Here is a 57671-nt window from a genome sequence, read left to right on the forward strand (position 1 = left end):
TATCCCAAAAACCGATCCATACATAAAGAAATCCAAAAAAGATGCCGCCGATAATTCCGGTAATTCGGCCTCTGTGACTATCCCAAATCTCTTTCCACAGCATCAGTGAAACTCACCTCATTCCACTCGACTCTTGTAGTTAGGCGACTGGGTCACATTAGCGATATACACCGTGACAAAAGAAACCGGGATGCCCGTAATCTCTTGTACATGATCATGAATCGCCTTTTGCAGATCAGAAGTCAGCGCAGGAATAGGTGTCTCACCATCCACTACTGCACGGATCATAATCTCCAGTCCTGACTCAACCACACGTATGCGTGCCTTGACATCACGTACTCCCCGAAAACGGGAAGTTGCCTTCAGACAGAGATTCTCAATCGTCTCCATCGAAATCTGTACATCACCAAACTCAGTACGTTGATCTACAGACGGCAACGATGCACGCTCACGCCGAACCGAGATGTAGAAAAATCGCAAACTCAGGATAAACAAAATCGCTGCTGCAATAACCGACGCAACAATAACGTTTTGTTCCTGCTGGTAATTCAATTCGTAAGGCAGCACACCGCTAATCAGAAGAATGACGGCTGCCGATATTGCTCCAACGCTTATGCTGTATATAAACAACAGAAGCCGATCCAGTATTTTAGCCACGAACTGCACAGCCTCCCTTGCTCACTAACATGACTTAACCTGTTCACTAGCAAAAAATCAGATCCTCATCTAGCTTTCGCTATAATGAAGACCTGTCCAAGACGGGATAACCCCCGGCAGATGATGCCGGGGGAATCTGTCTTCTTTTATTTTACACGCTGACTGTTCAGGTCGATCTCTTCCACTTTCTCGGTGCTCTTGAACTGAACGTCATGAATGTGCACATTCACTTCATTCACATTCAATCCTGTCATGTTCTCGATGGAACGTTTCACGTTCTGTTGAATCTCCGTAGCTACCTGTGGCAGACGGTATCCGTACTCGATAATTACAGAAACATCAACTGCAGCTTCACGTTGGCCCACTTCAACTTTAACGCCTTTGGAAAGGTTTTTGCGACCAAGCAATTCAGCAAATCCGCCAGCGAATCCGCCACTCATGCCTGCAACACCTTTCACTTCAAGGGTCGCCAATCCAGCAATCACTTCAATAACTTCAGGTGCGATCTGGATTTCACCGATATCCGTTCGTTCAAATTCAGTCGGTAGTGTACTCATAACTGTTCAACACACCTTTCGCGAGATAAGTTTGCGGCCATCCGTCAGGGCGCTGGACTAAGGTTATTCAACCTTCAGACCCTTCCGGTCCGGCTTTACCGGAACTCCTGCAAACATCCGCGAGGTGCGGGCTTATCCTTTGCAGGAGACATGCGCTCTTATTATTCATACTATATCATTTGGGCTACATTATGACAAACAAGCCCAATATACCTTTTAAATCTCGTTTTCCTCAAGAAATTTGATATCAAAGTCACCACGAATGAACGTTGGGTGCTCCAGCAATTTCTGATGGAAAGGAATAGTTGTAGATATGCCTTCAATCGCAAATTCCCCAAGGGCACGCTTCATCTTGGCAATCGCCTCTTCACGATTTGCTCCCCACACGATCAATTTTGCGATCATGGAGTCATAGAAAGGTGAAATGGTATAACCCGGATAAGCAGCACTATCTACACGAACGCCAGGTCCACCCGGTGCAAGGTAGAATCCGATTTTGCCTGGTGATGGCATAAAGTTACGGTCCGGATCTTCTGCATTGATACGACATTCAATGGACCAGCCATTGATAACCACGTCTTCCTGACGGAATGAAAGTGGGTTGCCTTCCGCTACCGAGATCATCTCACGGATCAGATCCACGCCAGTAACCATCTCGGTTACCGGGTGCTCTACCTGAATACGCGTATTCATCTCCATGAAATAGAACTCGCCATTCGGGCTGAGCAGGAACTCCAATGTACCCGCTCCCGAGTAGTCCACAGCAAGGGCAGCCCGTACCGCAGCTTCACCCATCAGTGTGCGCACATCTTCGGAGAGAATCGGACACGGAGCTTCTTCTACCAATTTCTGGCGACGACGCTGAACAGAACAATCACGCTCTCCCAAATGTGCTGCATTTCCGTGTTTATCAGCAATGATCTGAATTTCCACGTGTTTCATACCTGTCAGGAATTTCTCCAGATATACACCTGCATTGCCAAATGCCTTTTGTGCTTCCTGCTGAGCAGCGGTAATCTGCTTAATCAGCGTTTCTTCATCTTCGGCAATACGAATTCCCTTACCTCCGCCACCAGCAGTAGCTTTGATAATGATAGGATATCCGATATCTCTAGCAATCATGATGGCTTCATCCATATTTTCAACAAGGCCGTCTGATCCAGGAATAACAGGTACTCCTGCATCTTTCATCGTCTGTTTGGCAACAGCCTTGTCTCCCATTTTGGTAATGGCTTCGGGTGAAGGGCCGATGAATGTAATATTGCAGGAACCACAGATTTCTGCAAAGTCAGCATTCTCCGCCAAAAAACCGTAACCAGGGTGGATTGCATCACATTCCGTCAGTGTGGCTACACTCATCAGGTTTGTGAAGTTGAGGTAACTGTCCTTAGACAGTGTCGGTCCGATACAATAAGCCTCATCTGCAAGACGAACATGCAGAGAATCTTTGTCCGCTTCCGAATAGACGGCTACCGTTGAGATGCCGATTTCACGGCAGGCACGAATAATACGTACCGCAATCTCTCCACGGTTCGCAATCAGTATTTTTTGAAATTTCATTTCGTTTTGTCCTCCTTCGAAGCTCATGCGGTTAGCTGTTAACCAGCTATAACGGTTATTCCGGTTTCACCAGGAAAAGGGGCTGCCCATACTCGACCAGCTGTCCGTTCTCAACCAGCACTTCAACGATTTCTCCCTTGATGTCCGCATCAAGCTCGTTCATCAGCTTCATAGCTTCGATGATACATACCGTTGTTTTCTCAACAACTTTATCACCAGCGCTCACAAAAGGACCTGCTTCCGGCGAGGAAGCTCTGTAAAAAGTACCTACCATCGGAGATACAATTTTATGTAAATGACTTGTAGTATCGACCTGCGGTGCAGCTTCATTTACCACTGCTGCCGGCTGTACTTGCGGAGCAGCAATCATTTGCGGTTGCACAGCAGCTGCTTGAACATACTCCGTTTTGCCCGGTTTGCGGATCGATAACCGTGATCCTTCATTTTCAATTTCCAATTCTTGAACGGAACTTTCATCTACCAGTTTAATCAGTTCTTTGATTTCACTCAATTTAAACATTTCCATTATTCACTCCTTCGGCATCATGCCAGTCTCACTAGGACGGTCATATGGCTTTATGTATTATATCATAATCATTAAAAATGGAAAGAGCCCGAGAGTACAACCAGCTCCCGGGACTACATTTCCATGATTTGAATTACTGTTCTGTGACGTATTGCACGCTGATTTTGTTCTGTGAAACCGCCAATTCTTTCATCACCAGATCCACAATGGATACCGCCTGTTTTACATCCAGTTTGTCACTGAGGACCACAACTTTATACTTGTCGGCATCTTCTTCAACGATCGCATTAGCGAACTGTTGAGAGAGCGTCTCTTCAATGCCAGTGATTTTAGCTTCTTTTTCTTCCAGTGTGCGGAGTTGCTCCGTTGCTTTGGCATTCTCCTCTGGCGTTTTGCTCAGATCACCTGCTACGGTCATCAGTTCCTCATACTTGCGATTGTTGCTCTCTTCACGCTGCCATTGGTAGTTCTGGAACTGGCTGCTTGCAGATGCTGTCGTATTCTGCTCTTCCATTTCCTTGAGGACTTCCTCATCTGTCTTCGTTGCAGTGCCTCCTGCCTGACCGTCTGTCTCCGGTGTTGTTGTTGCCCCTTTGTCGGTCTCTTTGTTGGTTTCTTTGCCTGCCTCACCCTTATTCTCGCCTGGTTCGACAGCAGGTGTTTTCTCTGTATTTCCAGCTTCTTTACCTTCTGAAGCCGCCGGTTCTTCCACAGCGCCAGCCGCACTTGGATCACTTTCAACTTCGCCGCTATTCACCACTTCATTCACAACCAAACCTTCTGTAGGATCAAGAATGCCTGCCGTCTCCTTGGCTTCCCCTTGCTTGATTCCATCCACTTGCTGACTGTCAGCCACCGGCGCGTTGACTGGACCGGAATCTTCAGTGAACAGATAATACGCGGACAAAATGACCATCAGACTCAGCATGGAAACGAGCCATACCGTTTGGCGTTTGTTATTCATTAGAACTTCCTCCTCAAATTAGCTTCAATCTTATGAGAATTGAATCTTGTGATTCAACACATCAGATTAGTCTTGTTTGCGCGGTACAACCGAGATCCGGTAGGCTGCCACATTCAGTCCTTTTTCCACAGCATCGGTTATCAGGTCCTTCACAACCTTGTTCTCTGCACCCCTGGCAACCACAAGCACCCCACGGATCTGCGGTTTGAGCTTTTTGGTCACTATAGGTGTCTGATCCCCTGATATTTCGTACGTAATAATCTCGCCATCACGGGTATATTGCGTCATATGTCGCTTGCCCCCGCTAGCATCGGTTTCTTCGGTAAGTTGCTGAGAATCCTTCACATTCCGCTGAACGACTAATTCCTCTGTGGAATCCACGGTAACCATCACATCAACCGTTCCCACACCAACAATGTTTTCCAGCACACCTTTGATTTTGTCTTCAAATGCAATTTCGATCGCCTGAAAAGGATTCTGTTCTGACGGATCACTCTGTATGGATGCCATGGATGTTGCCGGGTCCGGTGGTTCCCGACCGATATTTTCGGAATCAATTTTTTTGACATTGACGAAGGAATTGAACAGCATGATTCCCACCCCGATCAAACCCAGGATAATCAGCCAGCGGAAGGTTTGATTTCGCCTTGCCCCACCCTCTCCACCACCCATCCAGGTTTCCATCTTTTTGAACCATTGTTTCATCGGACACCCTCCTTCTCAGAGCACTTCAGCACTTTTTGGTTCTGTCACTTGAACGTTGTTTGCATCAACATCCCACTTTTCAGTCAACAATGTAATAATCTGCACCGCATGTTCGGACCTTGTGGATGTCTCACCTTGCTGCTTCGTCTCATCTGTCTGATCACGTATAACAGGTTCGGAAGACGCTTCATTTCCATCACGTTGCCCTCTACTCACATCAATCTGTACATCAGGCACTTCAATCTGACCGATCTGGATGGGCTGCTGTATTTGATGTGTTTCATCCTTCTCGGATTCTGTGTCTGTTCCAAATATGGGTTGTGTATTGGCAGCGATTTCTTGCTGCCCTGCCTTCACTTCTCCTCCTGCATCCTCTCCGGCCATCTCGACCAACACACGCTGGATCACAGGCAGTTCGACGGATGAGGCAGCTTCCATCTCGGTTTCATATTTACTCATTGCCAGCTGTACCTCTACGGATCGAACCTTCGCTCCTGTTGTTTCTTCAATCTGGCCTTTCATGACATTAGCCAGTTCTTTCGCTGTCCATTGTAAGGATTGTTCCTGTTCACCCGCTTGCAGCCGCTTGCCCTGAGCTAATATCTGTTCGAGTGTTGCATTCCCATCCGATGGCGCATCCATTGCCGACATTGCCCGTTTCAGTTCGCCAACCGGATCACTTTTGAGGAGCTTAGTTATGGGTGATAAAAGGGTCAGCAGGATGAGAAGGCTCAGCACAAGCTTGACATAACGTTCCATGGATCGATTGGGCAACAGCATATCCACAAAAGTCGCCAGCAGAACGATCATAATCAATTCCTGGAGCCAGTTGCTCAGCCACCCCATCCTTTCCATCCCCTTTCTTGCCAACATACATTCAGCGCATCATGACAGTCAGATTGCCCGCGGTCAGCAAGATGGTAATTGCCAGAAAAAACATCAGCCCGACGGCTGCGAGCGCCGCAAATACGTAGATCATACTCTTGCCGATGGCCTGGAGGCATCCTACAATCGGGGTGTCTCCAAGCGGTTGCATAATGGCACCAGTTACGTTGTATATCAAGGCAAGAGCCAGGATCTTGAGTGCCGGAAAGGCACATAGAAACAAAATGATGATCACTCCGGTGAGTCCAATTGCATTTTTGACAAGTAAAGAAGCTGTAATTACCGTATCCGTCGCATCCGCAAATGTTCTGCCCACGACAGGGACAAAGTTGCCTGCGATGTATTTGGCGGCCTTCAGGCTAACTCCATCCGCTACCGATCCCGATGCTCCCTGAACTGAGATTACACCCAAAAACATCGTCAGCAGGATACCCAGCAGTGCCACACTAATATTGCGCAGGAGGTCTGCCAGCTGTGTCAGCTTGTACTTGTCAGACAATGAACTGACGAGATGCAGAACAGCTGAGAAGAAGAGTAACGGGAATACCAGCAAGTGAATCAACGTACTCACCAGATGAATCATGAAAATGATGAGTGGATGTGTCACCGAGACGGTGATGACATTACCCATGGACGCAAGCAGTGTGAATAACAAGGGAACCATGGCCATCATGAAGTTGATCATGCCAGTTATGGCATCCTTGGCGTATCCAATCGCCACACTGAAGCTGTTGATTGCAATGATGATGATGACCATATAACAGATGGAATAGGCGATTTTGCTAATATTATTTTTCTCAAATGCAGTCTGAAGCGTCTCCAGTATCATGCTGAGTACGCTTAACATCACAATCGTGACCAGAAGCTTGCCATTATATAAAATTTCATGCAGCATGAAGGTTCCAATCGCCACAAACACTGATTTCAGGCTGAACCCTTCATTGCCGGGGATTAACATATCCATGAAGGAAGGGGTCTTCCCTTCCGGGAAGAAACCACCGTATTGTTGCATCAGTTGATCCCAGTATTTCTCCACCTGATCCTTGGGAAGCTGATCGGCCTGCTGCTCCATCCACTCACCGGAAGGCGAGGTTGCAGTAACCTGTCCCAGGATACCAAACAGAAAACAGAGCATCAGCACAACCGTAAGGCGCCACTGCGGCTTATGATGCATTGATTTCATATGAAGTCCGCACGCCCTTTCTACACCGGCATCAGCTTCATGACGGTTTCGATAATAATGCTGATGATCGGTATAGCAAGTACAAGGATCAGTACCTTACCAGCCAGTTCGATCTTGGACGCAATGCTCTCCTGACCTGCATCCCTGACAATCTGTGCGCCAAATTCAGCGATGTACGCTATGCCAATAATTTTCAGCACCGTTTTCAGATAAATACTTTCCATGCCTGAATTCTCGGCAAGCCGCTTCAACACTTCGATGACTGCACCGATTTTTCCAATCAACAACATGAAGATGACAATGCCGGTCGCGGCAGCAATCAGAAAAGCAAACATGGGTTTCTGTTCCTTAATAACCAGAATTAGCACTGTTGCGATGAGCGCCAAACCTACAACTTGGATAATTTCCACAGGTCACCACCATCCGGCTTCATGACCGTTTTTCATTGAAAAAGAAATATCGATTTGATCTCTTGTAGCAGGCTGTCCAGCATACGGACCACCATGAACAATACAACGACAAATCCGATTACAGTCACCCAGTGAGCCATATCTTCCTTTCCCATTTGTTTCAGTACCGTGTGAATCATGGCGATGATGATTCCGATACCCGCAATTTGAAAGATTGCGTTCACTTCTAGATTCATGACCTTGGCACCTCACTATCCCGGCTATTTCAGAAGATCAGAATGACGATTAACGCTCCGACAAGCATCCCGAGGCTTCGGCTCATTCGTTCATATTTCATTTGATCGGCCTGAGCGCGGGATTCCTCATGCATTAGTTGTTGAATGGCTAACGATATATGTTTGGTCTGATCCTGACGGTCACTTGTGCCAAGGCTGAAGCTTAGTTGCAACATCACTTCCTTCTCGTCAGCCTTCATGGCCGATCTTCCCCACGCTAGATCCACGCCTGACTGCAGACTTTCCCGGGCAGTGAGTCCATGAGGAGGTTCCATCTGTGTAGCTGCATGAAGAAACAGCGTCTTTACAGGTTCTTTGGTCTGTGCTCCCATCTTGCCCATGGCATCGGGAAGTGGAGTGAGCCCATAGTTAATCTCCGTCATTAGTCGCTGGAGGGCTGCAATGAGTTCTCGCAACTGTCTCGGTCTTAATGCATACTGTCTGGCCTTGTAAAAACCGGCGAGGGTGCTGGCTAACAGAATAATTACCGCACCAAACATGTTAACCAAAGGCTTCACCTCCTGCCCCGGTCTGCTGCAACCCACGCATTTTGCCATCAGCCAGCCGAAAGGTCATGCCCCGGCTCGTCCGTTGCAGCTGGACATAACGTTGAAACATCTGCTCCGTAATTAAGGTTCTGAGGGCGGGTCTGGCCGACAGCTCCGATAGGTCACGACCATGAGCAGTCGCAATCACTGAGACTCCTGCATGCAGGGCTTCCATCACCGCTTCGGCATCCTCCGGACGACCGATCTCGTCCACAATCAGGACATCGGGCGACATGGAGCGAAGCATCATCATCATGCCCTCAGCCTTCGGACAACCGTCCATCACATCTGTTCGGGGACCTACGTCGAAGCCAGGTACTCCTTTGTAGCTACCAGCGATTTCGGACCTTTCATCCACAATGCCCACTTTCAGACGCGGACGTATTCCCTGAACCAGTTCAGTTCCCCCTGTAAGCTTTGTACCACTGCTAATTTGTCTCGCCAGATCTCGCAGCAACGTCGTTTTCCCTTGTTGTGGTGGTGATAGGATCAACGTGTGCAGGACCTGTCCGCTCTTCATATCGAGAAGATAAGGAAGGATACGATCAGCTACTCCATGTACCTCACGGGCTACCCGAACGTTAAACCCGTTGATGTCACGCAGGTATTCGACACGCCCACCGCTTAGTACCGTTCGGCCAGCAAGCCCGATTCGATGTCCTCCAGGTATGGTGATGAACCCTTTGCGCAGTTCCTCTTCCAATGTATAAAGTGAATGGTTACTGATCAGATCCAGCAACCTGTGCGTCACTTCTTTCTGAGGAACATACGCTTCTTCAGGATTCCCGGTTGGACAACCTTGAGGTGTCAGGAAGTGGTATGTGTTGCCTGCATTAATCTCCAGGGGTCTGCCTTCACGAATACGTACTTCCTCCACTTGTTCCAATAGAGCGGGTGGCATTCTTCCAAGAATGGTTCGGATCGGTTCCGGAAAAAGTTCCCTCCAGTTCACCTTCATGAGTAGGCTCCTCCAACCTTGAGATCATTTGGTTCACACTTCTGGCGCTTGTTCATATCTCAAGTTTATGCCTGTACATTTATTTTATGACGCTGAAATCTATCAATTCTTCAGAATACGGTTGAGAGTTGAAACCATAGATGCACCTTCTGTTCTAGGCACCCGTCTAGATGTTCATGCATATAGTAATTGCAGATAGGTAAGTTCCATTCCGGTTCAAAACAGAACTACCGATCCCCAGATACAGAAAGGAGTTGTGGGGAGTGCGAGTTGATGTCGTTGGCAATGTGAATGAAGTACGTACTATTGATATTGCAGGGCGAAGTGCAGTTGTCATTGATGTATTGTGTACGACCAGTACAATTGTTACGGCTCTGGCGTATGACGCTTTGGCTGTGATTGCCGTAGAGACCGTTCCACAAGCTAAACAAATGGAAGTGAAAGATTGCATTCGAGGCGGGGAGCGTTTTGACAAAAAAATCACCGGATTCGAGGTGGGTAATTCCCCCTATGAATATATGACTAAGGACATTGCTAATAAAACGATCATCCTGACCACAACCGATGGAACCCGAGCCTTGATTAAAGCTTCCAGGGCGAAACATGTACTAGCTGGATCATTACTCAATGTCAGGGCTGTCGCAGCAGTTCTCTGCCAACTTCAACGAGATGTATTGCTGTTATGTGCGGGGAATCAGGATGAATTTGCACTGGAGGACGCCTTGTGTGCTGGATGTATCATCGACGAACTGCACCGTCAATCCTGCTCTCCCATCCAACTAAACGATCTCGGCATAGCACTTCATCAGGCGGTATCCCAATGTCAGGAGAGCATCCCGGAGCTGGTGCAGGGATCTGTTAGCGGGCGTAGGCTTGAAAAGTTAGGCAGGGTCCATGACATTTCATATTGTTCTCAATTAAACTTGCTGGATTGTGTTCCCGAGATGGGGGAGGGGAACCTCATGCAACCATATAGAGGCATACGCGGGGAAAAGATGTTCAAGTTGATGTGAGAATGGCCATGAGAAAAACAAAAAAAGGTGTACTGCTGCCCGTTGGCAACAGTACACCTTTGCTAATTTACATACACAGAAGATACTTATCTGCGATCTTGAGGTCCACCGATAACGGCTTGCTCGGCAGTGTCAAGATCATATGCTGTATGCAATGCCTTAATGACGTCATGCAGCTTATCTCCGTCAATAACACAAGATACTTTGATCTCGGAAGTGCTTACCATCTTGATACTCACGCCTTCAGCGGAAATAACTTTGAACATCTTCGCAGCTACACCCGGGTGACTGACCATACCTGCGCCAACAATGGAGATTTTAACAAGGTTCTCCTCAGATGTGACTTCACGGTAAGGCAAGCGGCTGTGAAGGCCTTCAATGACACGTAATGCATTCTCACGGTCAGACAGCGCCACAGAGAACGAGAAGTCCGCTTTGCCATCCATCACTCCGCTCTGAACGATAATGTCCACATCCAGCTGATTGGATGCAAGCGCACCAAATACTTCGGCCAGAACTCCTGGTACATCCGGCACACCCAGAATACTGATGCGAGCCACGTTTTTGTCATAGGCAATACCACTAACCACTACGCCTTGTTCCATTGCTGCTTCCTCCTTCACAACCGTTCCTTCATTATGGTTAAAGCTGGATCTTACAATTAAAGGTACACCGGAATGCTTCGCGTACTCTACTGCACGCGGATGCAGCACCGCTGCTCCCAAATTAGCAAGTTCCAGCATTTCGTCATAGGATATTTCCTTCAGCTTGCGCGCAACCTTAACGATCCGCGGGTCCGTAGAATAGATTCCGTCTACATCCGTATAGATCTCACACGCATCAGCCTTAATTGCTGCCGCCAGCGCTACAGCTGTGGTATCCGAACCACCACGACCCAGCGTTGTGATCTCGCCGTCTTCCGTCATGCCCTGGAAGCCTGCAACAATAACAATGTTTCCCTCGGCAAGTGCTGCATTCACACGGTCAGGTTGAATATCATGAATACGTGCTTTTCCGTGAACCGGCTCTGTGCGGAATCCCGCTTGCCAGCCCGTAAACGATACTGCCTTACGTCCAAGCGCTTGAATAGCCATCGATAACAAAGAGATCGAAATCTGTTCTCCTGTCGTTAAGAGCATATCCATCTCACGAGCAGGCAGATCACTATTCAGTTGTTTTGCCTGATCAATCAAATCATCTGTTGTATCCCCCATGGCAGAAACCACAACTACACACCGATGTCCTTCATCAGCTTTTTCTACAACACGTCCGGCTACACGCTTCATGCGTTCTGTATCTCCGACCGAGCTGCCCCCAAATTTCATGACGTACAATGACAACGCAAATCCACTCCCTACCTTGTGCAGTATGCATAATTAATGTCCATCGTCATTATTCTCTACGAGAAATGACTTTAACCCAGTATATTACGAAAGCGCCTGATAGGCTAATCTTTTTTCGAAAAAACCCTCTGCCAAAGGAATGGCAAAGGGTTGTTAATAACCTTTTTTAGCTTACAAGCTGTGAAAGTTACGCACGGGAAGAGTATTTACCTTCACGTGTGTCAATCAGGAGAACGTCACCTTCGTTAATGAACAAAGGAACCTGTACGTTCAAGCCTGTTTCCACTTTTGCATTTTTGGTAGCGCCTTGTGCAGTGTTACCTTTAACACTTGGCTCAGTCTCGATGACTTTCAACTCAACGCTTGTTGGCAAGTCGATTCCCAGGATTTCACCTTGGTAGCTAACAATCTTAACGACCATGTTTTCTTTCAGGAAGTTCAATTCCCATTCCAGTTGATCACTAGTTAATGTGAACTGATCATATGTTTCGTTATCCATGAATGTGTGCTCTGTACCGCTTGCATACAGGTAGGATACGCCACGGTTTTCGATGATGGCACGACCAATCGTTTCGCCTGCACGGAATGTTTTTTCAACGGTGTTACCGTTACGCAGGTTTTTCAATTTGGAACGTACGAAGGCAGCGCCTTTACCTGGTTTAACGTGTTGGAAATCAAGCACGGTATAGATATCGTTATCTACTTGCACGGTCAAGCCTGTTTTAAAATCGTTTACTGAAATCACAAAAAATCCCTCCTGATATGGTTAAAAAGTAGGTGATATAAGACGATGGATTAATGTTATATGTAAAATGAGCCCAAGAATGGCCACCTCGTTCACTTCGATTGCAGTACCATCCTCGGATCGCTGTTATCCCCAGATTTTTTGATCCCATTATCAATGGGAAAATTCGGTGATAAAGGCGAACGCTTCGCTTCTTCAGATTGGTTCTGCACTCTCCGTTATGGTGAAATTTCTTATTTTCAATTTAAATAACACATTAAAAATCGTCTTATATCCCTGTGGCTGTAATTTAGCCGATTACGGTGAACTTCTTGTCCGACTTCGTGAGAATATGAATACCCGTCTCGGTAATCACTACGTCATCCTCGATACGCACGCCGCCAAGCCCATCAATATATATACCCGGTTCAACGGTAACAACCATACCCGGTTTCAATACATCGTCGCTAAGCTTGGACAAGCGTGGAGCTTCGTGAACTTCCATACCCAGGCCGTGGCCTGTGCTGTGTCCGAATTGATCTCCATATCCGTGACCTGCAATGATATCACGAGCCAATGCATCTGCTTCCCGTCCGGTCATGCCCGGTTTCAGGTTCTCCAGCGTATGTAACTGAGCTTCCAGTACAATGTCATAAATTTTGCGCAGCTCAGGTACAGGTGTACCTGTTGCAATGGTACGTGTCAGATCTGAACAGTATCCGTCCAAAAGTGCACCAAAGTCAAATGTAATTAACTCATTCTGTCCGATGACCTTGCTGCTCGCTACACCGTGAGGCATAGCAGAACGTTCGCCCGATGCTACAATGGTGTCAAACGAAGAGGACGTTGCTCCATGTTTACGCATGAAAAACTCCATCTCCAGATCCACTTCACGCTCCGTCATACCTGGTTTTGCAAACTGCAAAACGTGGCTGAACGTGGCATCCGCAAGATCTGCTGCTCTCTGCATAACCGCGATCTCATCTTCATCCTTGAACATACGGAGTTGCTCCACGATCCCGGATACAGCTTTCAGTTCGATAGATTGAAGTGCTTCAGCATAAGCGGAATGCGTGCCAAATGTGACGCTATCCTGCTCGAAGCCCACTTCTTTGATATTCGCGGATGTCAGCAATTCGCGCACCGTATCCATCGGCTTAGCTCCATGCTCCACAACGGTAAATCCTTTGGCTTGCTGAGGCGCTTGTGACATATAGCGGAAATCAGTCAGCAGATATGCATCCTGTTCCGTAATCAGCACATATCCCGCCGAGCCTGTAAAGCCCGTCATATAACGACGGTTAATCGGGTTTGTAATCAGCATTGCAGTGAGTTCATGCTCACGCATGGCTTCACGCAACTTATTTACTCGTTTGTTTTCCATCGGTAACCCTTCTTTCTCTCACATTCCCGGGTTCCCGGCTCAGGTTTGTTTGTCCAGATGACGCACAAGTGCCAGCAATCCCAGTTCATAGCTTACTTCGCCAAATCCGGCAATCTGCCCGATTGTTTCCGCTGCAATCACTGAATGATGTCTGAACGCTTCGCGTGCATGAATGTTGGATAGATGTACTTCAACCGTAGGGACTTTTACAGCATTGATTGCATCACGTATAGCATAGCTATAATGGGTAAATGCTCCGGCATTCAGTATTATTCCGTCTGCCTCACCCATCGCTGCATGAATGCGGTCAATGATGTCCCCTTCATGGTTCGATTGATAAAAAGCGATGGAGACGCCAATTTCGTCAGCCTGTCTGCGAATTTTGTCCTCAATATCCTTCAGACTAAGCGTTCCATAGATGCCCGGTTCGCGTACACCAAGCATGTTCAGGTTCGGACCATTGATCACAATAATTCGTTTCATCGCTGCTCCACCCTCTCTGCAAATAACCATCTGCTATTTTAACACAGCCATTGCCGGATTGAGAAGCTTTTTTGCGCTATGCCCCCGCTTGCTCCGGCTCGCGTTTGCGTTCGTCCGTGTACTCCATGGCTACCGTGTAACCAATGAACAGCCCCCACAGCAAAAAGAAACAGAGTTCCGTGATGATTGAATCCCACGTTAAACCATTCAAAGGTTTCATCATCCCCAGTTTGGGTCCTACCAGGATAAAGAGAATCAGCCACCAGACGATTCCATACACCATGCCGGGTAACGGCCCTTTCAGTTTTCTAATCGTGAACGTGTATAACAAGGATGCCAAGATGGAAAAGACGATAAAAAACAGCCAACCTGTCAAATGTCCTGCTGCGGTATATATATATTCATGTTTGAAAAAAGGCTCGGCCAGAAATCCGACAGGTACAATCGTAAAATGCAACAGATAGAATAGCCAATGCAGCCCACCCCAGATAAAACCGGCAAAAAAGCCAAGCTCTAACGCAAAGGAAAATGGCTTGGTGTAGTAGTGTGCTTGACCTTGCCTCTGGGTAGGGCGCCTGCCCTTGTACTTTGGCTGCCGCTCATTGGGTCGTTGACCTTCATCTTGTGATGTATCTTCATGCTTACGTTCTGTCATCGATATTCTCCTTCATTCAGTTGATAATCCCGCATTATGCCTCAAATTTCCGCTCCGATTCTACGAGGTAGTATGTTCAAAACAGGACAATCTTAACAACATCCTTCAAGGTTTGACTCACAAACTAGAAATTGGTCTTAAAATTCGATACAATAGGGTTATTAAACTGCCTTTGATCGCGAAGGCCTAGAACAGAATAGGAAGGTGAATAATTTGCCTCAACAATCCAAGCCTGTCAGCTATGGGGGGCAAGCTGTCATTGAAGGCGTAATGTTCGGTGGGAAACATGTCAACGTTACAGCTGTTCGTAGAAAAGACGGCGAAATTACGTATCTGGAAGTTCCCAAGCAAGACAAGTCCTGGGTCATGAAATTGCGGCGGATTCCTTTATTACGCGGAATTGTCAGCATTATAGATTCAAGTGTCAAAGGTAGCAGACATCTCAATTATTCTGCTGACGCCTATGCTGATGATGAACTGGAACCTGAAGAGAAAGCCAAGCAAAAAGAGAAAGAAGGTTCGGGCTGGAGCCTAAGCATGATCATTGGTGTGACCGCCGTCGCCATCCTTTCATTCCTTTTTGGTAAAGTTGTGCTCACATTGCTTCCTGTTGTTATCGAGAATTTTCTATTCAAAAATGCATTCGACAATCAGTTTCTGCATAATTTACTGGAAGGCGGCATTAAGCTGATCCTGTTACTCGCTTATCTGTGGTTAATCTCACAGACACCGATGATTAAACGTCTCTTCCAGTATCATGGGGCGGAACACAAAGTAATCAGCGCACATGAAGCTGGTGAAGAACTGACACCGGAGAACGTGCAAAAGTACAGCCGACTGCACTACCGCTGCGGAAGCAGCTTCATTATGTTGACTGTCATTATCGGAGTGTTTCTATACTCCCTCTTCACGTACGATAACCTCTGGGAACGGATGGGTCAGCGTCTGTTGTTATTGCCAGTTGTGCTAGGCATTTCTTTTGAACTGTTAAAGCTCACGAATTCGGTACGTGATATTCCTGTACTGCGTTATCTTGGATACCCGGGATTGTGGCTGCAATTGCTGACAACAAAAGAACCGACCAACGAACAGGTAGAAGTATCCATTGCTTCGTTTAACCGTATGCGTGAGTTGGATGCCAAGCTTGCCAATGTCTCTGCTACGTCAGAAGTACCTGTTGCAACACTCGATCCTGTGAAAGGGTGAATGATATGAACAAGCAGGCAATCTTATTTTGGACGTTCATCGCACTAGCTGCTGTTGGAGTCTTGACTTGGCTGGGGAACGCTAGTCCATCCAGGATCATTATTCCTCTGGTCGTGTTCGGAGCTGTATTCCTGCTGTACAAATATCCGCCTCGTCGCTGGGCAAACAAAGCCAAAACACCGAAGATTAAACCATCGGCACGAACCATGGCGAAAGTTAATGCACAGTCCAGTGCCAGAAAGAGCAGCGGCTCTTCAAAGAAACGCAAGGATTATCCTTTCCAAGTGATTCAGGGACAAAAAGGGAAAAGCGATGAAGATATACCGAAATTTCACTAATATCGACTGAACATACAAAAAAGCAGTTCTCCCAACATGCGGAGAATTGCTTTTTTCACGTTTATACAGGAATCAGAGGTGGAGCTTCTGGTTGTTTCTTGCGCAATTCTTTTCTTTGTTTGTCCAGCTGTTCATCATACATTTTCATATTCCATCCGTTGAAAAATTCGTTCCCTGCTGTTGCGCCTGATCGATATAAGGCTGTGCTGTCCTGTAACGATAAATGAAATTGCGTCGGTTTAATGCCTAGCGTTGGTATCTTCACTGTCCGAAACCGGTTAATCTGTTCGATATAGCGTTCATCATGTGCTGTGAGCATCGTCTCTACAAGGGCCTGAAGCATGCTTAGCGGTCCTTTAATCCGGGCAGGTTCTACTTCCGTCTTCCCTACCATTTTGAATCCGACAACCGGAATAACGTCTCCTCCTCGTTCCGAGCGATCACCATCGAAGAGCCACAACGGGAAATTGCTAAGCAATCCACCATCCACGACATACACGAACTGATCTTGAAAAGGAAGACCTTTGGAAAATATCGGCGACTTGCGTATGACTACCGGATCGAAAAAATATGGGATACTGCAACTCATACGTACCGCCTTTGCAACATCCAGCTTCGCAGGGTCAATGCCGAACCGCCGAATATCGTCTGGCAACACCAGAATGGTCCCATTGGATATATCGGATGCGGTAATAAGCAACTTGCCTAGTGGCAAGTCAGCGAATGTGCGAATCCCTTTTTGCTCCAGCATCTTGCGAATCCATGATTCCAATGCCTCCCCCGAATACAAACCTTTCTTCAGGAACAGCCTCGCTGCGGGGCCAATCCATCGGGTATTAAATATGGGGGAACGACGCAGCAATGAAACAAAGGGTGTATTCTCGATAATGACTTTCATCTCTTCGGCCCGGTAACCCGCCGCTAGCAGAGCAGCTACAATGGAGCCGGATGATGTGCCAGCCACCCGATTGAACTGAATGCCACAATCTTGAGCACCCTGCACAGCACCCGCAAGCGAGATTCCTTTGACGCCTCCACCTTCAAACACCGCGTTAATTAACACAACAAAACCCCCGTTCTCCAGGCAGCCACGTTTCTACTGCCACTCTATGAGAACAAGGGTTTGTCTTATAACTGTATCGTTAAAATGTTCTAGAGACCATAGTACGCTTTTAATTTGGCAATTACGCCGAGAGGATTCTTCGTCAGGTGCTGTGAACTAAAGAAAATATCCCCTTTGACCGAACCATACTTCTTGTTGTAGTTCAGCTGATCGATGATCTCCTGTGAAGTCTGCCAGCCAATTTCCGGCGTACCTAACTTATAAGGAGAGTGACCGATATACAATTTTACATTTGTATTAGCCACTTCATTCGCCCACCAGTCCACAACTTTGTCGTATCGGGCTACACTCAGTGTCATACTCCAATACACCTGCGGAGCGACATAGTCGATCCATTCCTGGTTAATCCATGTCCGCACATCTGCATTCATGCTGTCATACGCGGTTACTCCTGCTTTGGTATCAGAACCTGTCAGATCAACGGATTTATTACGCCATACACCAAATGGACTAATTCCATATTCAACGTTACCTTTCACCCTGTGAATGCTCTGTCCGAGCTGCTTGACGAACTGATTAATATTGTCCCGACGCCATTCAGCACGGTCTTTGGTATTCAATGTGTTATAGGTTTTGAAGGCTGCATCATCATTAAAAGTCACATTGGATGGATAGAAATAATCATCCAGATGTACACCATCAATATCATACTGATTGACCACTTCCATGATCGTATCGATAATATGCTGTCTGGCTTCCGGGATACCCGGGTTAATGTACATTTTGCCGGATGCATTCACAATCCAGTCGGGATGAAGCTTCGAGATGTGGTTTGCAGCCAAGTTTGATGTACTTGCTGAGTTCGTTGCTCTAAACGGATTAAACCAGGCGTGGAACTCCAAACCTCGTTTATGTGCTTCCTCGACCATAAACGCGAGGGGATCATAACCTGGATCTTTACCTTGTGTTCCTGTCAATACGCTGTTCCAAGGTACCAAACCTGAAGGATAGATGGCATCCCCATTGGCTCTCACTTGGACAAATACAGCATTAATGCCCATACCTTGCAACGTATCTAGCTGTTTCGTATACTCCTGTTTTTGCTTCTCTACATTTCCCTTGGCACCGGATGAAGGCCAGTCTCCATTCACAGTGGAAATCCAGGCTCCCCGCATCTCTTCAGAAGCTGGTACAGTGCCCGTGCCTCCAGGCTCCGCTGGGGTTACCGGGGTTGGTTCAGGAGTTGGGACTGATTCGTCTCCTGTGTACAGATCAATGGTCTGGGCTGCTTGATTCCAGTTCACTCGAATGCCCAGGTTCTCACTGACAAATCGAATGGGTACCATGACCCGACCTTGTTTCAATTCGACCGATGCATCCAGACCAACTACAGCGTTATCCACGGTTGCCTGCTGGCGCCCGCTCGTCATAGAGATGACCGAATCAGATTTCTGAATGGTCACGGTACGAGTAGCTTGAGACCATAGAACAGACGCACCCAGTCCTTCGCTAATAACACGCAGAGGTACCATCGTTACATTTACTTTGGGCAGGATGTAGGGTGATACATCCGATTCCAAACGGTTGCCGTCTAGAAAAATAGCGATTTCCTTCTGCCCGGCCGCTTGTGCCGTCATGCCTGCTGTCTGTAATCCAAGTACAAAAATGAGCAGCAGCATCAATCCTTTACGAACGTTCATTAGTGCAGTCCTCCAAAATCATTATAAATTTGCGGTAAATTCTACTAGTTTAATAGACGCTCCTAGCGTTCGTTTAGTTGCGATAATCACCAAATTATGGTGTGATTGCACACAAAAAAATGCTTCCTGCCATTGAAACGGCAAGAAGCATCCTTTGATCACAGGATACAATTCATTGTATATCACCATGTGTATTCCACTGCTGAAACTTAAGACTCCGTATTACTCATGACATCCTGAAGGTTTTTGAGGTCACGCAACCGGCTCTCATCCTGACGGAAGTATTCAACCAAGGACTCAATGCATGTAATGGAGTCCCAGCTCAGATGATGTTCAATGCCTTCAACATCATTGTAGATATTTTGTTCCTGAACACCAATCGTTGTCAAAAATTGTTCAAGCAGATGATGTCGCTCCATCAAACGTTTGCCCATCTTTTTACCTTTTGGCGTAAGCACCAGTCCGCGGTACTTTTCGTAGATCAGGTACTCGTCTTTGTCCAGCTTTTGGATCATCTTCGTCACCGATGAAGGATGTACTTCCAGTCCTTCAGCTATATCAGACACACGAGCATAGCCCTTTTCATCAATTAATTTGTATATACGCTCCAAATAATCTTCCATACTGGGCGTTGGCATCTGCTTCCCTCTTTTCTCTCTGACCGGCCCCTATTCGTGCCTGGTCCCTATCTTATAATGATACATGTTATCAATACGCATTGGCAAGTCCTGCACAGTTCAGAGCGCGCTGTTACACAAGTAATTGGCAGGCGTGACTTCTCCCCAAACGAGGCAAACTAAGCAAAGTTCCGCAACGAAAGGAGTGATTTCGTGAGTACAAGTGTAGCCTCTCCGCCAGTTCGTAAAGCAAAAGGTACTAAACCCTTTATTCCCGATTTGGTGTATTTTGAACCCGGTGCGCTGGAATATGATAAAGGTAAACGGATTATGGAATGGGTCACATCCAAAAACATCCCTTATCAAATGACCACATCCCATAACCGAATCACAAACCTGCCCGGTGAAACCGAACAAGAAAAGTATCGGATGGCGAAGCGTACTCTGGTCGTTGGTGTGCGCAAAACACTCAAGTTTGACCAGTCGAAACCTTCAGCGGAATATGCCATTCCCATCTCTACCGGCTGTATGGGGCACTGCCATTATTGTTATCTTCAAACGACACTTGGTGCGAAACCTTATGTCCGTGTCTATGTTAATACCGAGGAGATCATTCAGGCAGCCAAAGGATACATCGAAGAACGCGCGCCTGAAATCACACGATTTGAAGCCGCCTGTACATCTGATCCCGTAGGACTCGAACATATCACGGAAAATTTAAGTGACTTGATCCGTTTTATGGCGGAAGAAGAATATGGGCGTTTGCGATTCGTAACCAAATATCATCACGTTGATCCATTGCTGAACATTAAGCATAACGGCCATACCCGTATCCGGTTTAGTGTCAATTCGGATTATGTTATCAAAAACTTTGAACCGGCTACCTCCAGATTTGAGGAACGCATTGAAGCTGCTGGCAAAATTGCACACGCCGGTTATCCCCTGGGATTCATTATCGCTCCTATTATGTGGTATGAAGGCTGGGAAGAAGGATACTCGGATCTGTTGCAGAAGCTGGCAGATACGCTTCCAGAGGAAGCAACCAAGGATCTTACCTTTGAGATGATCCAGCACCGTTTTACCAAAACAGCCAAAGCAACCATTGAGAAACGTTATCCTAAAACCAAGCTGGAGATGGATATCGAGAAACGTAAGATGAAATGGGGCCGCTGGGGCCAGTACAAGTATGTGTATAAAGATGACCAGCAAGATGCGCTGCGCGAATTCATTACGGAACGGATCTTTGAACATTTCCCACTAGCCAGTATTGATTACTTCACCTAAACGAAAAACGCGACTGCCCGTAATGATATGCTCGTATAGGCATTCCTAACAAACGATTAAAAAGCAGGTTACATGACCCAGAATGTCTCTGGTAACATGTAGCCTGCTATGCCATACATAATAATATTCGAATTCAGTTCATCCGTTTAAATAATCATCCAGTCTGGTGTAATCTGCTGCAACCAGATCGTAATCTTGGTCATCTGATCTGTAAAAAGCAATACCCCAAGGAACAACATTAATGCTCCCCCGACTTTCATCATGACATTGGAATACCGTAAAATCCAGCGTGTCGATCCAATGAAAAAGGCCAAAATGAAGAATGGGATGGCAAACCCTGCCGTGTAACCTGTAATCAACGCCAACCAGGTTGTGGGCTCACTTGCAGCCATTGCAATGATCGCTGTTAGAATAGGGCCAATACAAGGCGACCAACCTGCTGAGAAACCGATACCAAATATAAAAGAGCCCAGATAGCCTGCTGGTTTCCATTTCATATCCAGCTTGCGTTCCTTCATCAGAAACTGCGGCTTGAACACACCAAGCAAAAATAACCCCATAAGCATAATCAAAATCGCAGACAATTGCCGAATCAGTTCTCGGTTATCATTGAAAAATTGGCCAAACAGTCCAGCACCAAGGCCAAGCGAATAAAATACTGCCGAGAAGCCTAAAATAAACGCCAGCGTATGCGTCATGGTCTTAAAGCGGACTTCGCGCTGATTGCGGTCATCCTTCAATTGTTGCACCGTCATCCCTGTAATGTAGGAGAGGTATGATGGATACAGCGGAAGACAACATGGTGATATAAATGAGACCAAACCTGCTACAAAAGCCATCCATACATTAACATCAGGCATGAAGCGGATGTCTCCCTTCCCCGGGCTCACGTGCTTGCTCGTTCAGTCGTCAGGCTCGGAACCCTTTTTTTCCAATCATCGTCAGAATCAGCATCATGATCAGCAGTAATACAATCGTTGCTCCAGGTGCGAGGTTCCAGATACCTGCTACAACCAGTCCAAGGACTACGGCAATTTCGCCGATCACCACGGACAAAATAATAGCAGATTTAAAACTTCGAGCCATCAACAGGCTGACCGCTACCGGAATGGTCAATAGCGCTGACACCAGAAGCGCACCAACAATCTTGATCGCCGTGCTTATGACAAGTGCTGTCATCACAGTGATTAACATGTTCAGAATTCTCACAGGCAACCCTGTAACCGCTGCCGCATCTTCCTCAAAGCTGAGCAGGAAAAATTCCTTATGTAACAATGCCACTACAATCACCACGATCAGCGTAACCACACCTACGAGCTTCAGATCCGTAGCGTCTAATGTATATATACTGCCGAACAAATAACTCATGACATCTGCATTATATCCTTTGCCCAGCGTAAAGAACAAGGAAGCAAGAGCCACGCCACCGGACATGATAATGGCAATCGATAATTCGGCGTAACTCTTGTACGCTTTGCGCAATTTCTCTATTGCAAATGAAGCAAGCACGGCAAATATCAAGCCCACTGCAATGGGATACACTTCAATCAGGAATCCAAGTGCAACCCCGGCAATGGTCACATGAGACAAGGTGTCTCCAATCATGGATAACCGCCGCAAGACCAGGAACAGTCCGATTAACGGAGCGGTAATGCCGATTAACAACCCACCCGCCAGCGCACGCTGAAAAAAATCACTCATTAATATTTCCAAAACAAACACGACTCCTTCGGCCTTACTCTAATCTAATGGGCCATACATACGGCTAGCGTACCTGTGCAGTGGTATGTTGCAGATTGGTCTCAGCACAATCCTGTACCTCATGCGAATGACGGACATGAAAATTAATTTTGCCATTCGTAACCGCAGCTTCAGAACCCAGATAACTCTCCATCCGATCCATATCATGAGACACCATCAGAAAAGTCATTCGATGATGTTCATGCATATGGGTAATCAGTTCAAAGAAACTGGCCTGTGATTCAGCATCAATACCTACTGTGGGTTCATCCAGAATCAACAGATCCGGGTGATTGATAAGCGCTCGTGCCAAAAATACACGCTGCTGCTGTCCACCGGACAATTGGCCAATTCGTTTATTCGCCAGATCTTCAATCCGCATAACCTGCATCGCATCCGTGCACTGTTGCTGACATTTGCGAGACATACGACGGAACATGTTTTTGTTATTGTACAAACCGGACATGACCACTTCACGAACGGTCGCAGGGAATAACGGGTTAAATGCATTCTTTTGTGGCACATATCCAATTCGGTCCCAGTCCTTGAACCTGCGGATCGACTGTCCGAATAGTTTAATATCTCCCTGCGCAGGAGGCAATAATCCTACCAACATTCGCAGCAATGTTGTTTTACCTGCCCCGTTGGAACCGATAATCCCGACAAAGTCCCGTTCCTGGGCCATAAAATCGAGATTCTCAATCACTCGCTGGTCCCCGTAGGAAAATGATAGTTTCTCGATCTCTATAATTGGATCATGACATAGTGGCATGATTTGCTGCATGGCAAAGCCGCCCTTCATTATATATAAGAATCCCATAGCGTCCTAAGAGCCTTCACCGTGAACGGTAAAGACTCTTCGACCTGAATCCTTCATTCTATCTTATTTTAATGCGATCAGCAGATTTTGCAAATTTTTCTCCATGAGGGTGAAATAATCATCCCCGTTTGTTGCCTGCTCCTTGGTCAATCCCTCAACCGGATTAAGGACCATGGTCTCCACGCCTGCTTCACTTGCCAGTGTTTTCGCCAATTTGTCAGATACCAGCTCTTCAAAGAAAATGTATTTGATGCCTTCATCTTTAACCAGTTTCGCAAGCTTCACAATATCCTGTCCTGTCGGTTCAGCATCCGGGGAAAGTCCCATAATGGCATGCTGGGATAGTCCATAATCACGTGCAAGGTAGCCAAATGCTTGGTGCGAGACAACAATTTCATTGTTTGGTACGGTAGCCAATTCATCTGTAAAACGCTGATCCAGCGTCTCAAGCTTGGTACGAAGCTCTTCATAACGTTGTTCGTAACCTGCTTTGTGATCAGGATCTGTTTCGACCAGACTATTTTTGATGTTTTCAGCCATGATCATGGCCGATTTCGGACTAACCCACGTATGTGGATCAATATGATGATCAGCGACATCTTCACTGGTAGCCTCATCTGTATGTTCATCCGCATGCTCGTCTTCGTGCTCTTCACCGTGACCGTGCCCATCATCACCCTCAGCGGTTAACAGCTTAACCCCTTCGCTGACGGCAACAGACTTCACCTTAGTATCACTATTCAGCGACTTCAGGAAATTCGGCACCCATCCTTCCAGTCCAGCTCCATTATAGAAAAACAGCTGTGCCTTGGACGTATTAACAATATCCTGACTCTTCGGAGTCCAGTCATGTGGCTCTACTCCCGTTGGCAACAGGTTAATGACATTGGCATCCTCACCACCGATTGCCGTCGTAAAAGCATATACAGGATAAAATGTCGTCACAACGTTTACCTTGCCTTCCACAATCTTCGCACTATTGGAACTATCCTGCCCACACGCTGACAATACCAGCAAAGTGAGAATAAGGAAACCCGTCCACAGTAACTTCATGTTACCTCTTTTGCTCGTCTTTCCTGTCCGGTTATCCTGAACTTGATGTTGCACTTTATAAAATGTCATTATGATTCACTCCGCATCTCTTAATCGTAAACATTACTGAAAGAATTATAGGTAACCTGAACCTACTTGTCAAGCCATCTCGTCCTATTCATTCTTTCCTGAAGTACGGAGTTCATAACAGTATATGCTTGTTCTCTTCCCGTCAGATACGAATTATATCAATAAAAAAGGGACCCGAATTACATCGGGCCACCTTGAGTCATAGTTACGACAGAATTTGAATCAATTTAAAGGTATTATGAAATTGATTCTTTTTATTTTACTTGTGCGCCATTAGGCATGTTGTCTGGTACTGTAGCCAGTGTGAGCTGGTCGCCATGTGATGCTGCAAGGATCATACCCTGAGACAGTTCACCACGAAGTTTCACCGGTTTCAGGTTAGTCACACAGATGACTTTGCGTCCAACCATCTCTTCTGGCGAATAGAACTTCGCGATGCCAGAGACGACCTGGCGCTGCTCATAACCCAGATCGAGCTGCAATTTCAGCAACTTATCCGCTTTTTTGACAGGTTCGCAGGCAATGACTTGCGCTACACGCAGTTCAACTTTGGCAAAATCGTCAATCCCGATCTCTTCCGTACCTTCTGGTGCGGTTACCGGTTCAACAGCTGCTGAAGCTCCAGCACCTGCTTGACTTGCTTCAGGCTCTGCTGCTTTTTGGCCACCAGTCATTGCTTCGGAGATATAAGCAATTTCCTGTTCGGAATCCAAACGAGGGAAGATTGGATCACCTTTTTGCAATGCGTTTCCAGTTGGAACCAGACCCCATTGCTTGGCTGTATCCCAAGCCGTAAGTTCACCTTCCCGAATGCCTAGCTGTGCCCAGATTTTATGAGGAGCACGTGTCAGGAACGGTTGCAACAGAATGGAAGCAATTCGCAAGCTTTCGATCAGGTGAGCCATAACGGATGCCAATTCATCGCGTTTTGCCTCATCACGAGCCAGTGCCCATGGCTGCGTCTCATCAATATATTTGTTGGTGCGACTGACAAACTGGCTGATCGCTGTCAGTGCTACGGAAAACTGCAGGTTTTCCATCGCCTGTTCCACTTTTTCCACCGTAGCATGGCCTGCTTCTTCCAGAGAAGCATCAAATTCCGTTACATTCGAAGCAAACGCAGGGGCTTTGCCTTCAAAATATTTGTCTACCATGGCAACGGTACGGTTCAACAGATTACCCAGATCGTTTGCGAGGTCGGAGTTGACACGCTCTACAAAGCTCTCTGGTGTAAACGTACCATCCGAACCAAACGGTACTTCACGCAGCAGGTAATAACGCAGTGCATCGAGACCGTAACGGTCAATCAGAGTAACTGGATCAACAACATTGCCTTTGGATTTGGACATCTTGCCATCCTTCATCAACAACCAGCCATGTGCAAACACTTTCTTCGGCAAAGGCAGATCCAATGCCATCAACATAATTGGCCAGTAGATCGTATGGAAACGAACAATTTCTTTACCTACCAGATGTACATCCGCAGGCCAGAACTTGTTATACAGAGATGCATCGGATGAACCGTAGCCCAGAGCTGTAATATAGTTGGACAATGCGTCAATCCACACGTAGACCACGTGTTTTGGATCGCCTTTAACTTTGACGCCCCATTCAAATGTAGTCCGCGATACGGCCAAATCTTCAAGCCCGGGCTTGATGAAGTTGTTGATCATCTCATTCTTACGGGATTCCGGCTGAATAAAGCCCGGGTTCTCTTCATAATATTTCAACAAACGATCTGCATATTTGCTCATACGGAAGAAGTAAGATTCTTCTTTGACCAATTCAACGGGGTGTCCGCTATCCGGGCTCTTGGCCGAGATAATCTCGCCCTTCTCATTTTTCTCCACATCCACCAGTTGAGTCTCCGTGTAATACGTCTCATCCGGAATGCTGTACCAGCCTTCGTACTCACCTTTGTAGATATCTCCCTGTTTCAGCAAACGGTCAAAGATATCCTGAACGACGGTTTTGTGACGCTCTTCGGTTGTACGGATAAAGTCGTCATTGGAAATGTCCAGCTTGTTCCACAGTTCCTTGATCCCCACAACGATATCATCGATAAAAGCTTGCGGTGTCTGCCCTTTCTCTTGTGCCTTGCGCTCAATCTTCTGACCATGTTCATCGGTTCCTGTCAGATAATGAGCATCATAACCGCGTAGACGCTTGTAACGAACCATCGCATCTCCCGCCACAGTTGTATACGCATGCCCAATATGCAATTTGTCACTCGGATAATAAATCGGGGTTGTCAGATAAAATGTTTTTTGGTCAGCCATGAATGACTTCTCCTCCTTCAAATGTTCCTGCTTCATGTGATCCCTTCGTCCAAAACAACTAAAAAAGAACACAAAAAACTCCCGCCCCTATGGGACGAGAGTTGCTCTCACGTGTTACCACCCAAATTCCCCATGTTTTTCACAAAACACAGGCTCTGTCGGTCCTTCGACCGCCCATTAACGCTGGATCACGCCTCAGCCTTACGACAGCAGCTCTGAAATCACAGTCTGCACGCTCGAAAGAGGTTCCTCCGGGACCATATTCCATCCTCCTCCCAGACCGGTTCTCAGCTCATCCGGCTCTCTGCACTGGGGGTGTGTCTGTACTTATCCCTTCACTGGAAAATCATATAGGAAAAATATACTGAAATGCGGACCCCTTTGTCAAGTGGACAGCAACCTCAAGCTCAATCCTGGCCTGCTTCCAGGCCACCCGAATACTTCAGGCTATAACGTTACTCTGATACCAGAGTAGACTTCTCCGCCTTTGGTGGCACCAGATCTACACCGCCTGGATGAAACGGGTGACATTTGGCAATACGTTTCGCTGTTAACAACGAACCTTTGAGCGCACCGTGCACTTCAATCGCCTCCATGGCGTAAGCCGAACAGCTCGGATAGAACCGACATGTTGGCGGTGTTAATGGAGAGATATAGTTGCGGTACACCCGAATGGGTGCCTGAGCAATTCTGCGCGATAACTTCATGGTCAGTGCTTCCCATGAGCGTGTTGATGTCCCGATGCCGCTTTGGCCGGAGCATGCTCAGCACAGTCCTTGCAATATCCAAACACCTCGAACTTGTGGTCTACAACCTGAAATTGCTCAGGCGCATCCGCAAGCTGCATCGGGCAAAAAATAATAGGATATGTCTTCTGACACTTCAGACAGATCATATGATGGTGATGATGATCTTCACTACAGTGAGCTTTGAATTTGACGCCATCTTCGAAGATGACCTGTTCCAGTACACCCAGTTCCTGCATCACCCGCAAATTCCGGTATACTGTGTCAAAACTCAGTCCGCTGTAAGTCTTACCCATATATTCATAGACGTCCTTGGGTGTAAGATACCCTGGAGACTCGGCAAATAACCGGGCCAGTGTTTTCCGCTGATCGGTAATGCGAAGCCCCTGTGAGGACATGGTCGAAATAATCTGTTCTGTCGACAGCATGATCTAAAGCACCTCCTGTCATACGAGCATTTTGCATCATTCATAGAGCGACAGTTTATTCGGCAAAAGCGAAAACTTTTGCCTTCTTGTATACCTCTAATAATGCATCAAATTACGATTAGAGTCAACGAAGACACCGGGTTAGGTCATTCCAACATCACATAAAAAGGACTCCATGCACATGCATTGCCATTAGTCTAGCTTGAACTAATGACATTACATTTTGATGGAGTCCCTTCCTGACGGTTCAGATGATCAATCGTTCGGGCGACTTTTAGGGTGAACGGGTATATATGATATAAGCTTTCACTCCAAACCGTCCGTGCATGTTCATGTTATTACTTTTCAGCCGGAAGCGGCGTGAACAGCAGGTTAACAGGCAAGTTACTTCCTGGTGCCGCCGAGAAGAGAATGGTTACACTCTCGCCGTACGAACCTGTGCGATACATAACGCTTTGCTCATTAGGTGCAGTTACAGATTTACCTGTGGAAATCTGAACGACCTGTCCATTCACGAGTGCCACACCTGAATATCTGCCTCCACGAGGGTTAAATGAAATCAACGTGCGTGGAGCAACATTATTCAATGTAATTTTGTACAATACACCGAAGTTACCTGCGTTGGACGCTTCCGTGTAAGCCATAGGGTCCGTTCCCACAAGGTTTGGATCACTTGCATTGTCTCCAAGTGGAAGACGTGCAGGTTTCGACCCTACTTCTTGATCGTACGTAATGATCCGTGTTGCATTTGGATAGGTACCACGGTTGTGAACTCCATCACGATCCAGAACCGGCAGGCTCGACAACACTTCCATCGGGTCCTTGTTTTCTTCAATCATGATAATGTTGTAATCCAATTCATAATCACTGAATACATCCGAATACAAGGAAATGACTTGTCCCTGTTTCATCGGAAGAACGCTCAGATCATTGAGAATCAGCTTGCTTTCTCCTGGCTGGATGTAGACTTTCTTTTGTCCGGTACCATTCTGCATGGATTGGAACCAACGGTCAATGGACAGCTTTCCAGCTACCGTTGCAAAAGGAGACGGTCCTGCAAAACCCATGTTTTGCTGGTCAATCGACGCCGTGTATGCATTGTTGTTTGTCGCTACAACATACATTTTTACGTTTTTGCCCGTGTTGTTCACATGGTGAATCATGAAGCGTGTCTGTCCGAAGGAAGATTCCTTGTACACAATACCTTCCGTATTCACGGTTTCCGGGCTGTTACTGCGGATCAGCAGACTTGGTTCATCATAATAAGTGAAAGGTACTTTCTCCAATGCTGGTACTCCACCACCGTCAAAAGTGAACTTCTCACCAACTGGTGTGAACAATTGATTGAAGTCAGTCACACTATAAAGTGTTTCTCCCGTAATATTGATCATCTTGGTATAGCTATCGCTAGCACCATGTTTATCAGTAACTGTAATCGTTACGGTCTTCGGTCCTGGAACAAAGAATGCAAGTGCATTGTTATCCCATTCGGTTTTAACAATTGCATTCTCATCATCTGTGCTTTGATCAATATAAGTGATTTTCTCACCCATTTTGTATTCTTCTTTATCTGTCGTAAACATTGCGACAGGAGGCAGATTTGGTCTTTCAACCTTAATCGTAACCGAATACGGATCGCTCCATTGACCACTTGAATCCTGGACCGCATAGGTTACTGTGTATACACCTGGTTGGTCGAATGAATCCTGACGGCCTGTCCAACGCTCATCTACAATGCTGAGTCCCTTGGGAGAGCTGGATCTGGTTGTGTAGGTTACCTGGTCTCCAGCAAAAACCTCTTTTTGTACCGTGAAGCTTGCCACCGGTTTGGTACTCAGATTCAATACAACCGTTTTGGCAGATTGATTTACTTTATACGTAATGTCCAGAGCCTGTGTAATTGAAGTCAACGGCACCATGAACGTATTTTTTTGTTGATAAGCCGCGCCCTTCATCGTTCTGGACACACCATTAACGGTATAGATCTTGCTGTTTGTTTTGAAACGCAACTCATCTTCACCACTAATAATGATTGTTTCTTTAGTTGTGTTATCATATTTGACATCATAGCCAACCCGATCAACGAGAGCACGGATCGCTACATAGGATACACCATTTTTAACAGCCATCGGCTGTCCAGCAAGATACGTTTTGCCATCTTGCATCATTTTATTACTGTTCATATAAAGAGTGAGGTCTCCACCCCCGCCTCCAGCAACAGATGAACCGCCTGTAGATGGTTGCTCCACTTCTACTGGTGCAGGTGCTGGTGTTTCCTCAGCTGTACCTTCTTCGTCCGTAGGTTCAATTACCGGCTCAACAGGAGTCGCGTCTGTTCCTGTAGGAACATCTGTCTCAGGGTTCACTTCTTCAGTTGTTTCATTATTTGATGTTGGCGTGTTTGTTCCGGATTTCACTTCGGATTCCGCGATGGTTTGTTCTTTCTTCACAACCTCCACGGATTTAACTTTGGCTGTATTCACTGATGTAGTATCGCTCTGATCTGCTGATTGTGCATTGGCAGGAATCACTGCAAACGCCTGAAACACAGCAAAAGCGGTAAGTATGGACAATTTCTTCTTCAAATTCATTCTTTGTCTTTGGCTCCTTCTGCTCCCATTTTATAAATATCCCCCTCAAAAAGTCATATTATTAGACGCTTGGAACCGGGAAAAGTTGCTAAAAAGTTAAGAGGAGAATTGTAAACTTTTAATAGAAGGAAAATACTATGAAAATAGTTATCTATCAATTATCTTTTTAGCTTTCATATCCCAAAATTAGCCAATAGAAAATTCCAACAAAAAAATCTCTCCAGGAGATGGTCAATCAGCACCATATCGCAGAGAGATATAAGGATTGATAGGTCTAGCGCAAACGGACAGGCAGACTTCCTGTTGGCTGCAGTCCACCGGTTAACACATGGGACAGTACCCGAACAACTGCAGGTGTATTCTCATACGTACACACATAACTTCCCGGCCTCGAAATCTCCAGCAGATCGTATGGATTGCGCAGAGCAATGACAATCAGCGAATGATTTTTACTCAGCTTTTCAACCAAATACTGTTGCCCTTTCGGAAGATGACCTGCAGATGTGTACGTACACACGATAACTTGCTCACTTTCCAACACTTCACCCAATATCCGATCCGCTTCATCATAGGTGGGCTGAGTAGTAATTTTGTGCTCACGAACTCTGCCTCGCAGCTGCGATAACGCCATACCCAACGATTCTGTATGGGACCATGGTTCATCCACCTCTGTCCGTTGCACAACCTCAGGCCAGATGACATATACGTCCTTCTCTGGGTTCAACGGCAGCAGCCCATCATTATGAACGATTGTAATACTGCTTGAAGCAATCTTGAACAACGTCAATTCGTTGGGCTCAGTGGGTTTAGTGGATTCAGTGCAATCAACAGGTCCAACATTGGTTGCTTCGACCGTTTCACTCGCTTTCGGCGAAACCAGATGATCATTCTGCTGGCCGCAGCGCTCTCTTTTCCATGTCATAATGCGTTCCACCGCCTGATGAATAACCTCTTCCGAAATGCGCCCCGTTCGAACTGCTTTCACAATGGCTTCCAGCGCAGCAACCTGATCTTGCAAGGTATGACTCACCAGAATCAGATCTGCTCCTGCTTCCACAGCACGAACGGCAGCTTCAGCTACCCCATATGGCTTGGATATCGCATGCATTTCAAGACAGTCTGTAATAATAATGCCTTCAAAACCCATTTCTTCACGTAATAGGCCCGTTAACACCTTATGCGACAACGTTGCCGGAATGGGCTCGGGCTCAATCGAAGGGAACATCACATGAGCTGTCATAATAGCATCAACTCCGGCCTCAATCGCCCGGCGGAACGGTAACAACTCCATCTGTTCCAGCCTGTTTCGATCATGAGGTACTGTAACCATACCAAGATGAGAATCTACGGCGGTATCTCCATGTCCCGGAAAATGTTTGGCAGTAGCAGCTATGCCCTGTGATTGATATCCGGTGATGGCTGCTACGCCATGAGCAGCCACACTTTCAGCATGTTCACCATACGAACGCACACCGATTACCGGGTTAAGCGGGTTGTTATTCACGTCAACCACTGGCGCAAGGTTCATATCAATACCGATGCTTTTTAACTCACGACCCAGAATTTGGGCACACTCCAGGGTATATTCCGCATTGCCTGTCGCACCAAGCGCCATATTACCCGGCACTTGGGTCATTCCCTCTTTGTCAATCCGTGCAACCATGCCACCTTCCTGGTCCACCGAAATCATGAGTGGTAGGGCCCCCGCTTCAGCAGCCATATCTTGCAGTTCGGCGGACAGCCGTGTCAATTGATCTACACTTTCGACATTGCGCCGGAAATAAATGACACCCCCGACGTGATAGTCACGGATTAAGCGAGTAATCTGTTCATCTGCTTGCTGACCGTGAAATCCACACATCAACAATTGGCCTACCTTTTGCTCCAATGTCAGATCATTCAAGGGTTTCATTTGACATCTCCTCCCGTTTCCCTTGCTACTACAAACCCAATTGTTTACTCTGCCTGTACTCGGAGGGTTTCATGTGGAAGTGTTTATGAAACACCTTGGAGAAGTAACGGCGCTCCTTGAAACCTGTTGCTTCCCCAATCGCTGTAATGCTCCATTCGGTTGTACTCAACAATAAAGCGGCACTTTCCATCCGTTTCTGCGTCATGTATTCCACAAAAGTAACACCCATTTGAGTTTTAAATAGCTGGCAGAAGTATCCCGGACTGATTCCGAGCCAATCTGAGACTTCATCTATTCCCAAGTCCTGTTGCAGTCTGGCGTTCATGTAATCACATGCAGATCGGATTAGTTCCGCTATCGAGGGACGCGGTTGAGTTTGTTTACCTTGACAGGCATGAATAATGACCTCTGCAAGTTCAATCAGTTCTCTCATGGATACAGCCTCTTGCAGCGCATTCCAGAAATTCACTTCGTCCTTTTCAGCCATGACATTGACTTCGCGCAGTTCCCGAAGCATGTGTACTAGCATATAGCGAACATGGGTTTCATCTATCTTGTCTATTGATTGCTCGGCATTCCCCATTCGCTGTTTAAGCGCATTCATTACATCTTGTAATCCTTGTTTATTCCATTGTCGAATACACCGTGTGATAAGCTCCAGATCGTCTCTTGTTATCCATGTACCGCCCCTTTTGGAAACCTCATGATCATACGATAATGAAGATCCCGCGCAGCCCGAATTCAATACCTTGTCTTCGCTTTCCGAATGTGTCATTAGAATTCTCTGACAATGCTGGTACCGTTCAAGGATTTGCTGTTCCAGTTTTACGAGTACATGATCCTGAACTACCCTTGCTTTTACACCTGAATCCATGGACAATATCGCATTCAATTCAATTAATAGTTGATGTGCCAACTCCTCTGACTGAAGTTTCCACTCGCCCGATGCGTCTAACAAGATGCACCACTCTCCTTTGCGGGTAGAAAGAACCTGGCAGCCATTAGAGATTCTATCCGTAACTTCCCTAAGCATGGAACTTATTGCCTCATGCCATCTTACATGCTGGACCTCGGACCAGCCGATGGAATGGCGAAAATAACCGACTACATCCACCAACAGCACCGTATAGCCTACAAAAGGAGGCATGAATTGAGGCACAGAAACAGGATCAGAAATCTTCATCTGGGCTTCTCCTCGCAACAAGTCCATCAACTGTTTATGTCTGATCCAACTTTCCATCTCTTGGCTGCGATAACGTTGCGATTCGTTTTCCAGACGTCTCTTATGGATCTGTCCGGCAAGCTCTCGCAGTTTATGTTCCAGATTCAAATAATCAATTGGCTTACATATGTATTCATGTACGTTATACTTGATAGCGTTTCGAGCATATTCAAACTGCTGATACCCGGTCAGTAAAATAATTTCACACGTTTCACCCTGCTCTCGCAGTAAACGAATAAGTTCCAATCCATCCATAGACGGCATCCGAATATCACACAAGAGAATGTCTGGATGACTTTCTGTTACTTTCCCCAGCGCTTCTACACCACTTCTCGCGGTACCTGTGATTTCAATCCCCATTTCTTCCCAGGGTAAAATATAGTTCAGATTCTCCAGAATCGGCAGCTCATCGTCAACCAGCATTGCAGTCAGATTCATCCGGCTTCCTCCTGCTCATATAATGGAATGATGCATCGAATAACTGTGCCATACCCCGGTGCTGAACATATAAATATGCCATACCCGGCCCCGTATTGAATACGAATTCGATCTGCCACACTTCGTAATCCCAATCCCCTTCGCTCCGTTATGGACGATAATGATTCCGCCCCTTCCGCGAGCATATCTTCCGGTGGATCTTCTGCCATATACTCAAATCGTGCGAGCATTTCCTGGGGAATACCGATCCCATTATCCTCAACACATAACACCAGATGACCCCGTTCTGCATATGCGCTTATCCGCAGTACACCTGGATAGGTGATCCCCTCAAACCCATGTTGAATGCTATTTTCCACCAGAGGCTGGAGGGTAAGCTTAAGCAGAATTGAGCTGTATAAATGGGGTGGAATGTCAATCTCATAGGTGAACAAATCACTGAACCTGTACTGTTGAATCTCCAGATAACTTTGCAAGTGTCTTATTTCCTCACCCAGCGGAATCTCTTCCTGATCCTGAATGCTGATACGAAGCATATTGCCCAGCCTGGTTACCATCTCGCTTACTTTGCGCCCCTCACCACGCAATGCCAAACCATTGATCGATTCCAATGTATTGAACAGAAAATGGGGTTTGATCTGGGCTTGTAGTACACGTAGTTCTGCCTGGGCCTTCTGCTCCTGCTCTGCCCGAACACGACGGAATAATCCCCCGATTCGATCCAATAGCTCATTGAACCCTTGTGCAAGCAGTTGCATCTCGTCAAAACCTTTTCCTTCCACCCTCGCATTAAAATCACCATCGTCCACACGACGCATAAACCTTACAAGTACAGCAATGTTGCCCGTAATGCGATTCATGAAAAATAGATTAAAAATCATGGCAGCGAACAGGCACGACAGAATAATGATGACAGACCAACCTGCAAAGGCATTTGTTTCCGCAGATAAGGCTTCCCATGAGGTCACACTGACGAGACTCCAGTTATAGTTCTTCAGATGATATTGCGAAATAATGCTTTCCTTGCCGTCAAAGACCGTTCTGACACTGCTAAAGCCGGGACCGTACCTGCCGGATTCAGCACCAAGGTTTTGCATGTTCTCACCGTTATATATACCTGCAGGATCATAAACGATCAGTCCTTCTTCATTAATTAACAGGAACGACGTATCCTGTGCCGAATCGCTGATTTGCAGGTGACGGAAGATCCGGTCAATCTCTCCTTTTTTGATCTGAACAACAAGCACGCCGATATTTTGAAAATAACTGAGTTCTTTGACCAATCTGATTTGGGTGAAGACAGGTTCTACCCCGGTTAATTCGGGATATTCCAGAGGTGCGAGCCATTTAGGCACACCATTGAGTTGCTGAATTTCGTTGAATAAAGGATGCACTTTGAATTGCTGAAAAGGAAGGGCTTGAAAGTTCTCTTTGGTGAAAATGGAGACAATCTGGTTGTTCTCGGAAGAACGCAAATCATATAAAAAGGCATAACTGATGAACGGATAATTATATAGAAGGGAACGGAAATTGCGCTGGCTGGCATTCAGGGATAACTGATTACCGGTCCCCAGATCCTGCTTGGTCGGATCTTTGGCGTTCAATGCCATTTGGAAAACCGATGTGGCTATCCCGTTGTCGGTCACATTGTTAATCTGCTGAAATACATTCTCAATATTGTAGCTGATAGCCTGAAGCGCATATTCGGCCTGTTGATTGTATTTTTTCTCAATCGTATGTGACGTGACCAGAAACATGCCAATGCCAAGCGCACACATCGGTACAATGATCAGCAGCAGAAATGCCAAGGCCAGCTTCATTCGCAAGTTCATATCCCGTTCTCCCTATTCACTGGTTCATGGTATTAACCTTTGACACCACCTGCAGTTACTCCTTCTATAATTTTCTCCTGGAGTATGGCATAGATCACAAGTACAGGTACAACGCTGTATACGATACCCGCCGACATCTGGGCATAGTTCATCTGATATTGATCCCGAAACTGGACCATGCCCACGGGCAGCGTACGCAATTTATCGGTGGATAAGAAATAGTTGGCGAGTAAAAATTCGTTCCAGTTGCCGAGGAAATTAACGATAAAAACGGTAACAATAGCCGGAACCGTAAGAGGTATCACTATTTTAGCAAAGATACCCGGGGCCCTCAAGCCGTCCATAACCGCCGCTTCTTCAATTTCGCCAGGCAGAGAACGCATAAAAGCCGCCAATATAATAATGGTAAAGGGGATCGCATTGGCCACATAGGGCACAATCAATGCCAGATGTGTATCCAATATGCCCATTTTGCGTACAAGCAGATAGATCGGCAGCATGAGTGCGTTGTTGGGAATAAGCATACCCGCCAGTATCAGGCTGTACAGAAAAAGACTCCACTTTCGGTGTCTCATCCGGGTTACGGCAAAAGCAAACATGGCACCGAGCACAATTGTACACGCCGAAGACAGAATCGAAATGTACAGGCTGTTCCAGAAATACGTGCCAATCTTTGCATTCACCCAGGCCTCCACATAATTGTTAAACTCCCATGTTGTAGGCAAACCGAATGGATTCAAGGCGATTTCATTGTTATCCTGCTTAAAGGACGAGAAAATCACAAATAAAAAGGGAAACAAAATCGCGATCAAGTACAACATTAACAACACATGAGGTATACTACTTTTTATGCTTTTCGGCATCAATATTCCACCTTCTCGCTCCGCCTCGCCACCAGCAGTTGATACACCGCAGTGAGCACAAGCGTCAGAGCAAAGATCAGCACTGCAATGGTATTGCCATAACCATATTTGAAGTTGGTAATTGCATATTTGATCATGTATGTCGCCAGAACCTCGGTGGACCCTGCGGGCCCACCTTTGGTCATGACAATCACGATGTCGGCTGCTTTCATGGCACCTGCGATGGACAACATGATCACCACTGAAATGATCGGGCGAATCAGCGGCAACGTAATTCGCATTGCACGTTGTACCGCCGTTGCCCCATCAATTGCAGCTGCTTCATCCAAATCACGGGGAATCGCCAGTATGGCCGCCAGCACCATGACAATGTAAAATCCCGTCCACTGCCAGGCGTTGGTCACCAAAATGGACAACATGGCAAATCGGTTATCCGATAACCAGTAGATTGGATCGATGCCCAGCACATGAAGCATTTTGTTTAACAGTCCGATATTCGGTTCATAGATGAATCCCCATAAAATACCGATCACGGCTGTCGACATGATGGATGGTAAAAAAACAGCTGTTTTATACAGACCTTTCAGCCTTTTCACATTGGCAATCAGAAGCGAAAACAGGACGATTAGAGGTACCTGAATCAGTACCGAAAATCCGATGAAAAAGCCGTTATTCCGTGTGGAAATCCAAAATCGTTCATCGGTCAGTGCCTTCACATAGTTGGATAAACCCACAAAACGTGGCTCAGCCGATACCCCATTCCAACTCGTCAGACTGTAATACAAGGAGCTACCAATAGGGTATAAGAAGAACATTACAAACAGGATTAGGGCTGGCATTACAAAGAGCGTATAGATTAACGGGCTGCGGAGTGAAGTATTCATGGTCAGCCTCCTTCAGTCACTTCAACGATCGCAGTTTCAGTTTGGATTGATTTATTCCACTGAAGCGTTTGCTTCTTCCTGTACCTTTTGCAGCTCTTCTGCCATTTTCTCTGGCGTGGTCTGCCCACCAATCAACTTCTGGATTTGCAAATTACTGATCTCTGTTGTCACATCCGCCTGCACGAGTGCATCAAATGCCGGGAACGACGTCTTGGACGCATTAAGCACGGCCACAATTTCTTTCATCAGATCATCGGTAATGCTATCGGTTAACACTTTCTCATCCAGCTTCATGGCAGGCAACACACCATCTTCCACAAGGCCGCGAACCTGCATATCTTCATTGTAGAAATTTTTGATAAAAGCTTTAACGGCTTCCAGCTTCTGCGGATCATCCGCCACGGCTGCCGAGAATCCATATCCATTGTTCACATCCCGCATCAAGGAAGTCTGATCACCTGCTCCGTTCTCTACCGGAGGCATATTAAAGAATCCAACCTTGCCAATGAGCGATTCACCGCTCTGACCTTCCTTGAATACAGATGATTTCCATGTTCCGTCATACATTAATACCGCTTCTCCACTTGTAAATTGCGTGGTATATTCGGCATACTCGAAGCCCAGTTCACCTTTTTTGAAATAACCCTTATCCACCCATTCCTTGTGTTTGGCAAAACCTTGCACAACACCCGGGTCGGTCCACTTCGCTTCACCTGTTGCAAACTTTGCGGTAATCTCCGGCCCGGCATATCGGGACCACAGATGGTTGGTTAACATAAGCGGTACCCAGCCCGCCTTGGATGCGGAAGCAAGCGGCACTTTGCCATCAGCCTTGATCTCGGCCAGTATGTTGTCCAATTCAGCCATGGTGGTTGGGGCTTTCCATCCTTTTTGTTCAAAGTACTCTTTATTATAGAAAAAACCTTCGCCGGAACCGCCAATTGGCAGTCCATAGACTTTGCCTTCATACGTAAACGGTTCAAGGGATGTAAACTGGTCCTGAATGCCCAGCTCTTGCAGGATTGGCGTCAGATCAAGCAGCATACCTTCCTTCGCATAAACTTTGGAATCCGGGCTACCGAACAGTTCAAATATATCGGGCGGGTTACCTGCCGCCATCTCTCCGCGAAGCTTCTCCTTGCGATTCACATCGGATTCGACGCCATCCAGCGTAAAGGTCAGATTGGGTACCTCTCCCTCAACTTTGTCCACAACATCCTGCAGAATTGCCAGTCTTTTCTGTTTGTCGGCCCCCACCTGTGTGTGGCGAAGAAGCATCTCAACCGGTTCCTTACTTGTCTCCTCCACAGGTGTATTGCCTGCGCCCTGTTGTGGCTCGTTACTTGAGCCTGCACATCCCGCCAAAGTCCATGAAGTGATAAGCAATAATGAAAGCAGCAATGTCATTCTTTTTTTCATCGGGTTGACCCTCCTCAAGATATTGAGCATTTGGCTTTACACTCTGATTATAAAAAGCCGGAGCTTACATCGTAAGGATGACAATTCATCAATGGAGGGATAAAATCCTTCACTGGACAAAAAACAGCCCCTGCGAAGTGTATTCGCAAGGGCTGCTTGGTTGGTATATACGTTGAACTTAAGAATATTTACACTTGCCACTTCGATGACAGAACAACCTTCTGATCGCTGTTATCCCCCGATTTTTTTGATCCACTTTTACAAAAGTGAAAATCTAGGGATAGCATATGCTTCCGATGTAGCTTTCTTGCAGAAAGCTTTTAGGCGAACGCTCCGCTTCTTCAGCTTATTTCTGTCCTCTTCGTTCTTGTGTAAATAGTTAGTTCAAATTATATACATCCTGCATATAAAGGTAATTACTTATCGGAACAAGCCACGCCAGCCGTTTCCTGGCGACCTTGTTCGATCAGGCGATACGCTCGCTCCACTTCTTCTTCACTTGGCGAAGGAACTCCATCCAGTGGATATACTTTACCGAGCGCCTCCCATTTGTAGATCCCCATCTGATGGTATGGAAGAATTTCGAACTTCTCAACGCCATTCAATGTTCCGATAAACCGTCCGAGGTTAAGCAGATCCTCTTCCTCGTTATGAATGCCAGGCACATACACGTGGCGTATCCACATTTTCCGACCTTGCTCCGATAACCACTTGGCTGTTTTCAACGTTCTCTCGTTGGATTTGCCTGTCAGCTTGATATGTTTCTCGTCATCAATATGCTTGAGATCCAGTAGAACCAGGTCTGTGTTATCCAGCAGATCGTGAATCCGTTCCGGTTCGTTAAACCCGTTGCTATCCAGTGTCGTATGCAATCCCCAGCGACGTTTCACTTCTTTGAAGATTTCAGCTACGAAGTGAGCCTGCAACGTTGGTTCTCCGCCAGATATCGTGAGCCCGCCTCCGGAACTACGATAGTAGGATAGATATGGCTCAATCTCAGCCAATACCTCCTCTAGCGTCATTTCTTTTCCACCATCCAGCGCCCATGTATCAGGGTTGTGGCAATACTGACATTTGAGTAGACATCCTTGCATAAAAAGCACAAAGCGGATGCCTGGGCCGTCAACCGTCCCGAAAGTTTCGAGTGAATGAATATGTCCGTTAACCATGCTGCCTCTTCCTTTCTGTATCCGCATCCGCTGTGCGTTTAATATGAGTTGGAATGTCTTGCTCTAGCGGTCTTCTACTTGCAAATTATCTACATCGAACCATGGAACGTACGGTTGATGACATCCAACTGTTGTTCACGAGTTAATTTAATGAAGTTAACAGCATATCCAGATACCCGTATAGTCAGTTGTGGATAGTTTTCCGGGTGATCCATCGCATCAATCAATTGCTGACGATCAAATACGTTAACGTTCAGGTGATGAGCGTTTTGACCGAAGTAACCATCCATCATCGCAGTCAGATTGGATTTACGTGTAGTCTCCTCTTTACCCAATGCTTTTGGCACGATGGAGAAGGTATTGGAAATTCCGTCAAGACTGTGTTCATAAGGTAATTTGGCTACAGAGCCAAGGGATGCCAGTGCACCTTTTTTGTCACGACCATGCATTGGGTTCGCACCTGGAGCAAATGGTTCACCTGCTTTACGACCATCCGGTGTAGTCCCTGTTTTCTTACCATATACCACGTTGGAAGTGATCGTCAGAACGGATTGTGTTGGAACTGCGTTACGGTAAGCTTTGTGCTTGCGAATCATGCCCATGAAGTTCTCGACCAGTTCAACAGCAATGCTGTCTACGCTGTCTTCATTGTTACCGTAACAAGGGAAGTCTCCTTCGATTTCAAAATCAACGGCGATGCCTTGTTCGTTACGAATTGGTTTTACTTTGGCATATTTGATTGCACTCAGTGAATCTGCTGTAACCGAGAGACCGGCGATACCACAAGCCATCGTACGTACAATGTCACGGTCATGTAATGCCATTTCGATACGCTCATAGCTGTATTTATCGTGCATGTAGTGAATGACGTTGAGGGTGTTCATATACAGTTTCGCCAGCCACTCCATCATTGGTTTGAAGCGTTTCATAACCTCATTGTAATCCAGCACTTCGCTAGTGATGGCAGGATACTCAGGTCCAACTTGTGCTCCGGATTTCTCGTCACGACCACCGTTGATCGCATACAGGAGAGCTTTTGCCAAGTTGGCACGAGCGCCGAAGAATTGCATTTGTTTCCCGATCTTCATAGCCGATACACAGCATGCAATACCGTAATCGTCACCATAGATTGGACGCATCAGATCATCATTTTCATACTGGATTGAGCTGGTTTCAATGGATACTTTACTGCAATAATCTTTGAAAGCTTCTGGAAGTTTCGTGGACCAAAGTACAGTCAGGTTCGGTTCTGGTGCAGGACCCAGGTTGTGCAGTGTATGCAGGAAACGGAAGCTGTTTTTGGTTACGCGTGTTTCACCATTCACTGACATACCACCGATGGACTCAGTCACCCATGTTGGATCTCCACTGAACAGTTCGTTGTAATCCGGTGTACGCAGGAATTTGACAATCCGCAGTTTCATTACAAAATGGTCAACCAATTCCTGAGCCTGTTCTTCGGACAAAATGCCCTCTTGCAGGTCACGTTCAATGTAGATATCCAGGAAAGAAGATACACGTCCCAGTGACATCGCAGCACCGTTCTGTTCTTTGATCGCAGCGAGATAACCGAAGTATAACCATTGGAACGCTTCTTTTGCTGTTGTCGCTGGTAAGGAAATATCGAACCCGTGCATATCGCCCAATTGTTTCAATTCTTGCAATGCACGAATCTGTTCAGACAATTCTTCCCGCAGACGAATGACATCTTCATCAATAACATCAACTTCAAGTGCATTCAGTTCACCTTTTTTGTTACGAATCAGGAAGTCTACCCCGTACAAAGCTACACGACGATAGTCACCGATGATCCGGCCACGGCCGTAAGCATCTGGCAGACCTGTGATAATCCCTGCTTTTCGCGCTGCACGCATATCGGAAGTATAAGCATCGAATACACCCTGGTTATGTGTTTTACGAATGTTTGTAAATATATCAATGACGCCTTGAGGCAATTCGAAGCCGTATGCTTCACATGCATCAATCATCATCCGGATTCCGCCTGTTGGTTGAATGGAACGTTTGAACGGAGCATCGGTCTGAACGCCGACGATCTGCTCTTTGGATTGATCCAGATAACCTGGTTGGTGAGAAACAATAGTCGCTGGTGTGTTCACATCAACGTCAAGGACACCGCCGTTATCCCGTTCTTTTTTGGTCAGATCAGATACGATCTCCCACAATTCTTTGGTATTCTGGGTTGCATCTGCGAGAAATGCTTCATCACCGTAATACGGAGACAAGTTGTGTGCCAGAAAATCATTCACGTCTACGGATTTGGTCCATGTTCCTTTGGTAAAGTTTCTCCAGCCTGTTTGTTGTTTGACATCTTTTTCAATCACCGACATCGTAATCCCTCCACTAATTTGGATTTCTGGACACATAACATCTTGCTTCATTCGTATCATTGTGTGCCCAGAGCCGCGATTAATGTGAATTGTTTCACATAAACCGGAACATGTTCTCTCTACTTGGGAACCGGAACCGCGGAATGAATGTTTTTCTTACATTTTCAGTATACGACTTGGGGCTTTCATCATCTGTGATTTTTGTCACAAAGTCAGTGAACTAACTCACTCCACCTGCGCTGTGTCCTATTGAACCCTCTTTAGATTCACACTTAGCCACTGCGCGGGCAGAACAACTTCCGATCGCTGTTATCCCAGGATTTTTTCAATGTTATATTTCAAAGGGGAAAATCCGGGGATAAAGGCGAACGCTCCGCTTCTTCAGTTTTTTCTGCCCACTCCGTTATTGTGTGAATATCTGGGTTAAACGACCTCATCACGGATTCCGTGTAACCTCTTTAGGACCATTGCTCCGTTAAACTCGGAGCAAACAAGGACTTAGGACCATTTCCTGAAAAACAGGTGCTTCACTCTTCTGTTTTTCTGCCCTCTCCGTTATTGTGTGAACATCTGGCTCAAACAGCGACGTCACGGATTCCATGCCATCTCTTTAGAACCCTTTGCTCCTCTATGCTCGGAGCAAACAAGGACTTAGGACCATTTCCTGAAAAACAGATGCTCGCTCTACTGTTTTTCTGCCCTCTCGTTATTGTGCGAACATCTGACTCAAACAGCCACGTCACGGATTCCATGCCACCTCTTTAGAGCCCTTTGCTCCTCTATGCTCGGAGCAAACTAAATCTTAGAATAAAACCTGAAAAACAGGTGCTTTGCTCTCCTATTTTTCTGCCCTCTCGTTATTGTGTGTAAGACGGCAATCGGGGCTCCCCTCTCGGGGAACCCTGATCTTCTTGCCGTAAGGCACGCTTCGTTCTAGATTTGTTATTCAAACTTTCCGTAGAAAGCGTTGCGGTATACATCAGCCAGTTCAGTTACCAACGGCAACTTCGGATTGGCGGTTGTACATTGGTCTTCGAAGGCACGGTCAGCCAGATAATCTACATGTGCTTCAAAGTCTTTGGCATCAAATCCGATTTCCTGGAACGATTCTTCAATGCCCAATGTTTTGTTCAGTTTGCGAATGGCATTGATAAGACTGGTTACGCCTTCTTCTGTTGTACGTGCAGGCAATCCCAGAATCCGGGCAATTTCGGCATACCGCTCATCCGCTATAAAGTGCGAATATTTCGGGAACGATGCAAATTTGGTCGGTTTTTTCGCGTTGTAACGAATGACGTGCGGCATCAGGATCGCATTGGTGCGTCCGTGTGCGGTGTGGTACTGACCGCCCCATTTATGCGCCAAGCTGTGGTTAATGCCCAGGAATGCGTTGGCAAACGCCATACCGGCAATGGTGGAAGCATTATGCATTTTCTCACGAGCCAGTTTATCTCCTTGCAGCGCAGATTGCTCCAGGTATTGGAATACCAGTTGGATTGCTTTGATCGCAAGTCCATCCGTGTAATCATTTGCCATAACAGATACATAAGCTTCAATCGCATGAGTCAGTACGTCCATACCTGTATCGGCAACGGCTGTTCTAGGCAGGGAGTATACGAACTCCGGATCGACAATCGCTACGTCTGGTGTCAGCTCATAATCTGCCAATGGATATTTGGTGTTACCTTGATTTTTATCCGTAATAACCGCGAACGATGTTACTTCAGAACCTGTACCTGATGTGGTTGGGATCGCTACAAATTTCGCTTTTACGCCGAGACGTGGATATTTGTAGATCCGTTTGCGGATATCCATGAATTTTTGTTTCAGATCGTTGAAGTCCGTGTCTGGATATTCATAGAACAACCACATGGCTTTGGCAGCATCCATCGGTGATCCACCGCCGAGTGCGATAATGCAGTCTGGTTGGAAGCGGCGCATCATTTCGGTTCCGCGATCTACTGTTGTTGTGGATGGATCTGGCTCAACATCGGAGAATACTTCGATCGCTACTGGCATTTGGCGTTGACGCAGATAGTGTTCTACCTTTTCAACATATCCAAGTTTCACCATCATGGCATCCGTAATAATCGCCACACGTGTGATATCAGGCATTTTGGCAAGATACTGTGTTGCCCCTTTTTCGAAGTAGACTTTGTTCGGCACTTTGAACCATTGCATATTCACGGTACGGCGAGCCACCCTTTTCACATTGATTAAGTTCACAGCGGTTACGTTAGAAGAAGTCGAGTTACGTCCGTATGATCCGCATCCCAGTGTCAATGATGGCATATTTGTGTTGTAGATATCCCCGATGGCACCGTGTGTGGATGGTGAGTTCACAATAATCCGTCCAGTTTGCAGACGATCTGCGAATTTGCCAATCACTTCTTCATTTGTGGAATGGATAACCGAGGAGTGACCCATGCCGCCAAAAGCAACCACTTCTGCTGCACGTTCAATTCCCTCTGCTGCCGTTTTAACTTTGTAACAAGCGAGTACCGGACTTAATTTCTCAGCCGACAATGGGAATTTCGTACCTACCCCTTCAATCTCGGCCACGAGAATTTTGGTGCCTGCTGGAACTTCAATTCCGCACAACTTCGCAATGCTCACCGCAGATTGACCAACAATCGCCGGGTTCACCGCACATTTCTCGGCATTAATCGCACCTGCTGTCAATTTTGCTGCTTCATCTTTGTTAACAAAGTAACAGCCATTTGCAATCATTTTTTTCTTCACTTGATCAAAGATCGGTTCTTCAATGATGACCGCTTGCTCGGAAGCACAGATCATGCCGTTGTCGAAAGACTTGGACAGGATCAAATCCGTTACTGCCTGATTGATATCCGCGCTTTTCTCGATGAAACAAGGTACGTTACCTGGTCCTACGCCCAGTGCAGGTTTACCACAGCTGTACGCTGCACGTACCATGCCTGATCCGCCTGTTGCCAGAATGAGAGCCACATCATTGTGATTCATCAGTTCGTTTGTACGATCCATGGAAGGATCATCAATCCATTGAATACAATCTGCTGGTGCACCATGTTTCACAGCCGCTTCCAGCAGGATTTTGGCAGCTTCCCGGCTACAATTCTGTGCAGATGGGTGGAAACCAAAGATGATCGGGTTACGCGTCTTGATGGAAATCAATGCTTTAAACATCGTCGTTGATGTTGGATTGGTAACTGGTGTAATCCCCATGATAATGCCGACCGGCTCCGCAATTTTCTGGAAGCTTTCATACTCGTTATCTTCAATCACACCTACGGTTTTGTCATACTTGATGCTGTGGTACACATATTCTGTTGCAAATATATTTTTGGTGATTTTATCCTCATACACTCCGCGGCCTGTTTCTTCTACGGCCATCTTGGCGAGCATCATGTGTTTATCCAGACCCGCAAGCGCCATCGCTTGCACAATCCGGTCAATCTGCTTCTGGTCCATCTTCATGAATGCGGCGTGTGCTTTATTCGCTTTGTCGATTAACGTTTGAATATACTGACCTGCTGTCGGTTCTTTTGCTGGGGCGACTTCGTTCTTTACAGCCATCTCCCTCATCCTCCTAAAGGTTCGTATTAGTTTGTCTCTCTCGTTTACATTCACATCGTAACATGACAATAAACTTAATTATGTGATTTTTTTCACAAAGTATAACAAATTTAATTTAAGTTTTGTAGTGTCCTTCATACGACCATTTTCACTTCCTATTTAAAATATAGGGCTGTAAAATTCATCCTCTCCACTAAAAGTGAATTTTATCACAATGTTTGAAATTTCGTCATTTTTGCCCCCTTTCCTTCCCCCTCAAACGGTAAGATTAGGTATATACTGAACTTAAAAATTGAACCACCGCAATTTGTACCGTCCTTCCTCCCGGCCGAGATGACCCTGATCAGGACGGCAACGGTTTGCGGCAAACCTCGGAGACTACTGGAAACTACAGAAGGTCGTCCGATGGACATAAAGGGGAGATAGACTTATGACAGAACTAACAACTGTACTGGAAAAGCGCGGCAATACCAATTGTTTCTCGGAAGCGAATTTCAACCATTTGCTGGTTACCATGAAAGATAGAACCTATCCGGAAGGTACACATCTGTACTGGGAAGGAGACGTCTCTGACAAACTTTATTATATGAAACGGGGCCGTGCACAGATCACCAAATCCACGGATGAAGGCAAGGAACTAATCATGTACATGTATCAGTCCGGTGATATGATTGGGCAGGCTGATCCCTTTTTTGGCTCTAAACACAGCTTCTCAGCGGAAGTGCTGGAGGATAGTGAGATCGGTGTACTGGAGCATAAAGACCTGGAGATGTTAATCTGCCAGCATTGTGACTTTGCGATCGACTTTATGAAATGGATGGGCATCCACCACCGGTTGACACAGACCAAATTCCGGGATCTCATGTTATATGGCAAACCGGGTGCACTTTGCTCCACCCTCATTCGGTTGTCGAATTCGTATGGTGAGCCGCATGGAGAGCATGTCATTATTCACAAAAAAATTACCCACACGGACCTGTCCAATATGATTGGAGCCACTCGTGAAAGTGTAAACCGCATGTTAAGCGACCTGCGTAAGAAAGATGGGATTGAATATGACAATGGCATGATTGTCATCAAAGATCTGAAGATGCTGCAAGGAATCTGTCACTGTGAACTTTGCCCGAACGAGATCTGTCGTATTTAATATTTGACTATGCTAATCGGATGTTGCTTATATATTTAATGAAAAAAAGCCCAGTTCTCTAAAAAGAGATTGGGCTTCTTGGTATACTTAGGATGCATTGGTCAATTCAAGCTTTACCGCATCACGTGGATTCAATTTCATGTCCAGACCATTTTCCATTAATTCTTTGTCATTCACCATAATGACCCATCGCTCATTCATACGAGGCGTAACATTCTCGACCGAAACAACAAATTTGTTATTCTCCGACATTCTTACAATGCCGCTGGACTTCAACACATCACGAACTGTGCACTCTTGAACGTAGACGCCGGCATATTGACGATTAAGGGTTGGCATAATGTTTCCACCGCTAACCTTGAGTAACGTTGTCTGATATGCAACGCCATCCCCCTCACTGTCAGCGGCTTTCACGTAAATGATCACTTCATCTTTGGCATGAAGTTCCATGTCCCAATCTTCCTGCTCAATATCCTTGCCATTCAATTTGACAGCCCAGCTAAGCGAAGAATCCAGAGAAACTTCACCGACGGATTGAATCCGTTTGCCATCTGCCGTAAAATCGACCAGTCCGCTATTGAGTAATGCTTTTTTGAGTGTCAAACCCTCACTAAAATCTCGCTTAATGGACTTTGTTGCATCAGGCAAAAACGTACTGCCATCTACAGCCACTGTGATTGTATTCGCTGTTTCTGTCTCTTTGACAATTGGCTGCTCAGAAGGCTGTGTCTCACTACAACCAGCCAAGATCGCCAGTAGGAGCAAACATATACCTATGTAACCGGGGATTTTCTTCATCATGTAGGTAACACCACCCTGCGTAAAATCATTCACCCTGTTGTCCATAACCTCTATTATGGCACAACCTTCGGCAAAAAAAAGTGTCAAAGCCGTTACTTTTATTGCGCGTGCCCTCCAGAGAGGGCTTATACAACAAAGAGAGCCTGCACACAGGCTCTCCAATCGATATCATTTTTATGTTCTCATTGGTTACGTTATCACTGGACACTAGCCTGCATATATGTCCGTCCTCCATCGCCATCTTTCAGATATGGATTAAGCCCAAAGAACTGCTCCTCAGATACGTATACACCTGTCAGCAATCGCCCTTCAAGCAATCCACCGTCCACCTGCACGCAGCATGAAGGTGCGTCTACATACTCCTGATACAACGGAATCTGCCCATATTGTTGATGTACCTTGAACACCTTCCCTTGCTCATGCAAAGGTCGTTCCGAAAAATAGGTAGGCACAATATAACGGGCAATGACATCCAGTTCCTGCACGCTGTAAAAGGGTTCATCACCCAGCCATGGTGCAAACATTCGAATCTTCTCATATTGTGACCAAACAACCGCCTGAATCAGCATTTCTGCCTGAACCAGCCGACCTTCTCCCACATCCAGAACCAACCGCTTACCATGGATGGTTTCTTCCATCTGAGAAGTCGTTGAATCAGGTTGTCCCAGCTCACATCCGATACACTTCCAGCCCCTGGACGTTTGAATCCATTTTTGCAGCACCGCCGGAGCTAATCTCGGACCATCGCTGTTCACAGAATGCGTATTCACTTCGGCAAGATCATCCTTAATTGAACGGGAATATGCTGTGCGCTTGAACAACTCCGCAGCTTTTTTATAAATTAGATGGACCTGAATGGATGCGCTCTCAAGTTCTGCAATATCTTCTTTGCCGTAGCGTACTTCACGGGATAAGCTTTCTTCTCTCATGACAAGTGGGCCTCCTTCGCTCCGGCCGTCTGTGGCCATTTTCTATAGATTATACTACAACTCATGACAACATGTGCATAGCCCAAGAGAAAAACGCCGATCAACCTAATACTTAAGACAAAAACCCCTGATTTCCACGGAAATCAGGAGTCTATGTCATTCATGTAACAAAAGTGGGTGATGCTTATACGTTAGTCAACCCACTGCTCAGCCCAGTCTTGAATTTGATTCATGACGGGCTGGAGCGCTCTACCTTTTTCCGTCAGTTCATATTCAATACGAACTGGCGTCTCGGGATAGACGTGACGAACCAGAATACCTTCACTCTCCAGATCTTTCATCCGTTCGGATAACATCTTATCACTCATGGATGGAATCAGATTGGAGATATCCTTGAATCGCTTCGAACCACTCATCAACGTTTGAATAATTAAACCATTCCAGCGCTTGCCCAAAAAAGAAAACGCCGTCTCGAAACGCGGACACATCCGCAAGTCTTGACCTTCCACATTAATCACCTCTTTAGAGATCACTCAAATCAACTTACATTTTGTTAGTATATTTCATAATAACATATTTAAGCTTCAAAGAAAACGCCTGCAACTAAAAAGTTTAAATTTTAGAAGCATAACATCCAAAATGGATCATACATCCCAGTATACATTACACGCTGCGTCGTAACCATGGGAAATATCGTATAACTTCCCCATAGTACTATCTTACCCAAAAAGAACCCAACTGCCACAGTCATCATCGACTCGGAGAAGGGTTCTTTTTGAATGAAACTTATAATTTCCATTTCACGATTGAGTTAGTGAATTAGACCAGCACACCACCAAATGGTCTTACAGGTTCGCTCTTGCCAAATTCCGGCTTAAAACTGCGGGCAGGATATGCCCATTTAACAGCATTGCTGATCACTCTTAATATTTCCGGCTTGTAATAGGTCGGATACGTCTCATGACCTGGTCGGAAATAAAAGATTTTACCTTCACCACGCCGGAACGTACATCCGCTCCGGAATACTTCCCCACCCTGGAAGTTACTTACAAACACCAGTTCATCTGGTACTGGAATATCGAAGAATTCGCCGTACATCTCTTCTTTTTCCAATACAATCTTGCCTTCGATGCCATCCGCAATCGGATGAGATGGGTTAACACACCATACAATTTCCTGCTCGTCAGCTACACGCCACTTCAGATCGCAGCTGGTTCCCATCAGCGCTTTGAATGGTTTGGAGAAATGACCTGAATGGAGCACAATCATTCCCATCCCGTTCAGCACTCGCTGCGCGACCTTCTGCGAGATCTCATCGCTTACGCGATCATGTGCCATATGTCCCCACCATATGAGCACATCTGTGGAATTCAGCACTTCATCACTTAATCCGTGTTCAGGCTGATCCAGTGTAGCTGTACGAATAGCAAAGCCTTCGCCGCCAAGTCCGTCAGCCAGTGCTCGATGCAGACCATCCGGGTAGACTTCCCTTACTTCATCGTGAATTTTCTCATGGACAAATTCATTCCAAATGGTGACGTTGATCATATTCAATTTCCCCCTAGTGTAGCTCTAAACCCACCACATATCGCCCAGCGGTTCTTCGATTAATACTTGCTGGAGATTTTGCACGGCTTTAGAGAATCCTTCTTCAACCGACATCAGACCGTCTTCGTGCTCAATACTTACTACATAATCATATCCGACCAGACGCAAGGCACTCATAATATCTGCCCAAGTCTTGTTATCATGTCCATAACCAACCGAGCGGAACTGCCAAGCCCGATCCAGCATATTGGTATAGTCCTGCATATCCGTTACACCGTGTTTGTTCACGTTTACCGGATCAATTGTTGTATCTTTTGCATGGAAGTGATGGATGGCTCCTTCACGTCCCAAGATGTGAATTGCCTGAACCGGATCAATACCTTGCCACCACATGTGACTTGGGTCAAGATTGGCTCCGATCACTTCACCTGCTGCTTCACGCAGTCTCAGCAATGTTGCTGGAGTATGAACGGAGAATCCACCGTGCAGCTCCAATCCAACTTTTACGTTACGATCTGCTGCAAATTTCCCCCACTCTGTCCAGTAAGGGATAACTTTGTTCTCCCACTGCCACTTCAGGATCTCCTGGAAGTCATTTGGCCATGGTGCAACAGGCCAGTTCGGATATTTGGCATCCTCATGATCTCCCGGACAACCGGAGAAAGTATTCACTACAGGTACTTCCAGCTTCTCAGCCAGTTCTACCGATTTAACAAAATCATCGTGAAATCCTTTGGCAATATCCTTTTGCGGATGTAGCGGGTTACCGTGACAGCTAAGTGCACTGATCGTCAAACCACGTGATTCCACTGCATTTTTGAAATTTTTCAGTGCTGTAGGATTGCTTAACAACTCATCTGGCTTACAATGTGCATTGCCTGGATGTCCGCCTGTTCCGATCTCTACTGCTTTTAATCCCTTGGATGCTACATAATCAAGAGCATCCTCCAATTTACGTCCTCCGAATAGTACCAAAAATACGCCGAGTTTCAAGTGCGATTCCTCCCTGGATTAGATATCGTATGATTGCTGAATTCATGAATATTGAACTACAATTACCGTTCAGATCACATGCCTGTTTGATTAGTGTGGAAAATCGAGAGTGTTTCTATCCTGAAATTGAACGTAAGAATACTGGTTATTCTGCTTCACTCGTAAGAGCATCAAGCTTCGAACACTTTTTACTCAGACTAGTGGGATTCCACGGTTTCAATCTCAGTTTGAACTGTGCGAGTTACTGCAAAAGAATCATAGCTGCTCTCCAGATGTATGTGCTTGCCTTCAAGTGAAGAACGCTGGAATGAATGCATGGCTTCCAGTACGTGATAAGCAAGCTTGCCACTGGCTTTGTGTTCCCGTCCGGCACGAATGGATTCGACCATCTCAGTTACGCCAATGCCTCGTTCGTTTTGTCCACTTTCGAAGACTGGTTTGACCGTCTCCCAAGTATCTTGACCGTATCTGCGAACCTTCACTTCCCCGTTAAAATAATTGGGGTCCGGTACACTAAGCGTACCTTCTGTACCATAGATTTCAATACGTGGCAGATCCGAAGCTCCGCGAATATCAAAACTGGTGATCATGGTTGCAATGGCACCTTCTGCAAAATCAATGGTTCCTGCCAAGTGAGTAGGCGTCTCTACTTGTAGTGCTGTGCCTTCCTTCGGCCCAGAGCCAATCTTGCGATCTGCAATCTGTATGCCTGCCGAGGCGCTGATTCTGCGAATCGGTCCAAGCAGCGTAATCAGAGCGGTCAGGTAGTAAGGTCCCATATCAAACATCGGTCCGCCACCTGCGACATAAAAGAACTCCGGATTAGGATGCCAAGCTTCTGGTCCTCCACCCATAAAGAATGAAGTCGCTGCAACCGGCTTGCCAATCAGCCCATCCTCAATCGCTTTACGAGCTGTCTGTATGCCTGAACCAAGGAAGGTATCCGGTGCAGAACCAACATACAATCCCTTTTCCTCAGCCAACTCAACAACCTTGCGACCATCCTCAAGAGAAATTGCCAGCGGCTTCTCGGCATACACATGTTTGCCTGCTTCGAGTGCAGCCAGATCGGTCATCGCGTGACTGCCAGGAACCGTAAGGTTCAACACAAGTTCAATTTCGTTATTTTGCAGCAACTCATCTACATTGTAAACGTTTGCGATATTAAATTCATCTGCCCGTTCCTGAGCGCGTTCACGAATCAAATCCGCAACAGCCACGACTTCAATGATCGCGTTGTTTTTGAGATTTTCCAAGTAGATGGCGCTGATGTTACCACACCCGATGATGCCTGCTTTCATTTTCTCCACTGTGACGTTCATCTCCTTACGCATGGTGAAAATCTGCGTTTGAATGGTTGAGATACATATGTTTTGTTGGATGTTTCCTGTTCCTTAAATCTAATACTATGGTATTCCGTTTCAGCTTCAATTAAAATGAATAATATGATTGAAACATGAACTATCTGGTCATAATTTTCAAATTGCAAGGAGTATGCCCATGCCGACAGATCAAACCTGCCAAGTTCTTACAGCAGGCTTTTCATTTCATCGTAAACCCTACGCTATGGTGCAGCCTGAAGGGGTGAAGAACTACCTGTTAAGACTGCAAACAGACGGACGTTGCCGTGCACGCATAGACGGGGACATGTCCCTGGTGGATGCGGGCGATCTGCTTCTTTTTGACCCTGACGAGCCCTATGAGCTGAGAATAGACAATGAAACCAATCCGATGGGAGAACGACTGGTAGAGAGTGGCGACTATCACATCTTCTTTAATGGTTCCTGGGTGGATGAGTGGTGGAAACGTCACAAACGGCCGACCCGAATCAAAGTCGAACTGACGGAAAGCCTCTTGGTCCTGTTTCGACAGCTCGTACTGGAGCAGCGCCGCATCTCCAATCCTTATCCGGAGATTTCAAGTTATTATATGCGAATTTTATGTCTCGAAGTGGATCGTCTGCTCGCGGAGCATCCAACGATAACCAACACCAATTATGTGGCTTATGAGATCAAAAACTACATTGAAGAAAACGCTTCCTCTTTATTCAAGCTCGATGATGTGGCAACACATATTGGCATTAGTGTCTCACGGGGTGTACATCTCTTCAAAGAAGCGTTTGGAAAAAGCATCATGCAATACACGCTTGACGTACGGCTGAATATGGCCAGGGAACGGATTATTTTCAGTCCAATGACCCTGGAGCAAGTGTCTGAGTCTTCCGGCTTTAACAACTACACCTATTTTCATCGGGTATTCCGTTCCCGGTTCGGCATGTCCCCGAAGGAATTCCGCGTCATTCACCGGGAACAGATGTAATCATACCAGTATACGTAAGTTGAACTTATTTGCGCGCGGCTATGGCCTCGGACACAACCATCGCCAGATCTTCATTTCCAAACATGGACAACACGCCAAGTACCGTATCATCCGGGATCTCACCGGCTTCCTCCTTGGATACAATCAGCTTCTGCACCTGTTGCAAACGCTCGTTGCTCTGCTGATTCGGGTAGGCTTGCCGGTACATCTCTTCCGGGTCCAAACCATTATTGACACACCACTGGGCAAATACGAGGATCATCATCTCTTCTTCCTGTTTATAGGTTTCTACAACAGCTTCCTCGATCTGTTTATTACGTTCCTTTTCATATTCATCCATAACTTGTATTCCTCCGTATGTGTATTCTGCAATTATTTGCGAATCAATTGTTCCGCCAGTTCATGACTGTCCATGACATGACTTGCACTGATCAGGCAATCATCAGGTGAGTCCAGACAAGCCAGGAAATTATCAACTGCTCCGCTAAAACCTCTGCGTGTTAACACGGTGTCCCAGCTCCCGAACGTTTCTTTGGTTTCCAGACTCCCCTGTTCCATGCAGCTGATCGTGTCCATGTTCACCACTTCAGCAGATCGTCCACCACCATGCAATTCGATCTTCTCCAGATCTGCCCCAGCTTCACGCACCATATCGAATCGACCGTAGGCTGTTCTGCCCAGCTTGGCCGTTCCGGTTGCGTGCAGCAGTCTGTCCAGATCATTCTTCCGAATCCATTGATGAAGCAACTCCACATTATGATCCGAGTACCACAACATCAGATCCAGTATATGGATGAGATCATCATAGATGGTTTCTGCCGCAGGACGATCCTGAATGCCTGTACGATGTTTGGTCACTGTCAAGGATTCAAAACCTTTTCCACCCTGCATCCATTCTTTCGCTTTTTGGTACATCGGTGCGAATCTACGGTTGAAGCCTACTGCGAGTAGCAGCCCTTGTGCCTCGGCAAAAGCAGTCATCTCTTCCGACTCCCGAATCGTATAGGATAACGGTTTGTCTACGTACACGGCTAATCCCTGTTCCAGACATTGCATGACAATGTCAAAGTGCGCTTCCGTTGCTGTATGTACAAACACCGCATCCAAGTCCCAGGACAACAGTTCTTTCAGATCCGTTGTTCCCCGTTCTAATCGATACGCCTCCTGAACGGCTTTGACCGGCTCCGGAGATCGGTTCATAATGCCTACAATCTCCACGTTCGGATGAGCTGTTAACAGCGGCAAATATACTTTACGTGCAATATCGCCGAGGCCGATAATTGCAACTCGTTTACGTTGGGTTGTTTCCATGATGATCATTCCACCTTCAGTTCGGTTCTATATTTCCACGTCCTATAGTGTAACCCTTCGGACAGCAACTTGCCAGTGATTGCAGCACACTTCGCACGAATTGTTCAGACAATGGGCGAACGTGGTAAACTTATAAGGAATAGCAGTACAGATCGGGACACGACCAGACCTGCCTGATCTGAAAGGAGCGTTTGGGATTTTGCGAAAATGGTTATGGCTCCTCCTATATGTTTTACTTGCTGGAGTCACGTTTATTTACAGATATGAACTGCTGGCCTGGACCGATCTCCATCAGTCCATTCCGCTGTTACTCGCCATGGCAACATTGTTTGCTCTTGTGCCTGTAATCCCTTATAAGTTTGTTATTATCGCCTTTGGTTACAGTTACGGTACCACCACAGCAGCCTGGATATGCTGGCTTGGCACCACACTTGCAGCCATGCTCGTCTATGGCGGAGCAAGAACCATCTTCAGACATCAGGCGAGATCGTACCTCGAACGTATTCGAGGTCTAAACCGTTTTACCACATGGATGGAAGCACATCCGTTCATGGGTGTCATGTCGATGCGACTGTTGCCGATCGTGCCTCAGATGGCAGTTAATATCTACGCAGGTATAACGTACACGCCATTCTGGGTCTTCATGCTTGCCACGGCCATTGGGAAAATGCCAGCGATTTTTGTATTTGCCTATGCAGGTGCACAGGCTGAAACCTCAATCTGGCTGAGCCTGGCCATCCTTGCCGGATATCTGGTGTTCATGGCCATTGTATTACTCTTATTTCGCTTTCGGTCACGCAATAAAGCCTGAATTCAGAATTTGCAAACCGTTCAGATTCAGCTTGTTTTCATTCCGGCTTGGTTGGCTTGCCAATTCAGGATATAATAGAAGAGCAAGCCTAATGCTTGTGTAACAAGTTTTAATAAAACGGTAGATTGCTGGAGCTCGAACACGAGCGCTAAATCTTCATCAGAAATGGAGTGACTATAGCATGGAACAACATTCAAGTGAGTTAGCAACTTTTGCAGGCGGATGCTTCTGGTGTATGGTATCCCCCTTTGAAGAACTGCCCGGTATTCATAAGATCGTATCGGGTTATACAGGAGGACATACCGAGAATCCAACATATGAAGAGGTCTGCTCGGAGACAACAGGACATGTAGAAGCTGTGCAAATTACGTTTGACCCTGCCATCTTCCCTTATAAGAAACTGGTTGAACTGTTCTGGCAGCAGATTGATCCTACGGATACAGGCGGACAATTCCATGACCGTGGATCTTCCTATCAGACGGCCATCTTCTATCACAGCGAAGAACAGCGCCAGATTGCGGAAACTTCCAAAACGGAGCTGGGACAAAGCGGACGTTTTGACAAACCAATCTTCACTCCGATCTTGCCAGCCAAACCGTTCTATGAAGCGGAAGAACATCACCAAAATTATCACCGGAAGAACCCTGCCCATTACAAACGCTACAGCAAAGGTTCTGGACGTGTAGATTTCATCGAACGCAACTGGACCGGTAACGTGGATAAAGACGGGCTGAAAGAGCGTTTGACGCCGCTTCAATATGAAGTTACGCAGAACAGCGCGACCGAGCCTGCATTCCATAACGAATTCTGGGATCACCACGGTGATGGTATCTATGTGGACATCGTATCTGGCGAGCCATTGTTCAGTTCTACCGACAAATACGACTCCGGCTGCGGCTGGCCGAGCTTCACACGTCCATTGCGTGACCACAACGTGAAGGAAAAAACTGATCTCAGCCACTTCATGATTCGTACCGAAGTGAGAAGTCGTGAGGGCGATTCCCATCTGGGTCACCTGTTCAACGATGGTCCTGCCGAAGCAGGTGGAATGCGTTATTGCATCAACTCTGCGGCACTTCGTTTTGTACCCAAAGAAGACTTGCAAAAAGAAGGATACGGTGAGTACGCCGTCCTTTTCCAATAAGTTATAATACAAATACAAAAAGAGCAGTGGGATGATCCCGCTGCTTTTTTGTTGTACATTCTTGTTTTAATAGACGAACTATTATTGCACAAGAATGCATTGATTAGGTTTGGCTCGAAGAGATTTCCGAATTCAATTGATTGGCAGGAGCCGTCTGATCATTACGAAATTGAATTCGCATCGCTGGAACAATACCCAGGATCATCACGGTAACCGAGATTGCATAGACGATAAAAATGGATGTGCTGTTCATCAGTACACC

The 57671-nt window shown here is 46.3% G+C and carries 55 protein-coding genes (2 of these 55 cut by a window edge); 8 read left to right on the forward strand and 47 right to left on the reverse strand.

The annotated features are described in order from the left end of the window. From IFU39_RS17345 to spoIIIAA, 13 genes are all read right to left on the reverse strand, one after another. Positions 1-103 carry the 5' end (the start) of a DUF2273 domain-containing protein gene (locus tag IFU39_RS17345; protein WP_017687595.1) on the reverse strand. Its footprint begins 131 nt before the window's first position, so the window shows 103 of its 234 coding nt (coding positions 1-103); it begins with the start codon at positions 101-103; its stop codon lies off the left edge, out of view. A 14-nt stretch (positions 104-117) separates the two neighbouring features. Beyond that, positions 118-657, reverse strand: a complete 540-nt coding sequence (amaP, locus tag IFU39_RS17350) for an alkaline shock response membrane anchor protein AmaP (RefSeq protein WP_017687594.1) — start codon at positions 655-657, stop codon at positions 118-120. Positions 658-803: 146 nt separating this feature from the next. Further along, positions 804-1214, reverse strand: coding sequence for an Asp23/Gls24 family envelope stress response protein (locus IFU39_RS17355; RefSeq protein ID WP_017687593.1), 411 nt, complete (start codon positions 1212-1214; stop codon positions 804-806). A 216-nt stretch (positions 1215-1430) separates the two neighbouring features. Further along, positions 1431-2774: an acetyl-CoA carboxylase biotin carboxylase subunit gene (gene accC, locus IFU39_RS17360; protein ID WP_091018133.1), complete on the reverse strand. Its 1344-nt coding sequence runs from the start codon at positions 2772-2774 to the stop codon at positions 1431-1433. 55 nt (positions 2775-2829) lie between these two features. Continuing rightward, positions 2830-3294, reverse strand: coding sequence for an acetyl-CoA carboxylase biotin carboxyl carrier protein (accB, locus tag IFU39_RS17365; RefSeq protein ID WP_091018285.1), 465 nt, complete (start codon positions 3292-3294; stop codon positions 2830-2832). Between the two features lie 139 nt (positions 3295-3433). Then, the gene (locus tag IFU39_RS17370; protein WP_091018135.1) at positions 3434-4264 is read right to left on the reverse strand and encodes a SpoIIIAH-like family protein; all 831 of its coding nucleotides are present in this window, start codon (positions 4262-4264) and stop codon (positions 3434-3436) included. A gap of 66 nt (positions 4265-4330) precedes the next feature. Beyond that, entirely contained in the window at positions 4331-4969 is a 639-nt protein-coding gene (gene spoIIIAG / locus IFU39_RS17375) for a stage III sporulation protein AG (RefSeq protein WP_091018137.1), read from the reverse strand. A 15-nt stretch (positions 4970-4984) separates the two neighbouring features. Continuing rightward, the gene (gene spoIIIAF, locus IFU39_RS17380; RefSeq protein WP_179198579.1) at positions 4985-5815 is read right to left on the reverse strand and encodes a stage III sporulation protein AF; all 831 of its coding nucleotides are present in this window, start codon (positions 5813-5815) and stop codon (positions 4985-4987) included. A 31-nt stretch (positions 5816-5846) separates the two neighbouring features. After that, complete coding sequence (spoIIIAE, locus tag IFU39_RS17385; protein WP_373419868.1) at positions 5847-6989, reverse strand: stage III sporulation protein AE; 1143 nt, start codon at positions 6987-6989, stop codon at positions 5847-5849. A 68-nt stretch (positions 6990-7057) separates the two neighbouring features. Then, positions 7058-7447 carry a stage III sporulation protein AD gene (gene spoIIIAD, locus IFU39_RS17390; protein ID WP_017687586.1) on the reverse strand — a complete coding sequence of 130 codons (390 nt, stop codon included), beginning with the start codon at positions 7445-7447 and terminating at the stop codon, positions 7058-7060. Positions 7448-7479: 32 nt separating this feature from the next. Then, positions 7480-7683, reverse strand: coding sequence for a stage III sporulation protein AC (gene spoIIIAC, locus IFU39_RS17395; protein WP_017687585.1), 204 nt, complete (start codon positions 7681-7683; stop codon positions 7480-7482). A 29-nt stretch (positions 7684-7712) separates the two neighbouring features. Then, on the reverse strand, positions 7713-8231 hold the full coding sequence (gene spoIIIAB / locus IFU39_RS17400) for a stage III sporulation protein SpoIIIAB (RefSeq protein WP_036614389.1): 519 nt from the start codon (positions 8229-8231) through the stop codon (positions 7713-7715). Beyond that, a complete protein-coding gene (spoIIIAA, locus tag IFU39_RS17405; protein WP_036674989.1) occupies positions 8224-9228 on the reverse strand; it encodes a stage III sporulation protein AA in 1005 nt (334 codons plus the stop codon). The genes spoIIIAB and spoIIIAA overlap by 8 nt, the downstream gene beginning before the upstream one ends. A 263-nt stretch (positions 9229-9491) precedes the next feature. Here spoIIIAA and IFU39_RS17410 point away from each other — a divergent pair, with 263 nt between their 5' ends. Then, positions 9492-10241 (forward strand): 2-phosphosulfolactate phosphatase, encoded by a 750-nt coding sequence (locus IFU39_RS17410; RefSeq protein ID WP_192134013.1) that lies wholly within the window; start codon positions 9492-9494, stop codon positions 10239-10241. Positions 10242-10327: 86 nt separating this feature from the next. Here the strand turns inward: IFU39_RS17410 and IFU39_RS17415 are convergent, their stop codons facing one another. From IFU39_RS17415 to IFU39_RS17435, 5 genes are all read right to left on the reverse strand, one after another. Next, positions 10328-11581: an aspartate kinase gene (locus IFU39_RS17415; RefSeq protein WP_047843625.1), complete on the reverse strand. Its 1254-nt coding sequence runs from the start codon at positions 11579-11581 to the stop codon at positions 10328-10330. Between the two features lie 190 nt (positions 11582-11771). Further along, positions 11772-12329 (reverse strand): elongation factor P, encoded by a 558-nt coding sequence (efp, locus tag IFU39_RS17420; RefSeq protein WP_017687580.1) that lies wholly within the window; start codon positions 12327-12329, stop codon positions 11772-11774. Between the two features lie 289 nt (positions 12330-12618). Next, on the reverse strand, positions 12619-13692 hold the full coding sequence (locus IFU39_RS17425) for a M24 family metallopeptidase (protein WP_036674988.1): 1074 nt from the start codon (positions 13690-13692) through the stop codon (positions 12619-12621). Positions 13693-13731: 39 nt separating this feature from the next. Then, a complete protein-coding gene (aroQ, locus tag IFU39_RS17430; RefSeq protein WP_036614400.1) occupies positions 13732-14175 on the reverse strand; it encodes a type II 3-dehydroquinate dehydratase in 444 nt (147 codons plus the stop codon). A gap of 76 nt (positions 14176-14251) precedes the next feature. Next, the gene (locus tag IFU39_RS17435) at positions 14252-14830 is read right to left on the reverse strand and encodes a YqhR family membrane protein (protein ID WP_091018144.1); all 579 of its coding nucleotides are present in this window, start codon (positions 14828-14830) and stop codon (positions 14252-14254) included. A gap of 213 nt (positions 14831-15043) precedes the next feature. Here IFU39_RS17435 and IFU39_RS17440 point away from each other — a divergent pair, with 213 nt between their 5' ends. Next, positions 15044-16036: a DUF1385 domain-containing protein gene (locus IFU39_RS17440; RefSeq protein ID WP_047843628.1), complete on the forward strand. Its 993-nt coding sequence runs from the start codon at positions 15044-15046 to the stop codon at positions 16034-16036. Positions 16037-16041: 5 nt separating this feature from the next. Next, a complete protein-coding gene (locus IFU39_RS17445) occupies positions 16042-16374 on the forward strand; it encodes a hypothetical protein (protein ID WP_192134015.1) in 333 nt (110 codons plus the stop codon). Between the two features lie 61 nt (positions 16375-16435). On the opposite strand, the gene IFU39_RS17450 is transcribed toward IFU39_RS17445, so the two are convergent. The 3 genes from IFU39_RS17450 to mntR form a co-directional block, all read right to left on the reverse strand. Further along, positions 16436-17437, reverse strand: a complete 1002-nt coding sequence (locus tag IFU39_RS17450; protein ID WP_192134017.1) for a patatin-like phospholipase family protein — start codon at positions 17435-17437, stop codon at positions 16436-16438. Positions 17438-17526: 89 nt separating this feature from the next. Further along, entirely contained in the window at positions 17527-19137 is a 1611-nt protein-coding gene (locus IFU39_RS17455) for a family 10 glycosylhydrolase (protein WP_091018149.1), read from the reverse strand. A 209-nt stretch (positions 19138-19346) separates the two neighbouring features. Then, positions 19347-19775: a transcriptional regulator MntR gene (gene mntR, locus IFU39_RS17460; RefSeq protein ID WP_036614415.1), complete on the reverse strand. Its 429-nt coding sequence runs from the start codon at positions 19773-19775 to the stop codon at positions 19347-19349. Between the two features lie 192 nt (positions 19776-19967). Between mntR and splB the strand changes: the two genes are divergently transcribed. Further along, complete coding sequence (gene splB, locus IFU39_RS17465; RefSeq protein ID WP_047843632.1) at positions 19968-21038, forward strand: spore photoproduct lyase; 1071 nt, start codon at positions 19968-19970, stop codon at positions 21036-21038. 146 nt (positions 21039-21184) lie between these two features. Here splB and IFU39_RS17470 read toward each other — a convergent pair whose 3' ends face one another. The 17 genes from IFU39_RS17470 to adhE form a co-directional block, all read right to left on the reverse strand. Next, complete coding sequence (locus IFU39_RS17470) at positions 21185-21898, reverse strand: cytochrome c biogenesis CcdA family protein (RefSeq protein ID WP_036614418.1); 714 nt, start codon at positions 21896-21898, stop codon at positions 21185-21187. Positions 21899-21947: 49 nt separating this feature from the next. After that, positions 21948-22751 (reverse strand): metal ABC transporter permease, encoded by an 804-nt coding sequence (locus IFU39_RS17475; protein ID WP_017687569.1) that lies wholly within the window; start codon positions 22749-22751, stop codon positions 21948-21950. 52 nt (positions 22752-22803) lie between these two features. After that, entirely contained in the window at positions 22804-23562 is a 759-nt protein-coding gene (locus IFU39_RS17480) for a metal ABC transporter ATP-binding protein (RefSeq protein WP_091018152.1), read from the reverse strand. 99 nt (positions 23563-23661) lie between these two features. Then, a complete protein-coding gene (locus IFU39_RS17485) occupies positions 23662-24720 on the reverse strand; it encodes a metal ABC transporter substrate-binding protein (RefSeq protein WP_446740346.1) in 1059 nt (352 codons plus the stop codon). Positions 24721-24974: 254 nt separating this feature from the next. Then, positions 24975-27035, reverse strand: coding sequence for a methionine--tRNA ligase (gene metG, locus IFU39_RS17490; RefSeq protein ID WP_192134019.1), 2061 nt, complete (start codon positions 27033-27035; stop codon positions 24975-24977). Positions 27036-27454: 419 nt separating this feature from the next. Continuing rightward, on the reverse strand, positions 27455-27706 hold the full coding sequence (gene yidD / locus IFU39_RS17495; protein WP_091018158.1) for a membrane protein insertion efficiency factor YidD: 252 nt from the start codon (positions 27704-27706) through the stop codon (positions 27455-27457). A gap of 2 nt (positions 27707-27708) precedes the next feature. Then, positions 27709-28173 carry a Fur family transcriptional regulator gene (locus IFU39_RS17500; RefSeq protein ID WP_074095707.1) on the reverse strand — a complete coding sequence of 155 codons (465 nt, stop codon included), beginning with the start codon at positions 28171-28173 and terminating at the stop codon, positions 27709-27711. Positions 28174-28511: 338 nt separating this feature from the next. Further along, positions 28512-30764, reverse strand: a complete 2253-nt coding sequence (locus IFU39_RS17505; RefSeq protein WP_192134022.1) for a stalk domain-containing protein — start codon at positions 30762-30764, stop codon at positions 28512-28514. Positions 30765-31038: 274 nt separating this feature from the next. Continuing rightward, positions 31039-32676, reverse strand: coding sequence for a beta-N-acetylhexosaminidase (gene nagZ / locus IFU39_RS17510; protein ID WP_192134024.1), 1638 nt, complete (start codon positions 32674-32676; stop codon positions 31039-31041). Positions 32677-32704: 28 nt separating this feature from the next. Continuing rightward, positions 32705-34336 carry a response regulator transcription factor gene (locus IFU39_RS17515; protein ID WP_192134026.1) on the reverse strand — a complete coding sequence of 544 codons (1632 nt, stop codon included), beginning with the start codon at positions 34334-34336 and terminating at the stop codon, positions 32705-32707. Further along, entirely contained in the window at positions 34333-36168 is a 1836-nt protein-coding gene (locus IFU39_RS17520; RefSeq protein WP_105599553.1) for a cache domain-containing sensor histidine kinase, read from the reverse strand. Before IFU39_RS17520 ends, IFU39_RS17515 begins: the two co-directional genes overlap by 4 nt. A 32-nt stretch (positions 36169-36200) precedes the next feature. Beyond that, complete coding sequence (locus IFU39_RS17525; protein ID WP_105599554.1) at positions 36201-37031, reverse strand: carbohydrate ABC transporter permease; 831 nt, start codon at positions 37029-37031, stop codon at positions 36201-36203. After that, a complete protein-coding gene (locus tag IFU39_RS17530; protein WP_076250991.1) occupies positions 37031-37915 on the reverse strand; it encodes a carbohydrate ABC transporter permease in 885 nt (294 codons plus the stop codon). The genes IFU39_RS17525 and IFU39_RS17530 overlap by 1 nt, the downstream gene beginning before the upstream one ends. Before the next feature lie 51 nt (positions 37916-37966). Continuing rightward, positions 37967-39334, reverse strand: coding sequence for an ABC transporter substrate-binding protein (locus tag IFU39_RS17535; protein ID WP_192134028.1), 1368 nt, complete (start codon positions 39332-39334; stop codon positions 37967-37969). A 416-nt stretch (positions 39335-39750) separates the two neighbouring features. Next, complete coding sequence (gene pflA, locus IFU39_RS17540) at positions 39751-40503, reverse strand: pyruvate formate-lyase-activating protein (RefSeq protein WP_091018172.1); 753 nt, start codon at positions 40501-40503, stop codon at positions 39751-39753. Between the two features lie 89 nt (positions 40504-40592). Then, positions 40593-42851, reverse strand: coding sequence for a formate C-acetyltransferase (pflB, locus tag IFU39_RS17545; RefSeq protein ID WP_091018174.1), 2259 nt, complete (start codon positions 42849-42851; stop codon positions 40593-40595). A 942-nt stretch (positions 42852-43793) separates the two neighbouring features. Next, positions 43794-46406 (reverse strand): bifunctional acetaldehyde-CoA/alcohol dehydrogenase, encoded by a 2613-nt coding sequence (gene adhE / locus IFU39_RS17550; protein ID WP_091018175.1) that lies wholly within the window; start codon positions 46404-46406, stop codon positions 43794-43796. Between the two features lie 430 nt (positions 46407-46836). On the opposite strand from adhE, the gene IFU39_RS17555 reads away from it, so the two are divergent. Continuing rightward, a complete protein-coding gene (locus IFU39_RS17555; RefSeq protein WP_091018177.1) occupies positions 46837-47553 on the forward strand; it encodes a Crp/Fnr family transcriptional regulator in 717 nt (238 codons plus the stop codon). 87 nt (positions 47554-47640) lie between these two features. Here the strand turns inward: IFU39_RS17555 and IFU39_RS17560 are convergent, their stop codons facing one another. The 6 genes from IFU39_RS17560 to IFU39_RS17585 form a co-directional block, all read right to left on the reverse strand. After that, positions 47641-48354: a hypothetical protein gene (locus IFU39_RS17560; protein ID WP_192134030.1), complete on the reverse strand. Its 714-nt coding sequence runs from the start codon at positions 48352-48354 to the stop codon at positions 47641-47643. Between the two features lie 197 nt (positions 48355-48551). After that, on the reverse strand, positions 48552-49283 hold the full coding sequence (locus IFU39_RS17565; RefSeq protein WP_105599559.1) for a hypothetical protein: 732 nt from the start codon (positions 49281-49283) through the stop codon (positions 48552-48554). Positions 49284-49474: 191 nt separating this feature from the next. Then, positions 49475-49771 carry a winged helix-turn-helix transcriptional regulator gene (locus tag IFU39_RS17570; RefSeq protein WP_167483707.1) on the reverse strand — a complete coding sequence of 99 codons (297 nt, stop codon included), beginning with the start codon at positions 49769-49771 and terminating at the stop codon, positions 49475-49477. A gap of 331 nt (positions 49772-50102) precedes the next feature. Next, positions 50103-50831: a ThuA domain-containing protein gene (locus tag IFU39_RS17575; RefSeq protein WP_017687549.1), complete on the reverse strand. Its 729-nt coding sequence runs from the start codon at positions 50829-50831 to the stop codon at positions 50103-50105. A 24-nt stretch (positions 50832-50855) separates the two neighbouring features. Beyond that, complete coding sequence (locus IFU39_RS17580) at positions 50856-51824, reverse strand: sugar phosphate isomerase/epimerase family protein (RefSeq protein ID WP_017687548.1); 969 nt, start codon at positions 51822-51824, stop codon at positions 50856-50858. A 197-nt stretch (positions 51825-52021) separates the two neighbouring features. Continuing rightward, a complete protein-coding gene (locus IFU39_RS17585) occupies positions 52022-53134 on the reverse strand; it encodes a Gfo/Idh/MocA family oxidoreductase (protein WP_192134032.1) in 1113 nt (370 codons plus the stop codon). 190 nt (positions 53135-53324) lie between these two features. Here IFU39_RS17585 and IFU39_RS17590 point away from each other — a divergent pair, with 190 nt between their 5' ends. Beyond that, on the forward strand, positions 53325-54143 hold the full coding sequence (locus IFU39_RS17590; RefSeq protein WP_036674960.1) for an AraC family transcriptional regulator: 819 nt from the start codon (positions 53325-53327) through the stop codon (positions 54141-54143). Positions 54144-54168: 25 nt separating this feature from the next. On the opposite strand, the gene IFU39_RS17595 is transcribed toward IFU39_RS17590, so the two are convergent. Continuing rightward, positions 54169-54483, reverse strand: a complete 315-nt coding sequence (locus IFU39_RS17595; protein WP_036614451.1) for a hypothetical protein — start codon at positions 54481-54483, stop codon at positions 54169-54171. A gap of 32 nt (positions 54484-54515) precedes the next feature. Then, the gene (locus tag IFU39_RS17600) at positions 54516-55454 is read right to left on the reverse strand and encodes a Gfo/Idh/MocA family protein (RefSeq protein ID WP_192134034.1); all 939 of its coding nucleotides are present in this window, start codon (positions 55452-55454) and stop codon (positions 54516-54518) included. A 199-nt stretch (positions 55455-55653) separates the two neighbouring features. Between IFU39_RS17600 and IFU39_RS17605 the strand changes: the two genes are divergently transcribed. Both IFU39_RS17605 and msrA read left to right on the forward strand, forming a co-directional pair. Beyond that, on the forward strand, positions 55654-56265 hold the full coding sequence (locus tag IFU39_RS17605) for a TVP38/TMEM64 family protein (RefSeq protein ID WP_036614914.1): 612 nt from the start codon (positions 55654-55656) through the stop codon (positions 56263-56265). 181 nt (positions 56266-56446) lie between these two features. Then, positions 56447-57409, forward strand: a complete 963-nt coding sequence (msrA, locus tag IFU39_RS17610; RefSeq protein WP_192134036.1) for a peptide-methionine (S)-S-oxide reductase MsrA — start codon at positions 56447-56449, stop codon at positions 57407-57409. Positions 57410-57512: 103 nt separating this feature from the next. On the opposite strand, the gene IFU39_RS17615 is transcribed toward msrA, so the two are convergent. Further along, positions 57513-57671, reverse strand: partial view of an MFS transporter gene (locus IFU39_RS17615; protein WP_192134038.1) — the final stretch only. It continues 1077 nt past the right edge of the window; only the last 159 of its 1236 coding nucleotides appear in the window; its start codon lies off the right edge, out of view — the gene reads right to left on this strand; it ends in the stop codon at positions 57513-57515.

Source organism: Paenibacillus sp. CFBP 13594 (genome assembly GCF_014842675.1).
Classification (GTDB): Bacteria; Bacillota; Bacilli; order Paenibacillales; family Paenibacillaceae; genus Paenibacillus; species Paenibacillus amylolyticus_B.

What these genes read in the sequence shown, in the direction of transcription:
- IFU39_RS17355 (WP_017687593.1), bottom strand. Translation starts at nt 1,214, where the DNA reads ATGAGTACACTACCGACTGAATTTGAACGAACGGATATCGGTGAAATC.
- accC (WP_091018133.1), bottom strand. Translation starts at nt 2,774, where the DNA reads ATGAAATTTCAAAAAATACTGATTGCGAACCGTGGAGAGATTGCGGTA.
- accB (WP_091018285.1), bottom strand. Translation starts at nt 3,294, where the DNA reads ATGTTTAAATTGAGTGAAATCAAAGAACTGATTAAACTGGTAGATGAA.
- IFU39_RS17370 (WP_091018135.1), bottom strand. Translation starts at nt 4,264, where the DNA reads ATGAATAACAAACGCCAAACGGTATGGCTCGTTTCCATGCTGAGTCTG.
- spoIIIAG (WP_091018137.1), bottom strand. Translation starts at nt 4,969, where the DNA reads ATGAAACAATGGTTCAAAAAGATGGAAACCTGGATGGGTGGTGGAGAG.
- spoIIIAF (WP_179198579.1), bottom strand. Translation starts at nt 5,815, where the DNA reads ATGGGGTGGCTGAGCAACTGGCTCCAGGAATTGATTATGATCGTTCTG.
- spoIIIAE (WP_373419868.1), bottom strand. Translation starts at nt 6,989, where the DNA reads ATGCTCTGTTTTCTGTTTGGTATCCTGGGACAGGTTACTGCAACCTCG.
- spoIIIAC (WP_017687585.1), bottom strand. Translation starts at nt 7,683, where the DNA reads ATGAATCTAGAAGTGAACGCAATCTTTCAAATTGCGGGTATCGGAATC.
- spoIIIAA (WP_036674989.1), bottom strand. Translation starts at nt 9,228, where the DNA reads ATGAAGGTGAACTGGAGGGAACTTTTTCCGGAACCGATCCGAACCATT.
- IFU39_RS17425 (WP_036674988.1), bottom strand. Translation starts at nt 13,692, where the DNA reads ATGGAAAACAAACGAGTAAATAAGTTGCGTGAAGCCATGCGTGAGCAT.
- aroQ (WP_036614400.1), bottom strand. Translation starts at nt 14,175, where the DNA reads ATGAAACGAATTATTGTGATCAATGGTCCGAACCTGAACATGCTTGGT.
- IFU39_RS17435 (WP_091018144.1), bottom strand. Translation starts at nt 14,830, where the DNA reads ATGACAGAACGTAAGCATGAAGATACATCACAAGATGAAGGTCAACGA.
- IFU39_RS17445 (WP_192134015.1), top strand. Translation starts at nt 16,042, where the DNA reads ATGAACAAGCAGGCAATCTTATTTTGGACGTTCATCGCACTAGCTGCT.
- IFU39_RS17455 (WP_091018149.1), bottom strand. Translation starts at nt 19,137, where the DNA reads ATGAACGTTCGTAAAGGATTGATGCTGCTGCTCATTTTTGTACTTGGA.
- mntR (WP_036614415.1), bottom strand. Translation starts at nt 19,775, where the DNA reads ATGCCAACGCCCAGTATGGAAGATTATTTGGAGCGTATATACAAATTA.
- IFU39_RS17470 (WP_036614418.1), bottom strand. Translation starts at nt 21,898, where the DNA reads ATGCCTGATGTTAATGTATGGATGGCTTTTGTAGCAGGTTTGGTCTCA.
- IFU39_RS17480 (WP_091018152.1), bottom strand. Translation starts at nt 23,562, where the DNA reads ATGCAGCAAATCATGCCACTATGTCATGATCCAATTATAGAGATCGAG.
- IFU39_RS17485 (WP_446740346.1), bottom strand. Translation starts at nt 24,720, where the DNA reads ATGACATTTTATAAAGTGCAACATCAAGTTCAGGATAACCGGACAGGA.
- metG (WP_192134019.1), bottom strand. Translation starts at nt 27,035, where the DNA reads ATGAAGCAGGAACATTTGAAGGAGGAGAAGTCATTCATGGCTGACCAA.
- yidD (WP_091018158.1), bottom strand. Translation starts at nt 27,706, where the DNA reads ATGAAGTTATCGCGCAGAATTGCTCAGGCACCCATTCGGGTGTACCGC.
- IFU39_RS17500 (WP_074095707.1), bottom strand. Translation starts at nt 28,173, where the DNA reads ATGCTGTCGACAGAACAGATTATTTCGACCATGTCCTCACAGGGGCTT.
- IFU39_RS17505 (WP_192134022.1), bottom strand. Translation starts at nt 30,764, where the DNA reads ATGAATTTGAAGAAGAAATTGTCCATACTTACCGCTTTTGCTGTGTTT.
- nagZ (WP_192134024.1), bottom strand. Translation starts at nt 32,676, where the DNA reads ATGAAACCCTTGAATGATCTGACATTGGAGCAAAAGGTAGGCCAATTG.
- IFU39_RS17515 (WP_192134026.1), bottom strand. Translation starts at nt 34,336, where the DNA reads ATGAATCTGACTGCAATGCTGGTTGACGATGAGCTGCCGATTCTGGAG.
- IFU39_RS17520 (WP_105599553.1), bottom strand. Translation starts at nt 36,168, where the DNA reads ATGAACTTGCGAATGAAGCTGGCCTTGGCATTTCTGCTGCTGATCATT.
- IFU39_RS17525 (WP_105599554.1), bottom strand. Translation starts at nt 37,031, where the DNA reads ATGCCGAAAAGCATAAAAAGTAGTATACCTCATGTGTTGTTAATGTTG.
- IFU39_RS17530 (WP_076250991.1), bottom strand. Translation starts at nt 37,915, where the DNA reads ATGAATACTTCACTCCGCAGCCCGTTAATCTATACGCTCTTTGTAATG.
- IFU39_RS17535 (WP_192134028.1), bottom strand. Translation starts at nt 39,334, where the DNA reads ATGAAAAAAAGAATGACATTGCTGCTTTCATTATTGCTTATCACTTCA.
- pflA (WP_091018172.1), bottom strand. Translation starts at nt 40,503, where the DNA reads ATGGTTAACGGACATATTCATTCACTCGAAACTTTCGGGACGGTTGAC.
- pflB (WP_091018174.1), bottom strand. Translation starts at nt 42,851, where the DNA reads ATGTCGGTGATTGAAAAAGATGTCAAACAACAAACAGGCTGGAGAAAC.
- adhE (WP_091018175.1), bottom strand. Translation starts at nt 46,406, where the DNA reads ATGGCTGTAAAGAACGAAGTCGCCCCAGCAAAAGAACCGACAGCAGGT.
- IFU39_RS17555 (WP_091018177.1), top strand. Translation starts at nt 46,837, where the DNA reads ATGACAGAACTAACAACTGTACTGGAAAAGCGCGGCAATACCAATTGT.
- IFU39_RS17560 (WP_192134030.1), bottom strand. Translation starts at nt 48,354, where the DNA reads ATGATGAAGAAAATCCCCGGTTACATAGGTATATGTTTGCTCCTACTG.
- IFU39_RS17565 (WP_105599559.1), bottom strand. Translation starts at nt 49,283, where the DNA reads ATGAGAGAAGAAAGCTTATCCCGTGAAGTACGCTACGGCAAAGAAGAT.
- IFU39_RS17570 (WP_167483707.1), bottom strand. Translation starts at nt 49,771, where the DNA reads ATGTGTCCGCGTTTCGAGACGGCGTTTTCTTTTTTGGGCAAGCGCTGG.
- IFU39_RS17575 (WP_017687549.1), bottom strand. Translation starts at nt 50,831, where the DNA reads ATGATCAACGTCACCATTTGGAATGAATTTGTCCATGAGAAAATTCAC.
- IFU39_RS17590 (WP_036674960.1), top strand. Translation starts at nt 53,325, where the DNA reads ATGCCGACAGATCAAACCTGCCAAGTTCTTACAGCAGGCTTTTCATTT.
- IFU39_RS17595 (WP_036614451.1), bottom strand. Translation starts at nt 54,483, where the DNA reads ATGGATGAATATGAAAAGGAACGTAATAAACAGATCGAGGAAGCTGTT.
- IFU39_RS17600 (WP_192134034.1), bottom strand. Translation starts at nt 55,454, where the DNA reads ATGGAAACAACCCAACGTAAACGAGTTGCAATTATCGGCCTCGGCGAT.
- msrA (WP_192134036.1), top strand. Translation starts at nt 56,447, where the DNA reads ATGGAACAACATTCAAGTGAGTTAGCAACTTTTGCAGGCGGATGCTTC.